At 39.6% G+C, this 57,671-nt stretch carries 46 protein-coding genes, 1 pseudogene and 1 riboswitch (1 of these 48 running past the window's edge); of the genes and pseudogenes, 11 read left to right on the top strand and 36 right to left on the bottom strand.

Translation table 11 applies throughout. The features are described 5' to 3' along the window. The 6 genes from IE222_RS12950 to hisC (IE222_RS12925) form a co-directional block, all read right to left on the bottom strand. Window positions 1-1,316, bottom strand: the 5' portion of a protein-coding gene (locus tag IE222_RS12950; protein WP_191273444.1) for an NCS1 family transporter. 160 nt of this gene lie to the left of the window's left edge; only the first 1,316 of its 1,476 coding nucleotides appear in the window; the start codon lies at window positions 1,314-1,316; its stop codon lies off the left edge, out of view. Window positions 1,317-1,474: 158 nt separating this feature from the next. Beyond that, window positions 1,475-2,893, bottom strand: coding sequence for a dihydropyrimidinase (gene hydA, locus IE222_RS12945; protein WP_191273443.1), 1,419 nt, complete (start codon window positions 2,891-2,893; stop codon window positions 1,475-1,477). Between the two features lie 23 nt (window positions 2,894-2,916). After that, window positions 2,917-4,203, bottom strand: coding sequence for an NAD-dependent dihydropyrimidine dehydrogenase subunit PreA (gene preA / locus IE222_RS12940; RefSeq protein WP_191273441.1), 1,287 nt, complete (start codon window positions 4,201-4,203; stop codon window positions 2,917-2,919). Window positions 4,204-4,355: 152 nt separating this feature from the next. Then, window positions 4,356-5,726 (bottom strand): NAD(P)-dependent oxidoreductase, encoded by a 1,371-nt coding sequence (locus IE222_RS12935; RefSeq protein ID WP_191273439.1) that lies wholly within the window; start codon window positions 5,724-5,726, stop codon window positions 4,356-4,358. A 377-nt stretch (window positions 5,727-6,103) separates the two neighbouring features. After that, the gene (locus tag IE222_RS12930) at window positions 6,104-7,096 is read right to left on the bottom strand and encodes a C-terminal binding protein (protein WP_191273437.1); all 993 of its coding nucleotides are present in this window, start codon (window positions 7,094-7,096) and stop codon (window positions 6,104-6,106) included. A gap of 13 nt (window positions 7,097-7,109) precedes the next feature. Beyond that, a complete protein-coding gene (gene hisC, locus IE222_RS12925; protein WP_191273435.1) occupies window positions 7,110-8,222 on the bottom strand; it encodes a histidinol-phosphate transaminase in 1,113 nt (370 codons plus the stop codon). Between the two features lie 379 nt (window positions 8,223-8,601). Here hisC (IE222_RS12925) and IE222_RS12920 point away from each other — a divergent pair, with 379 nt between their 5' ends. Continuing rightward, complete coding sequence (locus IE222_RS12920; RefSeq protein WP_191273433.1) at window positions 8,602-9,918, top strand: Na+/H+ antiporter family protein; 1,317 nt, start codon at window positions 8,602-8,604, stop codon at window positions 9,916-9,918. Between the two features lie 434 nt (window positions 9,919-10,352). Here IE222_RS12920 and IE222_RS12915 read toward each other — a convergent pair whose 3' ends face one another. The 12 genes from IE222_RS12915 to IE222_RS12860 form a co-directional block, all read right to left on the bottom strand. Further along, window positions 10,353-11,339, bottom strand: coding sequence for a C-terminal binding protein (locus IE222_RS12915; protein WP_191273431.1), 987 nt, complete (start codon window positions 11,337-11,339; stop codon window positions 10,353-10,355). Beyond that, on the bottom strand, window positions 11,302-12,450 hold the full coding sequence (gene hisC / locus IE222_RS12910; protein WP_191273429.1) for a histidinol-phosphate transaminase: 1,149 nt from the start codon (window positions 12,448-12,450) through the stop codon (window positions 11,302-11,304). The genes IE222_RS12915 and hisC (IE222_RS12910) overlap by 38 nt, the downstream gene beginning before the upstream one ends. Window positions 12,451-12,539: 89 nt before the next feature. After that, window positions 12,540-14,192, bottom strand: coding sequence for a helix-turn-helix domain-containing protein (locus IE222_RS12905; protein WP_191273427.1), 1,653 nt, complete (start codon window positions 14,190-14,192; stop codon window positions 12,540-12,542). Window positions 14,193-14,348: 156 nt separating this feature from the next. Continuing rightward, entirely contained in the window at window positions 14,349-15,014 is a 666-nt protein-coding gene (locus tag IE222_RS12900; protein ID WP_191273425.1) for a hypothetical protein, read from the bottom strand. Between the two features lie 121 nt (window positions 15,015-15,135). Beyond that, complete coding sequence (locus tag IE222_RS12895; protein WP_191273683.1) at window positions 15,136-15,930, bottom strand: ABC transporter ATP-binding protein; 795 nt, start codon at window positions 15,928-15,930, stop codon at window positions 15,136-15,138. 8 nt (window positions 15,931-15,938) lie between these two features. Then, window positions 15,939-16,811, bottom strand: a complete 873-nt coding sequence (locus tag IE222_RS12890) for an ABC transporter permease (protein WP_223282686.1) — start codon at window positions 16,809-16,811, stop codon at window positions 15,939-15,941. 14 nt (window positions 16,812-16,825) lie between these two features. Beyond that, on the bottom strand, window positions 16,826-17,830 hold the full coding sequence (locus IE222_RS12885) for an ABC transporter substrate-binding protein (RefSeq protein WP_191273419.1): 1,005 nt from the start codon (window positions 17,828-17,830) through the stop codon (window positions 16,826-16,828). Window positions 17,831-18,144: 314 nt separating this feature from the next. Further along, window positions 18,145-18,372: a sulfurtransferase TusA family protein gene (locus IE222_RS12880; RefSeq protein WP_191273417.1), complete on the bottom strand. Its 228-nt coding sequence runs from the start codon at window positions 18,370-18,372 to the stop codon at window positions 18,145-18,147. A gap of 217 nt (window positions 18,373-18,589) precedes the next feature. After that, window positions 18,590-18,889, bottom strand: a complete 300-nt coding sequence (locus IE222_RS12875; protein WP_191273415.1) for a rhodanese-like domain-containing protein — start codon at window positions 18,887-18,889, stop codon at window positions 18,590-18,592. Window positions 18,890-19,050: 161 nt separating this feature from the next. Beyond that, window positions 19,051-19,818, bottom strand: coding sequence for a cobalamin-binding protein (locus IE222_RS12870; protein ID WP_191273414.1), 768 nt, complete (start codon window positions 19,816-19,818; stop codon window positions 19,051-19,053). 36 nt (window positions 19,819-19,854) lie between these two features. Continuing rightward, on the bottom strand, window positions 19,855-20,430 hold the full coding sequence (locus tag IE222_RS12865) for a branched-chain amino acid aminotransferase (RefSeq protein ID WP_191273412.1): 576 nt from the start codon (window positions 20,428-20,430) through the stop codon (window positions 19,855-19,857). Between the two features lie 110 nt (window positions 20,431-20,540). Beyond that, entirely contained in the window at window positions 20,541-22,079 is a 1,539-nt protein-coding gene (locus IE222_RS12860; RefSeq protein WP_191273410.1) for a DHA2 family efflux MFS transporter permease subunit, read from the bottom strand. Between the two features lie 184 nt (window positions 22,080-22,263). On the opposite strand from IE222_RS12860, the gene IE222_RS12855 reads away from it, so the two are divergent. Beyond that, window positions 22,264-23,175 carry a TetR/AcrR family transcriptional regulator gene (locus IE222_RS12855; RefSeq protein ID WP_191273408.1) on the top strand — a complete coding sequence of 304 codons (912 nt, stop codon included), beginning with the start codon at window positions 22,264-22,266 and terminating at the stop codon, window positions 23,173-23,175. A gap of 32 nt (window positions 23,176-23,207) precedes the next feature. Here the strand turns inward: IE222_RS12855 and IE222_RS12850 are convergent, their stop codons facing one another. The 3 genes from IE222_RS12850 to IE222_RS12840 form a co-directional block, all read right to left on the bottom strand. After that, window positions 23,208-23,591, bottom strand: a complete 384-nt coding sequence (locus IE222_RS12850) for a hypothetical protein (RefSeq protein ID WP_191273407.1) — start codon at window positions 23,589-23,591, stop codon at window positions 23,208-23,210. Between the two features lie 154 nt (window positions 23,592-23,745). Continuing rightward, window positions 23,746-25,137, bottom strand: a complete 1,392-nt coding sequence (locus tag IE222_RS12845) for a M28 family metallopeptidase (RefSeq protein ID WP_191273405.1) — start codon at window positions 25,135-25,137, stop codon at window positions 23,746-23,748. Between the two features lie 259 nt (window positions 25,138-25,396). Beyond that, complete coding sequence (locus IE222_RS12840) at window positions 25,397-25,876, bottom strand: PaaI family thioesterase (protein WP_191273403.1); 480 nt, start codon at window positions 25,874-25,876, stop codon at window positions 25,397-25,399. Window positions 25,877-26,106: 230 nt separating this feature from the next. Here IE222_RS12840 and pepF point away from each other — a divergent pair, with 230 nt between their 5' ends. Further along, window positions 26,107-27,921: an oligoendopeptidase F gene (gene pepF, locus IE222_RS12835; protein WP_191273401.1), complete on the top strand. Its 1,815-nt coding sequence runs from the start codon at window positions 26,107-26,109 to the stop codon at window positions 27,919-27,921. Between the two features lie 79 nt (window positions 27,922-28,000). Here pepF and IE222_RS12830 read toward each other — a convergent pair whose 3' ends face one another. The 3 genes from IE222_RS12830 to IE222_RS12820 are packed head-to-tail and all read right to left on the bottom strand — an operon-like array spanning window position 28,001 to window position 31,795. Further along, window positions 28,001-28,450 (bottom strand): flavodoxin domain-containing protein, encoded by a 450-nt coding sequence (locus IE222_RS12830; RefSeq protein ID WP_191273399.1) that lies wholly within the window; start codon window positions 28,448-28,450, stop codon window positions 28,001-28,003. Beyond that, window positions 28,447-29,493, bottom strand: a complete 1,047-nt coding sequence (locus tag IE222_RS12825) for a ribonucleotide-diphosphate reductase subunit beta (protein ID WP_191273397.1) — start codon at window positions 29,491-29,493, stop codon at window positions 28,447-28,449. Before IE222_RS12825 ends, IE222_RS12830 begins: the two co-directional genes overlap by 4 nt. Window positions 29,494-29,512: 19 nt before the next feature. Beyond that, entirely contained in the window at window positions 29,513-31,795 is a 2,283-nt protein-coding gene (locus IE222_RS12820; RefSeq protein ID WP_191273395.1) for a ribonucleoside-diphosphate reductase subunit alpha, read from the bottom strand. Between the two features lie 133 nt (window positions 31,796-31,928). After that, window positions 31,929-32,126, bottom strand: a riboswitch (cobalamin riboswitch). Window positions 32,127-32,332: 206 nt separating this feature from the next. Between IE222_RS12820 and IE222_RS12815 the strand changes: the two are divergent. Together IE222_RS12815 and IE222_RS12810 are read left to right on the top strand one after the other, a co-directional pair. Continuing rightward, window positions 32,333-34,042: pseudogene (locus tag IE222_RS12815) on the top strand (hypothetical protein). Window positions 34,043-34,227: 185 nt separating this feature from the next. Continuing rightward, a complete protein-coding gene (locus tag IE222_RS12810) occupies window positions 34,228-35,304 on the top strand; it encodes a sulfite oxidase (RefSeq protein ID WP_191273393.1) in 1,077 nt (358 codons plus the stop codon). A gap of 68 nt (window positions 35,305-35,372) precedes the next feature. Here the strand turns inward: IE222_RS12810 and IE222_RS12805 are convergent, their stop codons facing one another. The 9 genes from IE222_RS12805 to IE222_RS12765 all read right to left on the bottom strand — a co-directional run bounded on the left by IE222_RS12805 (window position 35,373) and on the right by IE222_RS12765 (window position 47,204). Beyond that, the gene (locus tag IE222_RS12805) at window positions 35,373-36,179 is read right to left on the bottom strand and encodes an SDR family NAD(P)-dependent oxidoreductase (protein ID WP_191273391.1); all 807 of its coding nucleotides are present in this window, start codon (window positions 36,177-36,179) and stop codon (window positions 35,373-35,375) included. A gap of 42 nt (window positions 36,180-36,221) precedes the next feature. Beyond that, window positions 36,222-36,653, bottom strand: a complete 432-nt coding sequence (locus tag IE222_RS12800; RefSeq protein WP_191273389.1) for a MarR family winged helix-turn-helix transcriptional regulator — start codon at window positions 36,651-36,653, stop codon at window positions 36,222-36,224. 334 nt (window positions 36,654-36,987) lie between these two features. Further along, window positions 36,988-37,971 (bottom strand): VanW family protein, encoded by a 984-nt coding sequence (locus IE222_RS12795; RefSeq protein WP_191273387.1) that lies wholly within the window; start codon window positions 37,969-37,971, stop codon window positions 36,988-36,990. 302 nt (window positions 37,972-38,273) lie between these two features. Next, window positions 38,274-40,478: a SpoIID/LytB domain-containing protein gene (locus tag IE222_RS12790; RefSeq protein ID WP_191273385.1), complete on the bottom strand. Its 2,205-nt coding sequence runs from the start codon at window positions 40,476-40,478 to the stop codon at window positions 38,274-38,276. A 128-nt stretch (window positions 40,479-40,606) separates the two neighbouring features. Then, entirely contained in the window at window positions 40,607-41,590 is a 984-nt protein-coding gene (locus tag IE222_RS12785) for a proline dehydrogenase family protein (RefSeq protein ID WP_191273383.1), read from the bottom strand. A 127-nt stretch (window positions 41,591-41,717) separates the two neighbouring features. Next, a complete protein-coding gene (locus IE222_RS12780) occupies window positions 41,718-42,737 on the bottom strand; it encodes a phosphotransferase enzyme family protein (RefSeq protein ID WP_191273381.1) in 1,020 nt (339 codons plus the stop codon). An 87-nt stretch (window positions 42,738-42,824) separates the two neighbouring features. Beyond that, complete coding sequence (ftsZ, locus tag IE222_RS12775) at window positions 42,825-44,162, bottom strand: cell division protein FtsZ (RefSeq protein ID WP_191273379.1); 1,338 nt, start codon at window positions 44,160-44,162, stop codon at window positions 42,825-42,827. Window positions 44,163-44,426: 264 nt separating this feature from the next. After that, window positions 44,427-45,614 (bottom strand): aminotransferase-like domain-containing protein, encoded by a 1,188-nt coding sequence (locus tag IE222_RS12770; protein WP_191273377.1) that lies wholly within the window; start codon window positions 45,612-45,614, stop codon window positions 44,427-44,429. Between the two features lie 144 nt (window positions 45,615-45,758). Then, a complete protein-coding gene (locus IE222_RS12765; RefSeq protein ID WP_191273375.1) occupies window positions 45,759-47,204 on the bottom strand; it encodes an APC family permease in 1,446 nt (481 codons plus the stop codon). Between the two features lie 406 nt (window positions 47,205-47,610). Here IE222_RS12765 and IE222_RS12760 point away from each other — a divergent pair, with 406 nt between their 5' ends. The 4 genes from IE222_RS12760 (at window position 47,611) to IE222_RS12745 (ending at window position 50,658) form a co-directional block, all read left to right on the top strand. After that, a complete protein-coding gene (locus tag IE222_RS12760; protein WP_191273373.1) occupies window positions 47,611-48,591 on the top strand; it encodes a 2-hydroxyacid dehydrogenase in 981 nt (326 codons plus the stop codon). A gap of 98 nt (window positions 48,592-48,689) precedes the next feature. Then, window positions 48,690-49,100, top strand: a complete 411-nt coding sequence (locus IE222_RS12755; RefSeq protein WP_191273371.1) for a hypothetical protein — start codon at window positions 48,690-48,692, stop codon at window positions 49,098-49,100. 142 nt (window positions 49,101-49,242) lie between these two features. Further along, the gene (locus IE222_RS12750; protein WP_191273369.1) at window positions 49,243-50,361 is read left to right on the top strand and encodes a CAP domain-containing protein; all 1,119 of its coding nucleotides are present in this window, start codon (window positions 49,243-49,245) and stop codon (window positions 50,359-50,361) included. Between the two features lie 108 nt (window positions 50,362-50,469). Continuing rightward, window positions 50,470-50,658 carry an alpha/beta-type small acid-soluble spore protein gene (locus IE222_RS12745; RefSeq protein ID WP_191273367.1) on the top strand — a complete coding sequence of 63 codons (189 nt, stop codon included), beginning with the start codon at window positions 50,470-50,472 and terminating at the stop codon, window positions 50,656-50,658. A 47-nt stretch (window positions 50,659-50,705) separates the two neighbouring features. Here IE222_RS12745 and IE222_RS12740 read toward each other — a convergent pair whose 3' ends face one another. The 3 genes from IE222_RS12740 to IE222_RS12730 form a co-directional block, all read right to left on the bottom strand. Beyond that, entirely contained in the window at window positions 50,706-52,685 is a 1,980-nt protein-coding gene (locus IE222_RS12740) for a TRAP transporter permease (protein WP_191273365.1), read from the bottom strand. Continuing rightward, window positions 52,672-53,196: a DUF1850 domain-containing protein gene (locus IE222_RS12735; RefSeq protein ID WP_191273362.1), complete on the bottom strand. Its 525-nt coding sequence runs from the start codon at window positions 53,194-53,196 to the stop codon at window positions 52,672-52,674. The genes IE222_RS12740 and IE222_RS12735 overlap by 14 nt, the downstream gene beginning before the upstream one ends. Window positions 53,197-53,375: 179 nt before the next feature. Next, window positions 53,376-54,377: a TAXI family TRAP transporter solute-binding subunit gene (locus IE222_RS12730; protein WP_191273360.1), complete on the bottom strand. Its 1,002-nt coding sequence runs from the start codon at window positions 54,375-54,377 to the stop codon at window positions 53,376-53,378. 293 nt (window positions 54,378-54,670) lie between these two features. On the opposite strand from IE222_RS12730, the gene IE222_RS12725 reads away from it, so the two are divergent. Then, a complete protein-coding gene (locus IE222_RS12725; RefSeq protein ID WP_191273358.1) occupies window positions 54,671-56,059 on the top strand; it encodes a TldD/PmbA family protein in 1,389 nt (462 codons plus the stop codon). Window positions 56,060-56,063: 4 nt separating this feature from the next. Next, entirely contained in the window at window positions 56,064-57,407 is a 1,344-nt protein-coding gene (locus tag IE222_RS12720; protein WP_191273356.1) for a TldD/PmbA family protein, read from the top strand. Window positions 57,408-57,671: the final 264 nt, after the last annotated feature.

Below are 57,671 nucleotides of genomic sequence, written 5' to 3'. Positions count from 1 at the left end.
GCAAGGACAAAATAGACTGCGGCTCCCATTATGAAACCAGCCACAAAACCATATTCCAGAACAAAATACGATACTGCGGCACCAATAATCCAAGCGATAAATCCGGCTGCGTTTACACCTCCGACATATTTAAACTGCCCGTGGTCCTCATATAATTCCGGAACATTCACCCGTCTTTTGCGCAGCAAATAGTAATCAGCGAACAGGATGCCGACAATGGCTGAAAGAATCCCTCCGACAAAAAGGAGGATAGGAATAATAACGCCAAACAGCTTCCAAGGCTGAACAACGGTCCCGACAATCCCAGCGGTAATAACGCCGGCCCAAAACGGGAACCTTGGCCCCCCTACATTGATGAAAATCGTTGCTGCGGGAACGACATTTGCTGCTGTATTTGTGGACCATTGGGCAAGAACAATCATCAAAAGCAGGATAGCTAGAATAAATCCGCCTGCTGATTCTTGTAACGCAATAACAGGGTCATAATTTAATACAGCGATATAAGCAACCGCCCCGATAATAATCATAAATGTCTGCGTTAATGGCATTGCGACTAGGTTTCCGATTAACGAGGCCTTGTTTCTCTTAAACCAATTTTTCTCATTTGCCGGTGCTTTGATAAAACGTGAAATGGATGGAATATCAGCACTTAAGGTAGCCCAAAAGCCCATATTGCTAAAAATAACAACGAGAAACGCGGTAACTGCGGCTCCTCCGGTAACAGGCGATTCCACCCAGCTCCAAACACTTCTTCCGGCAGCCGCAGCTTTATCTGATAAAGATGAATACATCCATAACGAGATAATTATAATGACAGGCGCTGCCATATCGGCGAACCGTTCTACCGATTTAATGCCTAATGCGGTATTGACCAATTGCACAATCGCAAATAAGAAGTAGCAGATAAACCAATTGTCAAAGCCAAATAAAATATTTAAAATACCATTCATGGCAGTTGCACCAAAATAGGTGTTAATACCAAACCACATCGAAGCTGCAACACCACGAGTAATCGAAGGTATATGTGTCCCAATCGTACCAAACGGAGCCCGCATATATACAGGAAATGAAAGTCCATGTTCAATCCCAATGTCGGCAATTAATGATATGAAGAAGCCAATCGCAAGGCTTCCAATCACTGTGGCAAGAATCACCCATGGAAGCGATAGTGTCATGACACCTGAACCGCCAATTGCAAAGGTGGCAAGAAGAACGCACATCCCCACCCACATGAACGAAAATCCTAGTTTCGTAATTTTCCTGTCCTTATGGGCAATAGGAAGTAATTCTGGTGATTTTAAATGGCTTTTTTTCATTTGAACACTCCATTTCGGTTTAATATTCGAGAATTTTTTTCCAAAAAACTCTAAACAACCGACGCTCATTTTCTTTTTAAAAAGAAGCAATTGCTTTCCGAACAAAGCAATTGCCGGAGGTGTTCAATAATGAAGAGCAGTCATCGCTTGCTAATAAACTAGATTGATAATGTTTTATTTTCTGGTTCCTGTGTTGTCAAATTATATTTTGCCCTCTTCAAATATTGGCCTGAACCAGGTTTGCCGACAAATTGTTTATCACGGACCACATATTCGCCGCGGACCAAAACACTTACGGGCTCTCCTGTAACTTTCATCCCTTCAAAGGCATTGTAATCAACTGCCATATGATGTGTTTCAGCAGAAATTACTCGCTCCTCGTTAGGGTTAAAAATGACTATGTCCGCATCAGCTCCGACAGCAATGGATCCTTTTTTCGGGAACAAACCAAATAACTTGGCAATTCGAGTAGAGGTAATATCAACAAATTGATTTAAGCTGATGCGCCCCTTCTTCACCCCCTCAGAAAACAAGATTGACAACCGGTCCTCGATTATCGGACCGCCATTCGGGATTTTTGTGAAATCATCCCTACCAAGGTCCTTCTGTCCATTAAAATCAAAGGAGCATTGATCGGAACCAAGCGTTTGCAGCTGGCCGCTTTTCAACGCATTCCATAGGACATCCTGATTCCATTTTTCGCGAAGAGGGGGTGACCATACATATTTGGCCCCTTCGAAATTCGGCTTTTCTAAATAGCTTCGATCAAGAACTAGATATTGTGGACATGTCTCTCCCCAGACATCAAATCCCTTGCTGCGAGCTTCGGCAATTTGCTTTACCGCCTCAGCACAGGATACATGAACAACATAGAGCTGTGAGCCTGCAAGTCCTGCAAAATTGGCGGCTCTACCCGTTGCTTCGCCTTCTAATTCCGGCGGCCTCGTTAACGCATGATAAATTGGCGTAGTGTTACCCTCTGCTAATGCTTTTTTTGTTAAATAATCAATCACATCTCCGTTCTCAGCATGGACCATGACTAAGGCGCCATGCTCCTTCGCTGTCACAAGCGTACGGAATAATGTTTCGTCATCAGCTTGGAAGACATTTTTATAGGCCATAAACACTTTAAATGATGTGATTCCTTCCTCATCGATCACCTGCGGCAGCTCGTTTAATACATCCTCATTTATTTCTGAGATCATTAAGTGGAAACCGTAATCGATGACTGCCTTTTCCTTTGATTTTTCATGCCAGGTTTGAATCGCCTTTTTTAGCGGTTCCCCTTTATTTGTTAAACAAAAATCTATAATTGTAGTCGATCCGCCAAAGGCCGCGGCAATTGTTCCTGACTCAAAATCATCCTTAGTAACTGTACCGCCAAATGGCATATCAAGGTGGGTATGCGGATCAATTCCTCCTGGAAAAACAAAACATCCTTTAGCATCAATGACTTCAGCACCGGCTGCATTGAGATTGGCGCCAATTTGCGTAATTTTCCCATTTTCTATTAAAATTTCGCCTTGATAGGTGTCTGATGCTGTGACAATAGTTCCGTTTTTAATAATTTTTTTCATAGATTAAAACCTCCCCCTAACAATTACTTCGTGATATCTGCTTTACACTGGGTGGCCGCGTTTATTACGGATTGGCGTTCATTCCAAGTCATCGGAGGCAGTTCTCGAGGTGTCTCAATCATGTCGATGGCACCATCTACCGGGCAGACAATCGAACATAAATTACAGCCGACGCAATCCTCTTCTCTTACCTTTAAATAGCTTTTTCCAGATATATCTGTGAGCATTTCGATACATTGATGCGAGGTATCCTCACAGGCAATATGGCATTTATTGCAGTTTATACACACATCGGTATTGATTCTAGCGACAATGTTATAATTAAGGTCCAAATCTCCCCAATCGGAGTACTTTGGCAGAGATTTACCAATAATGTCCGTCACTGCGGATATCCCTTTACTGTCCAGGTAGTTATTAAGTCCTTCAATCATATCTTCCACAATACGGAATCCGTGGTGCATTGCTGCTGTACATACCTGCACCCCGGTTGCCCCCATCAGCATAAACTCAACAGCATCCTGCCAATTGGAAACCCCTCCTATTCCTGAAATGGGAATATTGACATTCGGGTGTCTAGCGCATTCTGCAACCATATTGAGAGCGATTGGTTTGACTGCCGGACCGCAGTAACCTCCATGCGCCCCTTTCCCGGCTACGTGTGGAATGGTATTCCATGTGTCAAGGTCGACTCCCATTAAACTATTAATCGTATTAATCATGCTGATGGCATCAGCTCCGCCTTTTGCCGCTGCTTCAGCTGTTGCGGTAATATCGGTTATATTTGGCGTCAGTTTCACGATGACAGGGGTTTTCGCTGCTTCCTTAACCCAATATGTTTGTTTCTCCACCAGCTCCGGCACCTGACCGGAGGCCGATCCCATTCCCCGTTCGGCCATTCCATGTGGACAGCCGAAGTTTAATTCAAGCCCATCAACTCCGACATCTTCAACCCGCTTAACAATTTCATGCCATTTTTCCTGCTTTGGCTCCACCATGAGAGATGCAACAATAGCATGATTCGGATACTTCTTCTTAGTCTCATAGATTTCCTTCAGATTGACATCGAGAGGCCGGTCGGTAATCAGCTCGATATTATTAAATCCAGCAACCCTCTGCCCATTAAAACTGATAGCGGCAAATCGGGAGGTGACATTTAAGATGGGATCGCCCAGTGTTTTCCACACCGCTCCTCCCCAGCCAGCTTCAAAAGCGCGCTGTACCTGATATCCGGAGTTCGTCGGCGGTGCGGACGCTAGCCAAAACGGATTAGGAGATTTGATCCCGGCAAGATTAATACGTAAATCTGCCATTTTGTTTCCCCCTTTTTCTAAATAATTACTTAAAATCGGCCTCGTTTTTTCCAATTAATGTCTAATTAGCCAAAACCACTTAAAAAATAGCCAAATAATCATTAAAATTAACCAAAACTATAAAAAAATAGCCAAAACTAATTCTTTTAGTTTTAATTTATCGTTTCAACCGCTGTAAACTGTCTATGAATTGCATAAGCTACCTCTTTTCCTTGCTGCGCAGCGGTAACTACCATTGCTTCGCCTTTCCCCTTGCCAAAAATCACATCACCACAAGCGAAGATGGTTGGAACCGAGGTTTGCAAGGTTTCCTTATTAACCCTTACTACTCCCCTGTCATGCTCAATGCCAAGCTGTTCAATCAACGACATATGCCTTGTTTGACCAATTGCTTTTACCACTGCCTCAACGGGTATAACATACTCCGAACCTGCAACCTCTACCGGTCTACGGCGTCCATCTGCTTCCGGTTCACCAAGCTTCATCTTGATGCATTCAATCCCGGTCACTTTTCCGTGTTTATCCCCGATTATTCGTTTCGGTGCCGTCAGCCAACGAAACTCCACCCCATCCTGCTTAGCAAATTCATATTCAAAGTCATAAGCAGTCATTTCTTCTTCAGTTCTGCGGTAGAGTATTTTTACATTTTCGGCACCTAGCCGGACGGAACAAGTGGCACCATCAATCGCTGTATTACCAGCACCAATGACAACAACCCGCTTGCCGACAAAATCCTCCGACACTTTCCCACCTTTGGTTGCTTTTACAAATTCAATGGCATCATAAACTCCATCAAGGTCCTCCCCGTCAATACCAAGATTGGGAACATGACCCATTCCGGACGCCAGTACAATCCGGTCGAATCTGTCCGTCAATTCCTGAACAGATATATCTCTACCTACGATGGTGTTTGTTTGAATTTTGACATTTAATTTTTCCACCTGGTTTACTTCCCAAAAGGATATCCTTTGCGGCAGCCGGAATGAAACAATTCCGTACGTATTTAGACCACCGGCCTTTTCAGAAGCTTCAAAAATGGTCACAATATAGCCTAATCGTGCCAGTTCCCTGGCTGCAGATAGACCAGCAGGACCGCCGCCAATTACTGCAACTGTCCGGCCGTTTGTTTCACAAGGTTCAAAGAGGGTTTTTTCAGTGTGGATGGCCCAATCTGTTGCATATCTTTGTAGATTTCCAATCATGATTGGTTTCGTGGAATGATTAAGGACACAAGCTCCTTCGCAGAGCTCCTCCGTGGGACATACCCGCGAACAGCTTGCTCCGACAGGGTTTGCAGCCATAATGGTTTTCGCAGATCCTAGTAAATTTCCTGAGGCAATTTTTTTAATAAAAGCAGGAATGTCAATGCCTGTTGGGCAGGCCTTGATGCATGGGGCATCATAACAATAGAGGCAGCGATTTGATTCTTCCAGCGCTTCTCTGCTGGTTAAACCGAGTTCAACCTCCTGAAAGTTTTTTTCAAGATCGGTAATGGAAATACGTTGCAGTTTTTTTATTGCCAAAGAGAAACCCTCCTTTAATGTCAAAATGAGAAGAAAACCCTTTTTTCGCTAAATGAAACCGCTTTATTTTCGTGGGAGAATCACCAGCCTTTACATATGTACTTGCGAGATGAACAATTCTTGTACCCTTTTTTGAATCTTACAATAATTTACCATACTTTGTCTTAAGATTTTGTAAAACAATGGCGAAAGGAACAAAATTACCATGGTGCCAGCGATTTTACTAAATGAACCACCTTAACTACACTAAATGATCCATTACGGCAAAAAAATATTGTACTTATAAGAAAAACATATCGACAATTTTTACAAAGTTTTGAAAAAGTCCCACTTTAATCGAAAAGGACTATACACGTCGTATAGTCCAAAATTCTTTATTAATTTATATGATTTAATACCTCAGGATTCAAGGTTTTTACTAATGGCCTGCCATCAATGCCGTCAATAATATTCTGGCATGTTTTCTCTTTTAATTCGGCTAGTGCATCATCTGAAATATAACCAGAATGCGGTGTCACATATACCTCATCTAAGTGCAGCAAGGGATCGTTTGGATCCGGTGGTTCGTTTAATAACACATCAAGGCTGGCTCCAGCGATGTGTCCTTCGACAATTGCTTGATACAGGTCCTCCTCATGAATTAATCCGCCCCTGCTGGTATTGACGATAAAAGCCCCTTTTGGCATCATTTTTAACTGCTTATAGGAAATGATGTTTCTATTTTCTGGGCGTAGCGGTACATGTAAACTCAAAAGTGTGGACTGTTTTAGTAATTGTTCAAATGATACCGCTTCCACAGTATAATTCGAGAAAACTTCCTTAGGAGCAGTTGGAGCATAACTAATGATACGAACTCCAAATGGCTTCAATTTTTCAGCGACCCGGCGGGCGATTTTTCCAAAACCTAAAAGTCCTACCGTGTGGTTGCAAAATCGCTGAATTGGCAATGTATCCATAGGATCCCAATGTCCGTTCATTACTTGTTTATTATAAGCAGGAAATCTCCTTGTTATCGTTAACATATGGGCAATCGTATGATCTGAAACCTCTTCTGTACAAAATTCCGGTACGTGGGTAACCTTAATTCCTTTTCGTGTTGCTGCTTCGATATCAATTGTGTTGTATCCAACCGATGAAGCGGTTATGATACGGCAAGAGTCTAATTTTTCAATTAACTCGGCATCGCATGGAAATCCGACTTGTACAATCACTCCGTCAGCGTAGGGAGCATAAAGCGGCAGGTCCTCCTCCAATGTACCGGAACGGCTGACATGCACATCGTATCCTTTTTTTTGAAAAATTTCTCTCTCGATACTATGGTCAATCCATTCATCATCAAGGATCCAAACTAAATGTTTTCCATTTCTCATCGGAGTCCCCCCTTTATACTTGTGATGCTGCCCCGCTTCTGATTTCCTTTAGCGCTTGAATAAGTCTGTCGTTTTGTTCAGATGTGCCAATACTAATCCGAGCAAAGGTTGGAAATCCCCAAACGGCGCATGGGCGAATGATGAACCCTTGGCTAAACAACTCGCCTGCAAGTTTATTCGTATCCTGTTTCATATCAATAAATAAAAAGTTTGTGTGAGTCTCTTCTACAGAATATCCGAGGGAACGGAATTCTTTTATCAATTTTTCCATTTCTTTCTTATTCGAACGTAAAACATTTTGTTTATGTTCTTCATCATCAAGGGCTGCGATGGCACCTGCTTCAGCTACCCTGTTACAAGCGAATGGCTCACGCACTGCCTGAAGCGGCCTAATGAACTCATCCTTAGCAAATGCATAGCCAACTCTCATTCCGGCCAATCCATATGATTTTGAAAACGTACGGATTGTGATGACAGGTAATCCCTCCTTCATAAATTCTACCCCGGTGGAATAGTTCGGGATTGAAATAAATTCCCCATACGCTTCATCAAGGACCGCCACAACATGCTTCGGCAGACGACTGAAAAATGCTCGCAGCTCATAATCAGCAACGATTGTTCCCGTTGGATTATTCGGATTGCAAATGATAACTAACTTTGTTTTATCGTTAATCGCTTCTAAAATAGCCTCAAGGTCAAACTTGTGGTCTCTTGTCGTTTGAATCTCGACAGGCGTTCCCCCCACTAACAATGTGTTTTTATGATATTCAGAGAATGTAGGTGTGCAATAGACAACTTCATCCCCTGGATTGACAAATGAAGCAATCACAAGCGTAATGATGTTATCGGCTCCATTACCGGTTACATAATTTTCCGGATCAATCCCATGCAAGCCACCTAATTTTTTTCGAAGCTCTAGACTCGTCAAATCAGGATAAAAATGACTATCCAACACCGCCTGCTGCATCGCAGCTACTGCTTTAGGTGATGGGCCGAGAGGGTTTTCGTTCGTCGCAAGCCGAGAGACTTCCTTTAATGCTGCTTGTTTTTCCGCATCCTTTGCTGCCTGTCCTGAGATATATGGATCTAATTGGTTAACAGTATGGCGCCATAAATTTTCTGCCAAAGTAATTCCTCCCCTGTTTATTATGTAAAAAGTCGTTCTACTGTAGTAGAAACTAATTTTACTAGTATTTTACACAATATTCAGAATAAAACTAAAGCCATTTTCACTCTATTAGCAAAAAAATCCACAAAAACATAAAAAATGAGTCTATTAAATTATTTAAGGAAATTATTGGATAACACTATATCCGTGTTAAAAATTTATAGTAAATCATAAAAAAGAGTACTTACCGAAAATAGGACGATAGGCTACTATTAAGAAGATTCACAAAATTGACACAATTAAAAGGAGGGATTCATGGAATTATTGTTTAACTAATATGGACGTTTCAAGAGTGTTAGAGGTTTGAAAAAATGAAAATAAGGAGGTGCTGCGATTTATGTATGCAATTATTATTTCCGTGCTACTTTTGATCGTATTAAGCATGCTGCGGGTGAATGTATTATTAAGTATTCTAATAGCCGCTTTAAGTGCAGGTATTATCGGCGGATTATCCCTATTAGATACGATGGGCATGCTAATTTCTGGGATGGGCGGACAAGCAGAAACTGCTTTAAGCGTCATTTTGCTAGGTGTTTTCGCAGTTATGATTAAATATTCGGGAATAACCGGTCTCCTATTAAAAAAGCTTTTAAAATTCATGAAAGGGAAACGTGCCTTCATTTTATTAGCAATTGCAGGAGTATCGAGTTTATCGCAAAACTTAGTTCCAGTACACATTGCCTTTATCCCGATTCTGATTCCTCCTTTACTTCATTTGTTTGACCGGATGAAAATTGATCGTCGTGCGGTTGCCACTGCCTTGACTTTTGGATTGAAAGCACCATATATTATCATTCCCGCTGGTTATGGCTTAATGTTCCATCAAATTATTGCCAGTGAGATGAAAAAATATGGAATGACCATTGCGGTTGGACAGCTTCCGCTCGCTTTGATTATTCCTGGTCTTGGCATGATTGTTGGATTATTAATCGCTATTTTTATCACCTATCGTAAAGAAAAAGATTTGGGTATTCCAATAGATTTGGAAAATTCCCCTGCTTCCTTAGAAATTTCTGCCGCCTCAGAAGATATTCGTTTTAATAAGAAGCATGTCATAACCATCATTGCCATTTTACTCTCACTTGGTATCCAAATCTATACACATTCACTAGCATTAGGAGCACTAGTTGGTATTATCGCTATGTTTTTAGGCCGTGTCGCCCCGTTTGTAAAGGGGGATGAAATTGTTGATGACGGCATGAAAATGATGGGAGCAATTGCTTTTGTTTTATTAATTGCTGCAGGATATGCTACTATTCTAAAGGAAACCGGATCGATTGATGATTTGGTAGCGCATACATCAGGGATCATCGGCGACAATAAATTTTTAACCGCTTTTATTATTTTATCGATCGGGCTTTTGATTACGATGGGAATTGGTACTTCCTTTGGAACAATCCCGATTTTAGCAGCAGTTTACGTTCCTTTATGTATGGCGGTTGGCTTTTCGCCGTTAGCTACAGCCGCGTTAATTGGAACAGCAAGTGCCTTAGGAGATGCTGGATCACCTGCATCTGATAGTACGATTGGCCCGACAATTGGATTAAATGCTGACGGGCGGCATAATCATATTTGGGATACATGTGTACCGACCTTTATCCACTTTAATATTCCGTTATTTATCTTTGGGCTGATTGCTGCGTTTGTACTATAGTAATAGATTATGTAAAGGTAACGGGGAAGCAGAATCTTTCTGCTTCCCTTTTATGATGTTGCGGCTACGTTCCCTTACCTCATAGTTTTTGTGCTCTTCAGTCACGTAGAGCTGTTGAACATACATCAATTCAATTAGTTGATTTCGGATGGTCACGTTGAGTCCTTTTACATAGCTCCAGTTTGAAAAATACCGCAGGTAAAGGTCACGTAGAGTCCTGCTACGTGCCCCCAGATAGAAAATAGCACAGGCGAAGGTCACGTAGGGTACTTGTATGTGCCCCCAGATCGAAAATAACGGAGGTAAAGGTTACGTAGAGTTCTTCTAAGTGACCAAAATCCGATAGTTGCAAGGGTACTGGTCAAATGGACTAGGGCACATCACAAACAATTAAAGGCCTTCCAGTCCTACTGGAAAGCCCCCGTCTGATTCTATCAAATGTTAATTTTTTTCAAATTCAAAGCATATGGCAGTTCATTGCCTAGTACTCCGTCAATTGCCGCCTTCGTCGTTCTGGTCCTTAGCTCTGTAATCGATTCTTCTGAGAAATAAGAAGAATGCGGTGTGATTAAGACCTCTTCCATCGTAAGCAGCGGATAATCCTTTGCAGGAGGCTCTGTTTCCAGTACATCAAGGCCAGCGCCAGCAATATGCCCTTCTAGTATTAACTGCCTAAGGTCCTCCTCATTCAGTACCCCTCCCCTGCAAGTATTAATCACAAAGGCCCCCTTTGGCAGCTTGGAAAGGCGTTCATAATTCATGAGATTTCTCGTTTCCGGTGTTAATGGCACATGCAGGCTGAGAACATTCGATTGCTCCAGCAGGGTTTCTAATGAAACCGGAACAACCCCCAGCCCCCTCATCGTTTCGTCCGGTACATACTCATCATGCACTAAAATACGAACACCAAACGGCTTTAACTTCTCCGCAACCATCCTAGCGATCCTGCCAAATCCTAGGAGGCCGACTGTTCTTGAACTGAAGCGGTGAATAGGCATTGTATCGAGTGGATCCCATTTCCCATTTCTAACTTTACGATTGTAAGCTGACAAGCGGCGTGTAACAGCAAGAATTAGTGCGAGTGTATGATCGGACACTTCCTCAGCACAATAATCAGGGACCGTTGAAACAGCAATTCCCTTATTAGTCGCTGCATCAACGTCAACATGATTAAAACCTACTCCAGGGATGGAGATAACTTTACAAGAATTTAATTTTTCAATTAGATCAGCCCCACATTGAAACCCAACCTGAGCTACCACTCCATCTGCAAAGGGGGCATACAACGGTAGATCCACATCAAGTGTTTCCGAACGAGTTACTTTTACTTCAATCCCATAATTTTGATACATATTTCTTTCTAAATGATGCTCATTCCATTCGTCATCTAAGATCCAAACGAAATTTTTCCCATTTCTCAATTCTTTCTCTCTCCTTTGGCACAATGATTTTTCGTAATGCTGTAAGCAGCCTCTCGTTCTGCTCGGCGGTTCCAATTGTTATCCGTGCATGCTGCGGGAGACCCCATGCAATACAAGGACGAATTAATACCCCTTCGCGCATAAGTGTGTTAGTCAGTTCCACTGCATCACCTTTTATATCAACAAATAAAAAATTAGCGTGGGACTCTGTAACATCATACCCTAATGCTCGGAGTTCTTTAGAAAGCTTCTCCATCTCACGTTTATTCTCTTGTAAAATAGTAAATTTATAATCCTCATCATCTAACGCTGAGAAAGCTCCCGCAGCTGCAATACGGTTGACAGCAAACGGCTCGCGCACAGCTAGAATCGGTTTCATTAAGTCACAATTAGCTGCACAATAGCCCACTCTTGTCCCTGCTAAGCCGTACAATTTGGAAAACGTCCGGACAAAAATAACCGGATAGTTTTTCTTAACAAAATCCACTCCGGTATGATAGCCCGGCTGTTCAATGAATTCCACATAGGCTTCATCTAAAACTGCGATGACATGCGGCGGAATTCGCTGCAAAAAGGATTCCAGCAGACCGTTTTCTACAATCGTTCCTGTTGGATTATTCGGATTACAGATAAAAATAAGCTTTGTCTGCGCCGTTATTGCAGCAAGAATCCGATCAAGGTCATAGGTTTGGTTCTTCGTAACAGGAATCTCAATTGGAGTACCGCCCATTAGTAAAGTAATGGTTCGATATGCAGGAAATGTTGGTGTACAATAGATGATTTCATCACCAGGATTGATATAGGCTGTTCCAATTAACGAAATTACATTATCTGCGCCATTTCCGATCAAAAATTGCTCAGGTTTCAACTCAAACAAGCTTGCTAGTTTTTCACGCAGCGCCCTGCAGGATGATTCGGGATAAAGCTGGCTATCTAGTAAAGCCAGCCGCATCGCAGTTACCGCTTTAGGGGATGGACCAAATGGGTTCTCGTTAGAGGCAAGCCGGGTGATCTCCTCCAAACCGAGCTTCCGCTTCACATCTTCAATTGCTATTCCTGGGATGTAAGGTTTTAAAAGTGAAACATTCCTGCGCCAGTGTTCTTTGGACAAAATCAGTCACTTCCTTAAATGGAGGATTTTACAAGTAAGGCACTAATACCTTTTCTAGGTAATGCAGTAAAACGTTCCATATGTTCTAGTTAATTTGAAAAACCTTCAGTGGATATTCCGGAAGGTACTAAGATTGAATTACGATAATCACTTGGTGTTTTTCCAACTAAGGTTTTAAATACACGGCTAAAGTAATGAGAATTGCTATATCCCACTTCAAAGGCAATTTGATAAACGGTATAATTCAAGTCCTTAAGCAGTTCCTTCGCTTTTTCAATCCGTAAATAGGTAATATATTCAACAAAATTGCTGCCTGTAGCATTTTTGAAAATCCTGCTAAAATATGTAGGGCTAAGATGGACGTGACTTGCTACTTTTTCCAGTGTAATAGCTTCTAAAAAATGCTCCTCGATATATTCCATCGCCTTCTGTATAGATTTAAGGGTGTGATCGTTATGATTATTTGCGACCAAATCTAAAAAGCGGTGTATTATATCTCGCAGCCATTGCTCTAATTGCGGTAAATTTTCAATATAGTGAATGAGGGATGTGTATTCCCGTAAGATTGTGTGAATTTCCTTTTGATTAGCGCCTCCATTAATAGCTGCTCTAGCCAGCATTGCGGCGATTTCAGAAATTTGTAAGATTAACACTTCAGGATCTACATTTTTATAGGAAGACATTTTATGAAATAAATTCTTCATATTATTATTTACAGCAGTATGGTCAGCTACCATTAGTTTATTCGCTAGTGCCGTCACTTCCTGATTTGGCAGAAGGACATATTCATTTGTAAACGTCTCATTGTTATCAACATGGATGACAAGATCCTGTCCCATAAAGAACTTATACTTTAATGCATATCGTGCCTCTTGGTATGAGAAATGCAGATTTCTAACATCTTCATAATAGTTCCCAATTCCAATCGTAACGCTGTACCCGGTTTTTTCTTTTACATAATTTTTAGTATCGACAGCTAATTTCATAGCCAGCTTTTTATTGCCAGCATGTTCATCCTGAAACGGAAGTGAAAGCAATATCGCAAACTGATCCGCTGCCGTTCCCATCGCCAGGCATTCATCAAGTTTATTATTTAAAAACTGTCGGGTAATCGTAATAATTTCATTACGAACTAAATCCTGCCATTGTTTACTTTTATCTTTATTTTTCCAGTAGAAATCGTCAATTTGAAAAGCCATAGCTGTGTTTGGTACAGTAGATAAGCCGATTAACTGGCTTTGATTCCATATTTCCCTTGAGTTTTTAATATTTCCATAAAGTAAGTTATAAATAAGGCTAACCCTAAGAGATGACATGATATTATTTGGATCTTCACTTCTTTGCTGCATGAACTGCTCAGAATGTAAGATCTCCATCTTTAATTCCTGCAGCAGCCGATAAACGACTTCCTCGTCTAGCGGCTTTGTTAAACAATCAAAAACTCCATTCTTAAACAGAAGTCTCATTTCCTGATTGGCATAATGGCTTTTAATTATCACAACGGGTGTGGTAAACTTCCTATTATTTAAATGTAGTAGAATGACATCCTGGGCCAATTTTGTCATGTTATCAAGGTCAACTAGCAGGACTGCCGTTTCTTTTGCGAGTGATGTGTTCTCTTTTACGACATCCTGCTTATTTCCTTCTTCTATTAAAAAATCAAATTTATAATCTTGAATGATTTGCTGAAACAGATCTATCACGTTTCTATCATCTGTCGTCAGAAGAAATCTATTTTTCATATAACCACATCTTTCGCTTCGGAGTTTAGATTAAAGAAAAGTATAAAAATCCATTCCATACAAATTCGCTATTTTCAAAGAAATTCCTGTTTCGTTAAAGCTTCAAATTGAGCCAGGACGTCAACTTTACGCCTGGCTCAAGCTTTCCATTATCATTTAAGCTGTTTCATTTGCAACAGGATAAATGGTGTCATAATAATGCATCATTTCTTCCCTTAGGCGGCGTGCTCCCCAAATGGCGTTTTCACGCTGCTGGTCTGTAACTACATATCTTTCAACAATCATCTCTCCTAGTCTAGCATGGAATTCTTCGTCTTTTTTTATGGTTTCATAGCATCTTGCCAAGTCCGGCAGACCGATTCGCTTACAGTTTTCAATAACAATGTCATGCGTAGTAGTTGTTGATGTTTCGGAACAATTCCAAACTGCTACTGCACAGGCGCGGTCTTTTCCAAGTGCTTCCCAGTGAAGATTCTCCCATCCAAGATGCTCTTTTGGCGGTTCTGTTGGGGCTGTATAACCATGCTTCTCAAGCACCCGGCAAATAATTTCATAATGATGAGCTTCCTCCCACATATGCTTGCACAATGCTGTTACTGTTGTACGTTCGAATTCCTTCCAGTAGTCATTGATTTGTTTGCCTAGGAAGAATACGTAAGCGATTTCAAGCCAGACGCGCTGTTCGATTGCCGTAAATACCTCATGCTGGGTAAGATCTTCGCGTGTCCAAAATTTGTATGCCTTATCATGGGCATACACCTTTAGCTCTTCTTTAATTGCTCTAAATTCGGTACAAAATTCTTCATGTGTAATCGCTGCCATTATAAACCCTCCAATAATATTTAATATTCTGATTATTCATAATTATATAGTGCGGCCATCATTTGTGTAAGTAGCTATTCTTATGATATATATCACATTTTTATCTTCATTTATTATTCTGCTATTTTATTTCCATCATGGCCTTTAAGCTTTCTTCACGAATTAGTTCAGTAAGCTGTTCCTTATATGCTAAAAACTTGGGCTCTACTTTGATGCTGTATGGACGTGGGTGCTCAAGTTCAATCGGTATATCCGCCTTTATCCTTCCTGGTCTGGATGTCATAACGACCACCCTATTGGCCAAATAAATGGATTCTTCTACATCATGCGTAATAAATAGGACCGTTTTGTGTGATTTCTCCCAAATCTCAAGCAATAGCTCCTGCATCAATGTACGTGTTTGATTGTCAAGAGCTCCAAATGGTTCATCCAAAAGGAGGATCTCTGGGTCATTTGCCAGTGCCCTTGCAATTGCTACACGCTGCTGCATCCCGCCAGAAAGCTGTCTTGGATAATGCTTTTCAAAACCTTCTAATTGAACAAGCTCAATGTATTTCCTCACAATCTCTTTACGCTCTCCTGCCCCAATTTCCTTTGTTTTTAGACCAAACTGAATATTTTCTTCAACCGTCAGCCATGGAAATAACGAATAGGCTTGAAACACCATACCGCGATTAGAGGAAGGTCCAAACAGTTCTTGACCATCAAGAAAGACATCCCCTGTAGTCTGTTCTTCCAAACCCGCCACAATCCGAAGCAGGGTTGATTTCCCACATCCAGATGGTCCAAGGATAGTGATAAATTCGTTCGGCATAATGGTTAAGTTTGTCTGATCCAGTGCAAGCACATTAGCTCGATTTTTATTTCCGGCAAAAACCTTTGTTACGCTTTTAATCTCCAGTTTTGGTTTACTCATCAGCTTCATCACCTTCCATAATGCCATGGGAACGCTTTCTTAATACAGATTTTCAAAATTATATCAGAGAGTAATCCAAGCACGCCAATTGTCGCAATCCCAAAAATGATATTCCCTGTCTTCAGCATCCGCTGTGATTCTAGAATGAGGCTGCCGATCCCTGAAGCAGAAGCTACAAGTTCAGCAACAATAATATAAGACCATGCCCAACCAAGAATTAGCCGGAGAATTTCCATAATTCCAGGAAGTGAAGCGGGAAGTATGACAGAGCGCAGCACACCCAATTTTGATCTGCCAAGGGTATAGGCAGCTTCTAACAGTTCACGGCGAACGTTTCCAACCTCAACGGCAACCATTAACACTAATGAAAAAAATGAACCGACAAAGATAATCGTAATTTTCTCAAGCTCACCTACACCAATCCACAAAATGAATAATGGTATGAAGGCAGACGCCGGCATATAACGGATCGCAGAAATCATTGGTTCAAAAAAGGCTTCCACAACTTTAAATGTTCCCATTAAAATACCAAGCGGCAAGCCAATCACAACTGCAATCAGGAAACCTGCCAGTACACGGTAAATGGTAATCCCGATATCATTAATAAATCCATATTCTGTAAACAAGGTAATTCCCGAATGAACTATTTCTACAGGGGTAGGCAAGAAAAGCGGATCTACCATTCCGGTGTATGTTAACAACGACCAAACAGCAAATAAAAGGACAATACTTGATATACTAATGCCTACATATAATCTGTGCGGAATGGCTGCCTGTGGCTGGAGCCAGTTTCTGCTTTTACGAGTCCCGCTTCCCAGCTTCTGTTTTGAAAGAATTGCTGGATGATTAACGATTTCCTCGGTCTTTGCCGCTTTTTCCACTAGCATCCCCTCCTTTATTGCACGAATGAATAGTCAATAAGTTCATCAACATTAGGCTCATGGTCGATTAATTTCTGTTCCTTCCAAAATTCAGCACCAAGCTTCGTAAGACTATGCAATTCTCCAGGCTGCTCTTTAGTGCCGAAGATGTTCTTGTTTCCTTCCTCATCATAAAGGCGGATTCCCTTTAAAGATTCTTCCAGCTCTGCAGGCGATTGCCCCATTGCTTTTCCCATAATCTCTAATGCTTCTTCTTTATTCGTTTTATAGAATTCCATCGCTTCAAACCAAGATTTAACTAAGGCCTTCACTGCTTTCGGATTTTCTTTAACAAAGTCTCTTCGCATGGCAATTGTACTGGTGATCACCCCAGGAGAGACATCGCTTGTCATAAGAACGCTTCCAAATTTTGTGTTCTTAGCTTTTGTTAACCAAGGCTCCCATGTTACTGCAGCATCTACCTTATTAGCAACAAACGCAGCACCTGCATCTCCAGCTGTCATGTTCTGAGCATCAATATCTTTAAAGTCGATCCCCTCTTGTTTTAATAAATATAGGAACCAGAAGAAGCTTGCTCCTCCATCAGTTTGCACCGCTACCTTCTTACCTTTAAGATCTTTTAAGCTTTTTATTTCCTTTTTTGCAACGATACCATCACCGCCATGAGATTCATCCAAGGCGACTACTTGAACAACATCTACATTACTTGCAGCTGAAACGACATGTGTATCAACTGTTGAAGCAAATCCTTGAATTCGGTTTGCGGCAAGTGCTGTTCTCCTGTCAGTATTACTTTCCATCTTCATTAATGTGACATCTACACCATTCTTTGTAAAGAACCCCTTTTCCTCAGCAATCCACAATGGACCATATCCCACCCATGTTGCTACACCTAATGATATTGCTGCCGTTTTTTCGCCTTTAGCTTCTTTCTTTTGACCATCAGTACTCGTTTGTCCAGAACATCCTGCCAGCATTAATAACAAGCTTAAGAATACTAAAAATCCAGCTTTTTTCATTGTATTTCCTCCTATTATTTGGTTTTAAAGCCTTACCAATGAGGATTGCTATACTCTAGGTGGATATCGCGCTGATGATCATTTGAAAGATTGTTCCCCTTCTTTTTGCCCCTCCTTCTTTTGTTAAGATTGTTACTTTTATTTGAATAATTGAAATATTCTATCCTATTTATACAATATCTTGTTTAAAAAAAAGGCAATTTTAATATATAGGTTAAAAATCTATACAAGAAAATAAATATTTTCACTACGGTTGTCTTGTTAACCTCATGAAAAAAGCCCTCCTAATGTGAAATTAGAAGAGCTGCTATTATTTATCCTTTTTTAATCCAAAATTTAAATAGATTTTCATCTTCTTCAATTTTCATTAAATCATGTCCGCCTGATTTCACCCAGGCGGTTAGGTCATTTTTCGAACCTTTGTCTGTTGTGTGAATTTCTAAAATTTGACCTTTTTCAAGTTCGTCCATCGCCTTCTTGGTTCTGACAATTGGCATCGGACAAGCTAAACCTTTTGCGTCTAAAAACTTATCTGCAGTCATTTTTTATTTCCTCCTATTTTAGCTAAAAATTTTTACTACAATATAAATGACTCCTGCCAGGAGCCAGACAAACGTCCCTGGTCATATTGGGATTGGCAGTTTAGCTGTTTTTCCTTTAGAACCAGACGTTTTTGTACGATTTATGCCTCAAGAACCAGTTGTTGTGCAATCGACCGTTTTTTTATCATCTTTGTCCATATAGATTTCACACCCTTTTTTAAAATTCCAGTTCGCCTTCCCAAACCAGCATTCCGCCTTCCATATTGGTGACATTGAATCCATAGCTTTCTAAGAATTGTGTCGCCTGTCCGCTTCTGCCACCGGAACGGCAAACGATAATGTATGGTATTTTTTTATCAAGGTCAGGCATTTTAAATTCCACTAATCCTAATGGAATGTTTACTGCAGTGGGGATTTTTCCCGTATTCACTTCGGCAACTTCTCGTACGTCAATTATATTTAATTCTTCTCCATTTTCTAGTCGTTGCTCTACTTCTTTGGCTGTAATTTTTTTCATATATAAATTCCTCCTATATTGGTTGTTTTGAATTATACCCTTATAGGTATTATTTCAGATAAAAAAATCTAGTTTTTTATTACAAATCTTATTGTATACCTATAAGGGTATTTTGTAAAGCCTTTATAATTTTAAAAAAAGCCTTTGCTCAAAGCAAAGGCTTATCCATGTATTAACTTAACCAATTTTTCCAGTCCTTCAAGGAGTCTTGGTGAGGGGCGGCAGTAAAGCTCTTCTTCCAAAATAAATATTCGTTCATCGCTTGGATACCCCAGGCTGTCATAACCAGCACGCTTTGTTACAATGCTCTTTTGCACTTTTTCCTTCCGTACTCCGACCCAAGCGAGACAAATATAATCAGGTTTACGGCGGAGAACATCCTCCCAATCGGTTTGGACGCTTGCTAACTCGACATCTTGAAAAATATTAACCGCCCCGGCAGCTTCAGAGATTTCAGTGAGCCAGTTTATTTTTCCCGGAGTAAAAATTGGCTTTGGCCACCATTCCCAATACAAGGAAGGATAATGCTCAACCTTTACTGCACGCTGTTTCACTTGTTCAAGCCTTGCTCGAAATTGTTCCACAGCATTCAATCCTCTTTCTCGTTCTCCAAGAACTTCTGCCGTTCTAAGCAAATCCCTCTCAATTTCCTTTAACGATTGCGGATTTAAAACAATATGTGGAATGCCTCGTTCTTTTAATGATTCAACATTTTTTTCCATTCCGGGGACACTTAATGATGCAAGAACCATATCGGGCTCCAATTGTTCCACTAAATCCATATTGATTGATAAATCTGGACCCAATTTTGGCAAGTTTTTAACTGATGACGGCCAATCTGAATAATCATCTACCCCGATCAATAAATGTGTCAGCCCTAAATACTCCATGATCTCTGTATTACTTGGACATAAAGAAACAACGCGCAAAACGGCACCTCTCCCTTGTTCTCTATCTTTTGAAAATTATTCTTCTTCCATCGCTTCCATTAGCCTAAAAAGGAAACGATAAATGAGATGAAACCCCTCACCTATAGACATGTTTTCATCAAACCCGTCTAAAGAATTCAAAGCAAAATTTAAGTCCCATAAACCATCCTGTTGATTAAATATTAAATCATATTTTGCTTTTTCACCTTGTAATTCCTTCTCCAAAAAATCCCTTATCTTTTGCCCGTATTTTTTTTGCAGCTTTAATCCTAACATCACATCATATGTACCAAATACATCATCCAATTCTAAGGAAACCGCATCAACGTTAACAAGGTCGAACCATTGGGATTCCAGGTAAACAAATTCATTTTTGTGTTTATAAAAATACACCAATGGCTGAGTTAGGAAGCTCGATGATTCATTCCTAATCATGTTTTCCGTTTCTTTATCACAGCGTTCGATATAGGCCTCAGTAAATCGTACTTCAGGTTCCTTTTCAATAATAGGAAGCTCGCTTAATTGGTGCTTTGTAATATAATCTTTTTCTTCTTTAAATAACACAATCTCTTCTTCAGTTTGTATGTATCGTGCTAGTTTCTCTTTTAACAAGTCTAGTTGCCTCCTCAATTACACTTTTCTTCTATATTATATTGTATTTTTTCTAACGAAAAAGCAAATTTGACAAATAAAAAAAGGTGACCTTTTAAGTCACCTCTCTGTTAATTTTCTGCTAATTTACGTGTAACTGTTTTATCCGCTGGTTGAAAATCTCCTGGGTCTTCCGCTTGTTTAGCTCGTTTAATAAAGAAGGCAAGAATAAGTGATACAGCTGCAATTCCAGTTGCAACAACGAAAGAATAGTTAATCCCATCTAACATTGCCTTCATCATGACTTGCTGCTTCATTTCGGCAATTGCTGCCGGTGTTGGAGGTGTTGCCATGTTCCTCATAGATGCTTTTGCGGCAGCGCCAATTTCTTTTGCTCTTGTTGCTGTATGAGTGGACATAATTGTAACCAGCAATGCTGTACCAATAGCCCCAGCCACTTGGTTCAATGTGTTATTCATCGCCGTCCCATGCGGATAGAATCTTGCAGGCAGCTGATTTAACCCATTGGTTGATACTGGCATCATAACCATCGACATGCCAAGCATTCGAACAGAGTATAAAATAATTAAATGTGTGTAGGACGTATCAAGTTCTAATTTGCTAAATAAATAAGTTGTTATTGTTGTTATCGCCAAACCAATAATGGCTAATATTCTTCCGCCAAATTTATCAAATAATTTACCAGTGATTGGCGACATTATGGACATCAGTATTGCACCAGGAAGAAGCATTAATCCCGCATCCATCGGTGAAATCCCGCGGATGGTTTGAACATAAATTGGTAAAAGAAGCATCCCTGAAAACAACGCCATATTTAACACCATGGTTATCGCTGATGATAAGGCAAACATGGGGTATTTATAAATACGGAAGTTTAATAACGGCTGTTCTTTTTTTAATTGCGTGACGATAAATACGGTCAAAGAAACGGCTCCAATTGCAATTGTTCCATATACTAGCGGACTATCCCAGCCTTTACTTCCAGCAGAACTAAAGCCATAAAGAATCCCGCCAAAGCCAATGCTTGATAAAATAAGCGAAATAAAGTCAAGTTGAATATCCACTTTTTCTTTTTTATCTCGAATTAAGAAAAAGCCTAACAAGATTACGACAATTCCAATTGGTGTAACAAAATGGAATAGCATCCGCCAATCATAGTGTTCGATAATCCAACCGGATAAGGTTGGCCCGATCGCTGGCGCAGACATTAAAATGAGACCAAAAACGCCCATCGCCGTACCCCTTTTTTCTATCGGAAAGCTTACGAGCATTACGTTCATTAAGGTTGGCATCAAAATAGCTGATCCTGATGCTTGCAGCATTCTGCCTGTTAGTAAAATCGGAAAAACATGGGCTATCCCAGCAATAATTGTTCCTACTGTAAATAGTATCATAGCTGACAAAAATATTTTTCGGACAGAATATTTTTGAATTAAAAAAGCAGTTGTAGGAATTAAAATACCGTTCACCAACATAAATCCCGTTGTTAACCACTGGACTGTTGCCGGTTCAATCTTTAAATCCTTCATAATAGAAGGAAGAGCGATATTTAATAATGTATTATTTAAAAATGCAATAAATGCCCCGACCATCAGGACTGCAAGAATTCCATACGGTGGTTTACTCGTATTAGTTCGAGTTTGATCCATTAAATTTCCCCCTTTAAACTAATTGTACATTTTTTTATACCCCTGTTTCATACTTACCTATATTATACTCCTGGTTCAATTTTTGCAATAAAAAAATCTTGCAAAATATTGGTTTGTCACGGGTTGGAAAATAAGGTAGTATATTTTTATACAGATAGTACAATATGAAACTCAAGGTGATTGCATGAATGATCGAAAAAAGCATGTCGTCCAAATGGCACATCAATTATTTATTGAAAAAGGCTTTCAGTCGACTTCTATTCAGGATATTCTCGATTTTAGCGGTATATCAAAAGGTACATTTTATAATTACTTTTCCTCAAAAAATGAATTATTAATTGCAATTTTTAAAACATCTTATTCTGAGCTTCACAAATTACGGGATGAGGTTTTAATTGGTCAAGATCCTGCAAATATTGAGACCTTCGTCAAACAAATTGAAATGCAACTCACTTTGAACCGCAAAAAAAAGTTAATTACGCTGTTTGAGGAAGTAATGGTTATTAATGATCCAGATCTCAAGCAATTTATAGAATTAGGCCAAATCAGAAATATTCGGTGGATTTATAACCGCTTTATTGAAATTTTTGGCGAGGAAAAAAAACGCTATCTTCTAGATTGTGCCATTATGTTTATGGGGATTTTGCGTGAGAATATAAAATTTTATCGTTTGGCCAATGATGCCAATCTTAATATAAAACAGGTTGTCCGCTATACGGTTAACCGGGTTGTTCATATTGTAGCTGAATTAGAGGAATCGGATGAACAGTTAATTCAAACGGAGGCATTAGAACGCTGGCTGCCGGACTGCCAAAAAACTGATCATTTATTTCGGAAAAAGTTTCTTCATAGTCTATTTACTTTAAAAAATATTTTCCACCAAAAACATGAACAATTAAAGTTTACGGAATTGTTGGAGTTTATCGAAGAGGAAGTTTTGGATTCTAAAAATCCACGCTTTTTTCTAATCAAAAGCGTTCTTCAGACGTTGAAAACTGTGGAAAATCAAACGGCTCAAATTGAAATTGAACAGCTTGAACAATTGGTTAAGGCTTATTTTAAAGAGAAAGATGTTGAAAACCCCTACTTTAGTTAGGGGTTTTTAGGTTTTTAACTTTTTATGTACTACTAAAAAAATATTTTTTGAATTTCCCAAATGAAATAATTCCTTGAATATTGCCTAACTTCCACCACTGCGTCCTCGCCTTCCTTCGTAAAGATTAAACCAGATCCCATTTGTTCCTTAAAGTCCCAGCCTTTAGTACCCATCCATTTTTTTACAGTTTCGTAGCGATTGGTTGTTGTATTTAATGACAAAAATCGAACCCGTTTCTCAGTTTTGGCAAACTGTACATATTCAGAATCCGAGAAATGAAGCTTTACAGCGGATACAATTAATGGGACTGGGTTGCCTTCCTGGAAAATAGCGGAACCAAAGCCAGATATTATTAATACACAGCTAATAATTATTGTTATGGTCAATGCCATTAGTACTTTTTTAATCCGCCCCATTTACAAACCCCCTACACCGTCACTCATATATATAGACGAACAAACTGGGTATTTAGTTTCAAAAATGGTAAAATTTATTAAAAATTCTCTACGTATTTTATGTTTGTATAAAATATTAAAACGCCGCTAAAATTCTGCGGCGTTCTTAAATTTATTATTTATTCAATGCAGGTACATCTTTTCTTACTGTTGAGAATAATCCTGCACCAATTATATCCAATGCTGATTGCATTCTTTCCTCTGATATATTATCTGCAATTGTATCCTGCGGTGTATGGTATACTTTTTCGATATGATATACTAGCGGATCCCAGCTGTCGATGCCCATCCAAATAAATAAGGCTGCAGGAATACCTGCTTGATGGAAAGGTACATGATCACTTGAACCAAATGTTCCTGGGAGAATATCAGAATTACCTAAACGAGCACCCGCAGCTAGTGTGGAATTCGTCACAATATTCCTGCTGCCATCCGGTGTCATCGCATACAAGTTTTTCGCTTTTTCATAATTAGTTGCGACCATATCCGGTACAAATACCGCTTCAATCTTATCTTTTTGTTCCTGCGTCAATTGGTTCACATAATATCGAGAACCAAGTAATCCTCGCTCCTCTGAACCAAAAGCGATAAATTTCATTTCTTTATCGGTGTTATACCCTTTATAAACCCTTGCTAGCTCAAGCATCAAACCAACACCTGATGCATTGTCATTTGCTCCAAAGGCACCAACAACACTATCATGATGGGCACCAAGAATCACTTCTTTAGTCTTTTCGGATTTCGTATTCGGAGCCTTTGTTGCAATAACGTTTACTGATTGAAGGTTCGAAAAATGCTCAGCAGTAAGACTGATTTCAACAGGCCCCTTTGCGGCTTTTTCCTTAAGCCACTCACCTTGGATAAAGGCTGCTCCAAAAACAGGAACATCATACTTTATTGTTAAATTTGGATTAAAGGTTTGCCCATAGTTCCCCCGGCTGCCGACAAGACTTTGTAAAATAACACCTTTTGCTCCGGATTTTACGGCATTGTCTACCTGTGTTCGATAATCCGCTGTAGAGCTGGCACGAGGCATAACCACTATTTTTCCTGCAGTACTTGCTGGAAAATCACTTAGGTTTGTTCCACCATCTACATAGAGAACTTGTCCTTTTACAGACTCATTACTTAGTTTTCCATTTTGTGCTGCGGCCATTTCCCAAGACGTTCCATCAGCAAAGGCAACATTTGCAATAAATTGATCTGGAACAGTGAAATACTGAAATTCTACATCATAACCGTAACTCTTTAAGGTTTTGGCAATATATTCAGCTGAACGCTTTTCCGCATCGAGCCCCCCTGGCCGTGTTCCAATTTCCTCAGATAAATATCTGATATGTTCAATTGCTCTGTTAGCATCCACTCTTGCTACTACCTTTTGATCATGTGCATAAGAGGATTTCCCGCTTGTGGTATCTGCTGATGCAAAACCGACTGAACCAAATGCAATTGAGACAGCCAAGAGTGAAGCAAACACCTTAGACCCTTTTCGTTTAACTACTACCATAACCAGCCTCCTAAATAGTTTTTGTTTGCTATTTAAGTGAAGGTATAGTTCTATGTTATGTATCTAGCAAACTAGCATGTGTTTATAACACAATTACATCCAATTTTAGTATATAATTGGATGTTAGACAAGTTTAAAATATAGGAATATTCAGATAAAAATTAACAATAATTTATTTGAGTCTTCTTTTAACAAAAATCAGGTAACAAAAAACCCCTTTTAGCTATTCAAACTAAAAGGGTCCTTTTCACACTTAATCTTATTTTAAGAACGTGCTCGGCATGACAACAGCTACGACTTCACCGGTGGCGCAAAGGACATCATTCGCAAAAACTTCTGTCTCGACTTTAAATTTTTTCGGATGGATCTCATGAACAGTTCCAATTGCTTTTAAAGGCACGCCATTCGGTGTTGGCTTTAAAAAATTCACATTCAGAGAAGCTGTTACAAATCGCGGGGGTTCTTCCCCCTCACCGGGTTCGTGGCCATTTTTCCTATGTAGTGCCAGTGCTGCAGAACCGGTCCCGTGACAATCGATAAATGAAGCAATCAACCCGCCATATACAAAACCTGGCATTGCGTGATGTTCAGGTTTTGGAGAATAAATCGTTATAGTCTGTTCTCCTTCCCAACCAGTGCGAAAATGATGGCCAGCCTCATTCAAACGGCCGCATCCATAACACCAGGCAAAATCGTCAGGATACTCATCTTGAATCGCATGTAACACCTTAGCTTCCATACACTAATTCCCCTTCCTGATAGTAAGCGTTTACAATTCTATCAACCTATCATAACACCAAAAAATCCCATCGGTCAATAAATGGAGTTTAGCGAAGTTGGTGTTAAGCATTATGTGAATTTTTCGCATGGTGCCTGACACCAATAAAAACACCAAAAAATGGTTGAAGTTCATTATTTAAACTATTATGATAATACTTAGTATTACGAAACTTTCAAGGGGGTTTTTGGATGGAGAGGATTGTTGAAAAACGGCTTTCGCGGGCTGAGGTTGCTGAAGAATTGACATGGAATCTTGCAGATTTATTCCCAACAGAAGAGGATTGGGAAGCTGAACTTTCGGTTATTGAAAGGGATATTGCTCAGTTTGACCAATTGAAAGGAAGATTACATACCGGTTCAAACATTTTACTTGACTGCCTAGAAGCACAAGAAAAGCTTTCCATGAAAATCATTAAAGCCTGGACATATGCTAACCTGAAGCAATCCGCAGATGGGACGGATCCTGTAAACCAAGCAAATTCAGCAAAGTTTTCCGCTTTACGGACTAAAAGTATTGCAGCTTTATCATTCATCAATTCAGAAATACTGGCACTTGATGATGGGATAATCGAAAAATATCTTCAGGAGGAACCTAGATTAGAAGCTTTCCGAAAAACATTATCTGAACTTTTAGATTCGAAAAAACACAGGCTTACACCTGAAACAGAAGAAGTGCTTGCGGCACTCGGGGACCTGCAAGGTTCACCGTACCAAATCTATCAAATGGCCAAGCTTGCAGATATGGATTTTACCTCCATTCAAGACGAAGATGGAAATGAATTGCCTGTTTCGTTTGCCTTGTTTGAAAACCGCTATGAATTTACTGCGGATACTGATGTTCGCAGAAAAGCATATAAATCGTTTGTTGCAACCCTAAAAAAGTACACAAACACCATAGCTGCAGCATACTCGGCTGAAGTGACCAAGCAAGTAACACTCGCCCGCCTGCGTAACTATGAATCGGTCACCCATATGCTTCTGGAGCCGCAGCAGGTTACATTGGAAATGTATAATAATCAAATTGATATTATTTTTAAAGAACTGGCGCCACATATGCGCCGTTTTGCCCAATTAAAGAAAAAGGTTTTAGGGCTCGATCGGATGATGTTTTGTGATTTAAAAGCCCCGCTCGATTCAGACTTTGAACCAAATACTACTTTTGAAGAAGGAAGTCAATTAATCTTAGATTCTTTAAAAGTAATGGGTCCTGAGTATAGTGCAATTATCGAACAAGGCTTTAAAGAAAGATGGGTTGACCAGGCAGACAATATTGGAAAATCCACCGGCGCCTTCTGCTCCAGCCCATATGGTTCACACCCATATATTCTTATTACCTGGCAGAACAATATGCGCGGCTGCTTCACGCTGGCTCATGAATTCGGTCACGCCGGCCATTTTTACTTAGCGAATAAAAACCAAAGAATCATGAATGTACGCCCTTCAATGTTTTTCATTGAGGCGCCTTCTACGATGAATGAAATGTTACTTGGACAGCACTTACTTGCGAATACCAATGATAAACAAATGCACCGTTGGGTCATTCTGCAGCTTCTCGGTACCTATTATCATAATTTTGTGACTCACTTGCTAGAAGCGGAATATCAGCGCAGAGTCTATGCTCTTGCAGAACAAGGGAAAGCGTTAACGGCTAAAACTTTAACTGAAACTACTTGTAATGTCTTAAAGGAATTCTGGGGAGACAGTGTTGAAATTGATGAAGGGGCCAGCTTAACCTGGATGCGCCAGCCGCACTACTACATGGGCTTATATCCATATACCTACTCCGCTGGATTGACAGTCTCTACAGCTGTTTCACAAATGATTCAAGAGGAAGGCCAGCCTGCTGTGGACCGCTGGCTCGAAGTACTTCGTGCTGGCGGCACAATGAAGCCTCTTGAATTAATCAAATATGCTGGCGTTGATATGTCTACACCAGAGCCAGTTCGAAAAGCGGTTGCTTATGTTGGCGCATTGATTGATCAATTAGAACAATCTTATAAATAAGCTCGCAAAAAACCCCCTTGGGACTCCATGGGGGTTTTCTCTTACGATCTCACGCCTTAACAAACATATTTCATTTAAGTCATCGATATTGATTGCTTTTGATACGTTCCAAAATAATCTCTACAAAACGATTGCATCTATCGTAATCTACTAATTGAGGTACTAGTTCAATTTTTAACGTTGCCGCAAGATTTGTTTGTACAAACAGCATATCCCTAAAGTGATCAACTGCTCCGCAAAATTTCGGATAACAGGTATCCCCTGTACCAACTACACCTGTCACAAGGTCCTTTGCGTCTTCAATTTCGAACAGGTTGTAAATTGCCTGCATTTCCCTTGGTATTTCGCCATTACCCCATGTATAGGTTCCAATAACTATGGCATCATAATTCGCTAAACAGAGTGTAGGAAATTGCCCAGCAAGGAAACAATTCACCTCAATTTTTTCTTTTAAAAACAACTGTTGTAACAGCTGTACCACCTCTTCCGTATTCCCGGTTTTAGTGGAATAGACAATCGCAATTCTCATAGTTCATCGAATCCGTTTGATTGGGAGACTTTTGAATATGTTCTTGACTTTTGTTCAAAGAAATCAGATTTTGTGTCGTTCATCATTTCATCGCTGAAAACATGAATCCATGGCATAGGATTTTTTCGCTCTTCATAATAGTTAGGTAATCCCAGCTGTCTAAACCGTTTATTAGCAAGATACTCTGTGTATAGCCCGTACTCCTGCAAATCGATACCATCAATATCCTTCAAAATAAAATGAGCCCATTCTTTTTCAAGCTCAACTGCTTGTCCTATCGTTTGGTATATATAATCTATATTTTCCTGATGATTTAATTCGGGATTTTCTGTTAACAGGATCCGGATAAATTGCGCAACGAAATAGGCGTGCTGCATCTCATCCCGTTGAATATAGCTAATCATTGTACTTGATTTTAGCATTTTTTGCTGGCGGGCCAGGTGATAGAAAAAGGCAAAGCCTGCATAAAAATAAATCCCCTCCAGGTTAATCGAGTTCACCGCAAGCTGAAATAAGTGCTGAGGTGTGGGATTATTTCGGAAACATTCATACGCATCTAAGATAAGCTGGTTACGGCGTTGTACGATTGGGTCGCTTTTTGCCTGATTAAAGCGGAAATTCTGCTCCTGCAATGGAACAAGTGAACTTAAAATATAGGAATAGGATTCGTTATGAACCGCTTCCTGCTGTGAAATTACGGCAAAGATCGCTTTAAAGCTCGAATCAGTGACATAATCCATCACCTGGTACATTGTCGGTGTTTGCAGGCTGTCTAAGGATGCCAGCTGGGTATTGATTCTCAAAAAAACATCCTGCTCTGTTAGACTGAGCTGATCCCACTGTTTGATATCATCCTGCATATTAATTTCCTGGGCCTTCCAAAAATTGCTCAGCAATGTCTGATACAGTTCATACATTTGCGGGTAGGCAATATCGTTCCAGTTCAACAGACCTGACGATTGTCCGTTAATAATCCCTGTTGATTTATTAGGGAACTCTGGGTTTAATAGTTTGATTTTTTTTAACGGTGAATGAATATCCATTATTACTTGCTCCTTTAGTCTAACTTTGACATGCTTCACATGCTTCGATTTCTGCTTGGGACGTACTTCTAACATAGTAAGTTGTTTTTAACCCATGCTTCCAGGCTTCTATATGAAGATTAAGAAGCTCCTTCGCTTTAATATCATGTCTTACATAAAGATTAAAGCTGATGGACTGATCGATGTGCCGCTGCCTTGCTGCATTTTGTTTAATACTCCAAAGCTGATCTAATTCATGTCTTGCGCGGCGGTAATAGTTATACGTATGATGATTTAAATCAGGTACTGTTACCTTAAATTTAAAATTCTTTTTCTCCTCCGCATATTCAACAGAATAGATTGGATCAATGCCGTCAGTTGAGCCGCCAATCTTTGCGGTTGAAGAATTAGGAGCGACCGCCATTAACCAGCCGTTACGAATTCCGTTCTTTCCGACTTCCTCCTTTAATTTTTGCCACCTGTTAGAGTTGTAGTTTTTCCTTGAAAAATATTCACCCGTCTGCCAGTCGGAGCCATTAAAGGTTTGATATGTCCCCTTTTCTTTTGCCAATTCCATCGATGCTAAAATGGTGTAGTAGGCGATGTTCTCATATAATTCATCGGCAAAGACAACAGCTTCTTCGGATTCCCAGTGAATACTCTTTAATGCCAACAAATGATGCCAGCCAAACGTGCCAAGTCCGACAGCTCGGTACTTTTGATTAGTGTGCTGGGCTTGGCCAACGGAAATCGTATTTAAATCGATAACATTATCAAGCATTCTGACCTGAATTGTGATTAACCGTTCTAAAACACCTGCTGGAACAGCCTTTGCAAGATTAATAGAAGATAAATTACAAACGACGAAATCACCAGGTTTACGGATAATAATGATATTTCCGTCTTCATCATGGTATTCTTTTACAATCGTCGTCGCCGACATATTTTGGGCAATTTCTGTGCAAAGATTGCTGCAATAAATCGAAGTACGCCCTCTTCCATTTACATGTTTATTAGGATTTTGCCTGTTTACTTCATCTCGGTAAAACATATATGGTGTTCCCGTTTCAAGCTGGGACACCATAATCCGCACCATAACATCCATGGCCCTGTATGATTTCCTCGGCAGCAGCGGATGATTCACAGCCTCTTCATACTTTTCGGTAAAAAATTTCCTGTCGGTTTCGTCGTAAAAATCTTCGAGACCTAATGAAGTTCCATTTTCATCTTTCCAGCCCATCATTTGTTTAACCTGATGGGGACAAAAGGTATGCCACTCACCGATACTTCTGCCCTGCTCATCTTTTTCTGTAAGTTTTTCCATAAAAAGATCCGGTATCGCAACGCCAGTAAAAATATCGTGGGCTTTGCGCCGTTCGTCGCCGTTATTAGTTTTTAAATCGAGGAAACCATTCATGATATCTTTATGGAAAATATCTAAGTATACAGCAATCGCGCCCTGTCGCTGTCCCAATTGATCCACACTTACTGCCGTATCGTTAACTAACTTAATCCATGGAACAACCCCTGATGAGTTCCCCTTAAATTTTTTAATATCTGAACCTAGGGCACGAACTTTTCCATAATAGATGCCTATCCCGCCTCCATCCTTACTTAATCGAGCAACATCCCAATTATTTAAGTAGATACTATCAAGTGAATCATCAACGGTATCGATGAAGCAGGAGGAAAGCTGGCCGAAGCTTTTGCCCGCATTGGCAAGTGTTGGGGTTGCAACGGTCATATATAAATGACTTAACGCCCAGTAAGCTTCTTTAATTAGTTTCAGACGTTTGAATTTGCTTTCGTTTTTCATGATGGTCATTGCAATGATCATGAAGCGCTCCTGCGGGAGTTCAAAGATATTTCTGTCATGGTCTTTAGCTAAATAACGGTCTGCCAGTAAAAATAAGCCTATATAATTGAATAGGTAATCCTGCTCAGGATTGATTTCCTGCGCTAATTCATCGATTTCTGTTTTACTATAGCAGTTTAATAAATCACTAGAATAAATGCCTAAAGCTGTCAGCCTGGTGATCAGGGTATGGAAATTCCCATATTTTAAAGAGGAATCATAACTACGATTTTTTGCTGCCTCCGCGTATAATTCATTGAGATATAAACGGGCAGCGACAAATGTCCAATCTGGCTGGTCGATGGCAATTTGATTCACCGCATACAATAAAGCATGTTGATTTGCTTCGGCCTCATTTATGTGATGTTGAAGACTTTCTTGCATCCCCGTTACATCAATTTTGTATTTTTCCGCTGCTTGTCTAATTGTTCCTAAAAGATTACTAAACTCTGTTTGCACCATTGTCATGATTTTTCCCCCTAGAAAAATAAAAAATCCGCTCGGGTGTACGAGCGGATGAAACGATAACAAAACAAAAGGAAAGGAAGAATCCGGGAGCCTTCTGCCGCCACCGTTCCATCTTCTCAATCCCCGAAGAAGTTGAAACATCTTAAGAAAGACAGGTCTCCTGACTTATGCTTCCTCCTACTTTGAACCCTTCCCGTATAAGCGCCTATTGCAAAGCTCTCTTACACAGTGGTTTGTCCATTTCGTCAGCATTTACAGTTGCGGGGGCAGCTCTGGATTCGCACCAGATTCCCTTTTAAGCCAAACGGCATCTTATCTCAAGGCAAACACTACTATATATAGTTTTTATTTTTAAATTCAAAACAATATGTAGTACTTATAATTCATATAAATGATAGTATAAATACCAAAATAATGCAAGTGCTTTGATGTCGTTTTTTGGATTTAGTCTCAGACACTTTTATAATGAAACCATTATCATGGTTCAAACGTATGATTTAAAGGGTCAAGAAATCTTATCTGTTTAAGGGGGGTATTATGGGGAATATTTTTTTATTTTGTTTGATTATAGGTATTGTATCTGCACTAATTCTTACGCCAATGAATAGCGCTGTTCCGGGACAAAAAGGTAAATGAAAACATGGTAAACAGGGAAAACCGATAAAACCGGCAAGACCAGCAGGTTTGATTCCCGTCATGATCATTATATTAGCGGCTGTGTTTATATTTTATTACATGTCTAATTTGGACCGTAACTTTTCATCGTTATGGCCATTAGCCATTGTCATTACTGGATTTGGTACATTTTTTTCTTCAGGCGTAGAGCAAAAAATTAAGGGCCTGTTATTTGTATTAAGTCTCATGTTAGGGGTATATTTTTTAACAGCCTTTTTGTTTAATGCAAATGAAAAATATGATTTAGCAAAAATGACCGAGAAAGTTGAAATTAAGACGTTTGATGAAAAAGAAACACCGGCAAGTGTCCCGCCGCAGTTCGCACGCAACAAAATGAAAAAAGCGTTTGGGCAGGTTCCTAATACGAGCTATTATGAGCTTGGTCACCTGCAAATCCAAAAGGTAAATGGCGAATATGTTTATATTGCTCCAGTAGAATTTTCGGGATTTTTCCGTTGGTGGAAGGGTGATCACACACCAGGTTACTTCAGTTTAAGTGCTACAGATTCGTCAGCAAATCCTAAGTTTGTTAAGGAAGAAATGATGTATACTCCATCCTCCTTCTTCCAAAAAAATATTGAAAGGCATATCCGCATGCAATACCCGAAAAAGATTTTTTACGGGGATGTTCAATTAGAGGTGAACGAGGACGGCAAACCATACTACATACAATCCTATGGAGAATTTGTTTCCGCCCGCAATGGGTTTAAAGTACATGGGATTGTAATGGTGGATGCAAAAACAGGCCAGACAAAAGAATATCCATTAACAAAAATTCCGGCTTTTATCGACGGTGCTGTGTCTCCTGAAGTGGTCAGTCTCCAAAACAGCTATTTTGGCAATTATGTTCATGGATTTTGGAACAGCGTATTCGGAAAATCAGACGTAAAGCTCCCTTCAGATGAAGGTATCGAGGCAAACGTCAGCCCTATTTTTGATGAAAATGGAATCATGTATTATTTTACTGATTTCACCAGTCCAAAAGAAGGCGTCGACTCGATGCTTGGTTACTCGATAACAAATAGCAGAACCGGAAAAGCAACCTATTATACAGGGAATCCAGAAGAATCTTACATGGATTCACAGGGCGCCCTGCAGATTATCGAAAAAAAGTTCATTGAAAAGAAATGGCGTGGAAAAATGCCGATTCTATATAATTTCTACGGGGAGGCAAGTTGGTTAACGCCTGTCCTAGATTCTAATGGATTTTTGCAAAACTATTTTATTGTTTCGGCTGCCAATCCGGAAATTTCAGCAAATGGTGTCACTCCGAATGAAGCGCTAAGACAATATAAGACAGCATTGCAAAGAGGCGGCGGCACGGTCGATGGCAGCTCTAAAGCTGAAGAAAAACAAAAAGAAGGTACTGTTCTGCGAGTCTATAAGGAGAAGTCGGGGGATTTCACCATCGTCTCTTTCTTACTAGATAACAAGCAAAACTTCATCATCTCATCCGAAAAAGTACCGCTTGTCATCTACCTAAAAGAAGGCGATCAGGTAAATCTACAATATCTCGACACAGGCGAAGACTTCCTGCCCGTGAAAGATATTACGATTAAAGGACTTCAATAAATGATTTAAGACTGTGTTCCATGAGACCGCAGTCTTTTTCATGTTGTATTATTTGGTGTCAGGCACCACCCGTGGACATTTTGCTCTGTTTGTCCGTCTGAGGTTTTACTTCCAATTTTAAATGCCTGCATTTGGTGGGAGTTTAGGAATAAATATTAGTAAAACCATTACAGGGGGCGGATTTTATGGCACGTTATCCTTTTTCATCGGGAAAGCCATCACTTATTGTTAGAAAGGTACATCCTGATAATCGAGAATCTCCGCTTCAGTTTATTGAGAATGATACAATCGGCAATGATTTGTTTTACCGTAGAAATCATTTTTCCTATCCGGCTCTGCCTCAATCAAGTTACTGGCTCCCAGTCAATGGGCTGGTCCATAGACCTAGTATATTTACACTTGACGAAATTATAAAGATGCCGTCAAAAACATTAAAAGTAATCCTTGAATGTGCTGGTAATAAACGTCACTTCTTTGAACCAAAAGTGTTTGGTGATCAATGGGAAAAAGGAGCTATGAGCCAAGGCTACTGGAAAGGTGTACCGTTAAGGAACTTGCTGGAATTAGCCGGTGGTGTAAAACCCGGAGCTAAAGAAGTATTGATTGAAGGCTACGATTTTGGGAAACAACCAAACATGAATCAACCTGAAACCTTCGCCCGGAGCCTGCCTCTGAATAAAGCACTGCATCCTGACACGCTGATTGCCTACCAATATAATAATCAGCCAATCCCGTTCAAGCATGGTTATCCACTCCGCTTGATTGTTCCGCAATGGTATGCTGTTGCTTCCGTTAAATGGATTAAGCAGATTAGTGTTATTGATTACAAGTTCAACGGGTCGTTCCAAGCGGATGACTATGTTTATTATCCTAAAAAAGAGAGCGATGCCGGTGCTTTTCGTGTTACCACAATCAACGTTAATTCCTCCATACTGAATCCGTTAAATAGGGAAATCCTAGATACAGGAAAGCATTTGATTAAGGGTATTGCTTGGACTGGTGAAGGGGCAATTACAAAAGTAGAGGTCAGTACTGATAACGGTACAAACTGGTCTACTGCCAAATTAACAGTTCAAAGAAATCAGGAACGATATGCTTGGACTACTTGGAGCTATGAATGGAACCCGGACGAAAAAGGCGAATACACCATTTTAACCAGGGCTGCAGATTCTCTTCAACGAATTCAACCGAAAGTCCCGTTCTGGAACCGTAAAGGCTATGGCTATAATGCCATCGACCAAATAAAAGTGAAGATTGAATAAATTACAAGATCAAATAAAAAGGCTGAATTTAGTCTATTTGCTAAATTCAGCCTTTCAAATTTACAAAATTATTTTTGAACAGTTGCTAAAAACTCATTAAAATCAGCGATGCTCGGGTTTGCCATATAATGGCCGCCTTCAACTTGAATCGTTTGACCTGTGATAAATTTAGATTCATCCGAGGCAAGGAATAATACTGTATTTCCAATGTCATCCGCTTCACCGTGATATGGCAAGGCGTTATATTTAGCAAAAATATCTAAAACAGCCTGCGGCATATTATTTTTAGCAGCTGGTGTTAAAATTAACCCAGGGGCAACGCCATTACAGCGAATCTTGTGCTTTCCGTATTGAGCTGCAATATACCGAGTAAGATTTACAACACCTGCTTTTGAAGCACCATATGCAGATCTCATTGCATCGCCCGCAAATGCTGCCATGGAAGCGGTATTAATAATGGAGCCGCCTCCAGCTTTTATCATATGTGGAATGGCATACCGGCTGCCTAAGAGCACGCTTTTCAAATTGACGTTCATCAGCCTGTCCCATTCATCCAAATCCATATTCACAACGTCTAAATCTTTTTGTAAATTTGTTAACCCTACATTATTGTAAAGAACAGTAATCGTACCAAAATGGTTGACGGTAAACTCAACCGCTTCTTTAATTGATTCTTCCTTCGATGCATCTAAAAATATTCCTTCAGCTTCCAAGCCTTGATTTTTCAATTGGGTGGCCGCTTCCCTTGCCCCATCCACATTGAAATCAGCAATTACTACCTTCGCTCCTTCTTTTGCCAGCAATGTTGCTGCCGACAAACCGATTCCAGAGGCACCGCCTGTTACCAATGCTACCTTACCATTAACACGTCCCATATTGTAATCTCCTTTAAATTTTTTAGTATAGTTACTCTCCGGTTAATCCCGGCTTTTTAACTTGTTCAATAACTTTTCATGAATCGTTAAAAACTGTTCGACTTCCTCTTCTGTTAACTCTTGAAAAAGTTCCACTCGCATTTCTTGTCCTTTTTTCTGGGCTTCTTTAAGGACATCCAATCCTTTTTCAGTAATTGCGAGGAGGACATGGCGGCGATCATTCTCATTATATTGCCGCTCGGCCATACCTTGTTTAATTAAACGTGCAGCTATATTTGTCATTGCACCAGGCGTATAACCAAGCCTTTTAGCTAAAACGGTTTGCTGCTGCGGGCCGTTTTGTTTTAATTCAGCCAGTGTAATAATGGGTGCAACCCCAATATTATACTTAAATGTCTGATTCCATTTGATGATCGTTTCATTTGTGAATAATTCTACTGTATGAATTAATTTAAAAATATTATTATTCTCCACATATGCCCCTCACTTAACGAAGTTTATAGCGCCGCCATTCACCATGATTGATTTTGACCGAATATGAAATCAGAATCTGAATTTGCTAAAAAGACGGCTATTCTACCGATATCACTTTCCGGCTTACCACATTTTTATATTGATATTTTAGAAAAAAAGCCTGATAATATTCAGGGTTTGCACTTACCCTTTTTCAACCCTTGGTTAAGTAGTTTTTATCATTTCCCCTTTCTAAAACTATTTTAACATTAAAATGTTTAACGTTAAAGTAAATTGTTTCGAAAAAAAATGGCACAACATCCAATTTGCGGATATTGGTGCCTGACACCATTAGTTAGTTCCCTTTTGCATAAAGCTGTTTATATTTTGTTGAGGTTCTAATTTCTACAGTAAGTTTGCCTCTTTGGTAGACTGTTTTTATGAGTAATGGTACTCCAGTTGTATTTTGAAAGCGAAAATCCTTCCCTCCGTAAGATACAGTGGCGTCACGTCCGGCAGGGACATAGCCGACAGATAAGGAGTGATGATGCTTTTCAATATAACTTACCCCTACTTTATCGATGGCATTAAATAATGTTGAGGATGTCTGGCAAATACCGCCGCCGATACCGTCCACCAATTTTTTGTTGACAATTTCCTTCGCTTTTTGATAACCGTTGGCCGCATCACTTGGTCCCACGGTGGTATTAAAGGAAAAAATGTCCCCATCGCCAACGATAATATAATCAATGGCATCGGCGGATAGTTCAATATTTTTAGATCTACCAACAACACCTGGATTAAAAAAAGTCGTGAATGATGCCAATACCACATCATCTAAACTTAAAATTTCGTCAGGGTTATAGCCGCTTTCCTTCACATAAATAGGGAGCTCGACATCTCCGCCATTAATCGATGCTTCAAGAACCCTTTCCACGAGCTCTGATTCTTCTAAAATGACTTGCGGCTTCCCTTTAATAATTTTGCCGTCTTTAATCTTATCAAGCTCCATCCTTTGATCATATCCTGGTGTAGTGTCATTACCCCGCGCCAGCTCCTTCGCCCATTGTTCAAGCTCTTTTTTATATGCCTCTTGATTTATATCAAATCCCATTTCCAAAGGCCTAAAGGTTTTAATCACCTTTTTTGTATTTGGGTCGATTACATTAACTACAATCGGTTTTGGCTCTTCTTCCTTAATTTGTTTCTCTGGAGCCTTTGTTTCTGCTTGTTTTGGCAGTTTTGTCACTTTTTCTGCCATTTCCTTTTCAGCACATCCAGCCAGTCCTATTAAACTACCAATCAGTAAAATCGAAAGCACCCATTTCCCCTTTACCATACAGCTACTTCTCTCCTCTTTCCGTGATCTTAGATGTAAAAAACAGGAATCCTTCCAACAAAACATCGTATTCAAGACCGTATGACAATATGACTAAATAATGGCGATTATTTTGAAATCCGCTAATCTCCATAGGAAATATGTATTGTATTAATAAAAAACCCAGATATTTCTATATGTGTAACCATTATTATAGTACAGAGGTCATGTCGAAGATTGTCCCTTTTTCGTAAAGAGTAAATAAATAATAAAAAAGACCAGGAATCGGCCATTCAGCCTGATTTCCTAGTCTCAGTGTCCTGCTATTTAATATACGCTTTTGAAACATAACCTGTTTTTGTACTATATTTAACTTTATACCATGAACCACTGGTAGATAGAATGGTTACATTTTGATATTTCTTTAGAGTAAAAACTACCTTGGCTCTAGTGGAAGCAGACGCACGCATATTTAAGCGCGTTGCAGTTACTTTTCCTGTTTTTGTTTTTGCTTTTTTAATAACTGTAAAAGAAGAAGATGATGATGAGCGATTTTTGCTCTTGTCTGTGGCGGAAATAGCAACAGTATATTTTCCGTTAGCAAGACTTGCTAAGTCAAAATCCTGTTTTATGTTCCCAGCCTTTGTATAACTATAGTTTTTTAATGTTTTAATAGTTTTTCCTCTGCTGTCTTTAAGTGTAATCGTAAGATAGGCTGCTTCATTTGTTTTAAAAGTAAGCGAGCCTTTGTACTTCACATTATCAACAGAAACCTTCGCAGCGCTAATTTTTGGAGCCGTTTTGTCCTTTGCAGGTACAGGTTTTACGGTTGCCGGAGTCGGTGTCTTAGTAGTGCTTGCTGATGTACGTATTATCTCAAACGATGGCAAAGCTGAGGATCTATTATTACTCTCATCAACAGTAATAATTCCAAAATAATATTTCCCTGCGACATACGATGACAGGTCAATTTCTTTTGTAACATTTCCGGCATTTAACGGATCATTTTCGAGTACATAATCTTTTTTATTTTGGTTATCTTTAATATAAAGGGTTAATTTAGATGCTTCGTTAATAGTAAAAGAAAGATTAGCTTTGTTTTTCACATTATCAACATTTATGCTTACAGAACTAATAATAGGTGGTGTGGTATCTTCTATTAACGATTCTGTCTGTTCTTTTCCCGGCTGTTCACCAGAGGTTACTGACTCAACCGGTGAAAGAGTGGGTGCTGTAAATATCGGACGCTCATTATATTCCTGAATAAGGCTTGCTCCATCATAATAGAATCCGAGAATTTCCGAATAATTTTGACCAGCCTCTGCTCGTTTTTGCGCTCCCCATTGACTCAAGCCGACGCCATGGCCGTTGCCAAGACCACTAACAGTTATGGAATCTTTTGTTTCAGTAATGTTAGAGATTAGATAGCTCCACATTTTATCAATGCCAACCATTGCCCGTATCTGTGATGCGGGAACGTCGGTATAGACTAGCTTTTGCGGGACATATGCACCATTTACATCTACTTTATCTTTTGTAATAAATTCAACCGTGATATCTCCTTTTGATATACGGCCGCCTGATTTTGGAGTATGAAACCCTAAAACTGGAATTCCAAGTAGCTTTAGTTCTTTTCCAGCATAGCCATGGGATGCCATCCATGATTTTATTTTACCAGCGATTGCTGCATCTGCTTCATTCATTTGGCTCCATGTCTTATTTGCAGGCTCCAGTTGCTTTTTTTGCACAGTAAATTGCCACTTGATATTTGCTTGTGCATCAAATGGGTCGTCTTTTATTGGTAAATAAGAAAGAGCAGTTGATCCCCAAACATTGGCGTTGGATTCGGTTTTTCCACCGTTGCTGGCTGAGAATAATCCATCTGCTAAAACCAATTTACCGTAATAGTTAGTTACTTTTAAAACTCTTCCACGTGTTTCTTCTACCGCTGCAGTACTATTTGGAAGCCATTTGTAGCCAGCATAAACTTGGTAATTGATTGAATCATCAATGATTCTTGAGATTCTTTGCAAAGCATACGTTCTTGCTGCCACTGCTTGCGCTTTTAACGCCTCTCTTTTCCATCCATCCATCATTTCATATGGTACAACGCCTTTTAGATAGTCTTCCATATACACATTATTTATTGGGCGGACATACTTTGAGTTTTCACTAACAAATTGAAATGACCCTAAATAGGGACGGTCATTAATGGATAGAAAATTTGTCTCGACCAACGGAATAACATGTAACTGGTCTGTTGTGATTATGGTGGACGTTCCGTCTAAAAGGGTTAATTGATCTTGATTCTCATATTTGATTGTATATGATTTTCCATTTAATAGGCGGGTATTTGATTCTTGAACGATGTAATCTCCGGTTGGTTTGATTGTTATCGATGATTTATTTCCTAAATAATTTACTAATTTAACTTTAACAATCGGTTCTGCAGCTTCTGCTGAGGCACTGGGACTTAAAAGAGAAAATAGTAATATAATTACTAGTAAACTGGCTGCGGATTTTTTCACAATCATCCTCCATTCATATATTTGCTCTATATGAATGATAAGATAATAGTTTAATAGGTTACAATAACTTTTTTTTGGAAAAAACCGCCTATGGGATATCCCGCAGACGGTTTCGTGTATGTTGACGATTATTTTCGTTTTTTCTTTTGTGATTTGGTAATTCTTCCTAAAATAAAAGCCCCGGCTGCAACACCAATTACTGTGTTGGTTTTCTTGTTAAATACTTGCTTCGCCACCAGATTTAAATTTTGTGGTCTTTCTGCCAAACGGCGCATGAAATATCCGTACCAATCATTTCCAAATGGAACATAGGTACAGAAATTAAAGCCTTCGCTGGCAAGTTTTAATTGAAACTCTTTACGGAAGCCGTATAGCATTTGGAATTCAAATTTATCATGCGGAATATTGTGTTTTTTGACAAATTCCTTAACATGGCTAATAATTCGATGGTCATGTGTAGCAATTGACGTAAATTTTCCGTTTAATAAGTGCCACTCAATTAACTTAATGTAGTTGGCATCAATTTCTTTTTTATCTTGATAGGCAATTTCTTCAGGCTCTTTATAGGCACCCTTTACAAGACGAATCCGGAAGTTCTGATATTTTTCTAAGTATTCTAGTGCATTATGAAAGTAAGCTTGGATCACTGTACCAACATTATCGTACTCTAATGAAAGTTCATCTAATAAATCAAACGTTGGCTGCAGGTGTTTAAAATCCTCCATATCAATATTAATAAACATATTATATTGACTGGCCCGATCAACAATTTCTCTTACATTATCCACACAAAAATTATAATCAATATCCAGTCCTAATTGAGTTGGCTTTAGGGAAATATGGGCATCCACTTGATTATCATGGATGGCTTCAATTACCTTAAGAATTTGTTCTTTAGCCGCAATGGCTTCTTCATTTTTAAAGACAAACTCACCAAGGTTATCAACTGTACATGATATGCCATGAGCATTAAGTTCTTTTATACTTTGAATGGCTTCTTCAATATTTGTCCCAGCAACAACACTTTGTGCTCCTAATTTTAACCCGTACTTTTTAGCAGCACTATTAAGGAATTGATTTTGTGATAAGCCCATAAATAAATCTTTTAACATGCTAATTGCTCCTTATTGGTGGAATAATATCAATACCACTTTTATTATAGCATACGCTTTCATTAAAAATTATTTTAGGAATTTTCTTAATATAATTCCTTATTTTTTAGCAAATATGTATTGCAAATTAGGGTGTGAGGCACCAATTATCGGCCAAATATTTTTGTGCTAATACAACTGTATCCGCAGTAAATTCACTACCAAGCTGCCGGGTTGTTTCATTATCACGGCTGCCAATCCAGGCTATTAATTGAAGTCTCCGCATCATGATAAAGCTCGGTATTTCCAATTCGTCCTCTTTGGAGAGCGTTCGAACCTTTCGATAACCCGTTAACCATGAGGTGATGAGTTTAGGGATATATGGTTTATGTTCAATAAAGCTTAAAGAGGCTGCCAAATCAAATAAAAACCATCCAAACCCGCAATCATCAAAGTCGATTACCTTGATTTGCTCATCTTCAACTAGCAGATTGGCTGAGCGTAAATCGGAATGAATAAGGCCAAATTTCATAGTGCTTTTTCCAAAGTGATTTAATCTCATTCGAATCTTTTCTGATACTTGCTCGAACAGTTTAATCCTTTCGTTTGTCATTGCTAAGCCATCCTGCCATCTACCCCACTTCGGTGCCATGCCTAGAATGGAATCGTAATTCCATTCAAGCCTCTTGAGCTGTTGAAACTCTGCATAATGTTCAATGCTGTGGATATGTAATTGTGCAGTCATTTCACCAAGTGTTTCAAATTGCCGCACAAGCTCATCTTCGTGATTTTCATCAGGAGCTTGACCTTCTAAGTAAGCAAATAAGGTAAAGTAATATAGGATGTTTTCAAAATAAAACTCTTGGACAAAACTTCCATTTACCCCAAGGTAAGGCAAGGCAACATTTATTGAGGTATTTTTGGCAATTGATTGCAGCCACTCAAGCTCACTTTCAATCTCTGCTTTCGAATGATAAAATGGACGGCTGATTCGCAATATATATTTTTTCCCTGTGTCATCGTTAACAAAGTATGTTGCATTTTCTGAGTAATTTAACAGCTGCACAAAAGGCTTCGATAAAAAAGGAAAATGATGAACCGCAAGGCCTGCGATCGTTTGAAATTTTTTCAATAGCTTCTCCAATGGATCTACTGATAAATCATTCATGAAAAACCCCCAGCGATACGTTTTTCTCCAAAATATTTTTCGGCAAAAAACGCTTGGATTTTAACCAAGCGTTTTTTGTGAAGTTAATTAAGACCTATTTCTTCGACGATTACGTAAAAATGCAGGAATATCAAGGAACCTGTTGTCCTCTTGACTACGGCTGCTATTATCATGCTCAGATTCCGCTTGGTGATCCCAGCCGTTGTTATGTTCTCTAGTCTGTCCGGCTGGCTCTCGTCTTTGTTCATACTCATAAGAAGGCTGTTCAAAGTATCGGCCCTGACCTTGTCCCTGGTCTTGATGTCTAGGAAAATTAGTATGCGTCACAGGTTCAGCTTCATGTCTCTGTTCGTGATGAAATGGAGTCCGTTCTTCACGCGGTCTTTGCGGTCTGCTTGGAATACCTTGTGGTCCTCTGTTTGATAAAAAGTCTCTAGACGTTTGGGCTGCCTGATTTGCAGTTTGGTTTTCCTTTGCACTGAAACCTGTCGCGATGACAGTAATCATAATTTCATCTTTTAAATTTTCATTAATAATTGAACCAAAAATCATATTTAAATCTTTATCAGCAGCAGAAGCGACAATGTCCGCGGCTTCTTGAACCTCGAATAGGCTTAAATTAGTGCCTCCGGTAATGTTCATCAAGACGCCCTGAGCACCGTCAATCGAGGTTTCCAAGAGCGGACTGGAAATTGCTTTTTTCGCTGCTTCAACAGCACGGTCTTCTCCTTTGGCTGCCCCGATACCCATCAAGGCAGTTCCTTGATTGGACATAATCGTTTTCACATCAGCAAAATCAAGATTTATTAATCCAGGGACGGCAATTAAATCCGAAATACCTTGTACCCCTTGGCGGAGAACGTTGTCGGCTTCACGGAAAGCTTCAATCATTGGTGTCTTTTTATCAACAATCTGCAATAAACGGTCATTTGGAACAATGATTAGAGTATCCACCGCTTGTCTCATTGCCTCGATTCCTGCCGTTGCATTGACCCTGCGCTTATGCCCTTCAAATCCGAATGGACGTGTTACTACTCCAATGGTTAAAGCTCCCAGTTCACGGGCAATCTGGGCAATTGCAGGTGCAGCACCTGTACCTGTTCCACCGCCCATACCGGCAGTCACAAAAACCATGTCTGCACCTTCTAGGGCCTCTTCTAGCTGCGCCTTGCTTTCTTCCACTGCTCTTCTGCCAATTTCAGGATTAGCGCCGGCACCCAATCCCCTAGTTAAAGAAGAACCAATCTGCATCTTAACCTCTGCTTTTGATAGTTTTAACGCCTGAGCATCGGTATTCACAGCGATAAATTCCACGCCTTGAACCCCATCTTCTATCATTCGGTTAACAGCGTTATTCCCGCCGCCGCCAACGCCAATTACTTTTATTCTCGCTACCTGATCTATATCCATATCAAATTCCCACATGTCTCTTTTCCCCACTCTCATCAAATTACATTTTCACTATTCAAAAAACTATAAATTGTAATATTATGTCCTTTGAATAAACACTCTATTAATAGAATTATACACAAATTATACAGAAATAGGGTTACTTTCTACCATTTAATCAAAAATTAATTTGCTTAAAACATTTTTGTTACATAAACTTCACTTTTACCTTCTAATCGTAATGAAAAAGCCCCCGCATCTGCAGGAGCTTAATTCAAAATAGGTGTCTGGCACCAAAAGTTAAACCACAGGAACAGATGTCAAAACATCCATTAAACGGTCCATACCGAGCTTGATATTTTCAGGAGTTGAGTGGCTGAAGTTAATTCGGAATGTATTGCGTTTTGGCTCATTGACGTAGAACTGCGCCCCTGGAACAAAAGCTACACCCTTTTTAACAGCCTCTCCTAGCAAGGCAGCTGTGTCGATATGCTCGGGCCCTTCAACCCAGATGAACATTCCGCCTTTAGGCTCTCTCCATGTAAATAAACCTGGTTCTACCTGATTTAAATAGTCTCGCATAATCGTCATTCTTTCATAATAAACACTGCGGATTAATTTAATATGAGCATTCAAATCAAAGTCACGCAGTAAATAGTAAAGAGCCTGCTGGTCGATGGAACTCGAGTGCAAATCATTCATTTGCTTTGCTTGGATCATCATCTGCAAAACTTCCGTTGGCCCTGTAACCCATCCAGTCCTTAAAGCAGGTACAACAGATTTTGAGAATGTACTCGTATACACAACATGTGTCTGATTATGGTCAAATGAAGCAATTGGCCTGTATACTTCATTTTCATGAAATTGAATATCTCCATATGGATCATCTTCAAGTACTAAACATTCATGTTGACAGCAAAGGGCAAGAAGCTGCTGCCGGCGCTCGTCGCTCCATGCCTTACCATCAGGATTAGCGAAAGTTGGGGTGACATATACAAATTTAGGACGGTATTCAGCTATTTTAGCGTTTAAATCTTCTGGGTCCATCCCATTCTCGTCACCCTTAACGGCTACAATCTTAGCACCGTATGAGCGAAAAACCTGTAATGCTGCTAAATATGTTGGATCCTCTGTTAGGACAACATCTCCAGGAGCTAGCATGACTCTTGAGAACAAATCGATTGTTTGCTGTGATCCAGTTGTAACGAGGATTTTATCAGGGGTTGTATAGATACCTTTTTGCTCCATCTTCACTTGGATTGCGTCTCTAAGAGGCTTAAAACCCTCAGTTGCCCCGTACTGCATAGATCCTTTTCCTGATGCAAATACTTTTTCATAAGCGCTTTTTACTGCTTCTAACGGAAAAATATCTTCAGCTGGCAAGCCTCCTGCAAATGAAATGACATTTCCTTGTTGAATAACAGCTAAAATGTCTCTAACTGCAGAAGATGCATAATTTTTTGTTAGCGGTGCAAATGAGTAATTCATTGATGATCCTTCTTTCTACTTTGCTTTGACTAATTAATTCTAATAAGTCGGAATTTTAATATAGGAATATTATAAGGCAATTTTCAAAACAATCAAGCATTTAATCTTAATTTTTTGAAAAATGAATTTAAACCATCTTCTGGATTATGCATCTTTAATTTCTAATTCCTCCTCCTCTTCATATTCTACGACTCTTGCAAGCTCTTCTTTCATGTGGTCTTGCGAGTATTTCTTACCATATTTGTTAACAGATATTTTATAAAGAACTCCTCCTAATGCCGCCCAAACAAAAACAATGACCCATTCATATGGCCAGACAAGAGCAGATGGCATTCCGGGCATATAAAGTGTAGTTATCCCCAATGTCATCAACATCGCAATCCAGCCAAGTGAGGTTCCGCCAGGAAGTTTGAACGGGCGTTTCATTGTTGGAGCCTTCTTCCGTAATATAATAAAGGAAACAGCCACCATGAACCAGGAAACGACTAATCCAAGCCCGCCGGAATCGACTAGCCACACCAATGCAGGGCGTCCCATTAAGGGTGCAAGTGACGAAAATACACCAATTAATAAAATCGCTTTGTATGGAGTATTATACTTCGGATGCAGTTCACCTAAAGATTTTGGAAGCATACCTGCCTTTGCAAGTGCATAGATGGCGCGGCTTCCGCCTATATAGAAGCCTATCCAGCTAGTAATAATTCCACCGATACCACCTAATATAAGGACATTTGCCATCAGTTTGCTTCCGCCAAATGCTTTTGCCATTGCATCTGCAGTAACAAGATTAGAAGCATTCATTTCTTCCGGAGTTAAAATTCGTGATACGCCGAATATAATCAACACGTACCAAACTACCGCAAAAATAACAGAGAGGATTAATAATTGGCCAATTCTTTTTTGTGGTAAATTAATTTCTTCAGATGCCTGTGGTATGACATCAAAGCCAACAAACATAAATGGAGTCATAATAAGTACAGTTAAAAGTCCGCCTACACCATTCTCAAACAGCGGTTTCATATTTTCAGTGCTGCCGCCGATACTGCTTCCCGTGATTAATAGTACACCAGCAATGATAATTAAGAGTGTAAAAATAAAATTAATGGCGGTGGTCAGCTTAATTCCCCGATAATTAATCGTTGTAACTAAGATTGATCCTAAAATGCCGACACCAGCCCACGTAATTGTTACATCCCAGCCAGCAATCGTATACAGATAGCCTTGACTATAGTTGGGAATCAAATATTCAAATACCGTCGGCAAAGCCACTGCCTCAAATGCTACAACCGAAACGTAGCCAAGAATAATAGCCCATGTTGTAATAAAGGAAGCCCCCCGCCCCATCGCCTTGTAGCTATATACGTGCTCACCGCCGGCAAGCGGCATAGATGAAGCTAATTCGGCATATGTCAGCCCGACAAATATAACTAAAATGCCGCCAATCAAAAATGCTAAAATGGCGCCTAAGGATCCGGCTCCGGTAATCCATAAACCAGTTGTTACTACCCAGCCCCAGCCAATCATGGCTCCAAAAGCAAGTGCAAGAACATCTTTGTTACCTAAAATTTTTAACAATTTCGGATCGCTCATGTATTCTCCTCCACTTTTAAAAATTTGATAATAGATATGCCTGGCCTGACCAAACCCTAATGAAATTTTCACCTCCTAAAAAAACAAAATTAAAACACAAAAAGCCAGACCAAACCAAGCTGGAGGTATTAAACATCCAACGAGGCGGTAACTGGCTTCGTGATCCGAGAAAACAATCCGGTGTGAATTGCTGTCGAACCTAAACAGTCATTGTCCTAGTTTTAACGTCTTTAAATAAGGAAAGCGTTTACATATATTGTATAGTATGCAGAATAATTTGTAAATAAAAAATAATCAAATTATTTGAAAGTAAGCTTTTAATGAAAAAAGATTGCTGAATCATTCGCAATAAATTATTTTTAAATTAGGAATCTACTATGTTTTTAATTGAAAGGAGTCTTGTAGAATGAAACGAAAAATTATCGCTTATAATTTTGTATTAACAGAAGTGCTCGAACCGTTAAAGGATGAGTATGATGTAGAGTTTTTTGAAAAAATTAATCCGAAAACGGATCAGGCTTTTATAAACGCCCTCCAAGATGCTGAAGGCATTATTGGACTAGCACTACCCGCTGATGCTGAATTATTGGATCGTGCCCCGAATTTAAAAATAGTATCGAACAATTCAACTGGCTATAATAATCTTTCACTTGACGAAATGACGAAGCGAGGCGTAATGGGAACCAATACTCCGGGGGTTTTGGAAGGAACGACAGCTGATGCGATTTTCGGCATTCTATTAGCTGCAGCACGGCGCATTCCTGAAATGGATCAGTTTGTTAAAAATGGAAACTGGCAGCACCATTTAACCACCGAGCAATTCGCAGTAGACGTTCACCATAAAACATTAGGGATTATCGGTATGGGGAAAATCGGATCAGAAATTGCGAAACGTGGTCATTGTGGCTTTGATATGAATATTTTGTACCATAATCGCAGCCGAAACATAGAGGCTGAGGAAAAATATCATGCTGAATACTGTGATCTTGATAATTTACTGAAAAAATCAGATTTCGTCCTACTAATGACCCCTCTTACACAAGAAACTGAAAATTTAATTGGGGAACGTGAATTTAAATTAATGAAGAATTCGGCGATATTCGTTAATGGGTCTCGTGGGAAAACTGTTGATGAAGCTGCATTGATTGAAGCATTAAAAAATAATGAGATTTACGGAGCGGCGCTTGATGTATATCAAATCGAGCCAGTTAAAATGAATAACCCTCTTCTTCAATTTCCAAATGTTGTGACGACGCCGCATTTAGGCTCGGCAACATTTGAAACGGAGGAAAAGATGGCAAAACTTGCGATGGAAAATTTACTGGATGGACTAAACGGCAAACGGCCAAAAAATCTCGTGAATCCAGAAGTATTAGATATATTGTAAACAATGGTATAACCTGCTAACACTCCATTATACTATTACTATGTTATAATTAAGAGTCTTAAGTACTGAACCAGGAATAGTTTAAGGGGTGATGATTTTTGAAAAAGACGATTGAAAAAATTTATATACTCGAAAATCCCGAAAAAAATATCGTCAAATTTGCAACTGATTACCAGCTCCGCTATGACAATATTATAAAAGATGTTTTCGGTGTGGCTTGTTTAAGCGATTTAGATATGATGATTCAATTTAACAAAACGTTTCAAGAAAGTATTAGTCAAAAACTCGGAATCAGTGAGAAAAAAGTTTCCCTTCATACCGTTGTTCGGATTGCTTCAAAAAATGAATTATTGCGGTTAAAAAAAGAAATGCTGGCAGCCATTGAACAGAATAAGGAATCGGAGACCCTTATCCCCTGCCCGTTTGATTCTATTATTCAATTACAAGATGGAATTTTCAAGTGGGATGCAGAGATTTCTTCCTATATCCCAGTCACACAGATTGCCTAATTTTTAATCAAATGCTTACCATAATACCTAAAACAGCCCTCATATTAGTAAAATGAGGGTTTCTTTATTCTTAAAAATGGAAATAACATAATTATAAAAACTAAACCTTAGTTACAATTCTATTAGAAATGGAGGTGCTGAAATGGCCCGTTTTCTTTTATTGCTTTCATGCATCGGCCTTTTATATTTTTCATGGCCATCGATTGAGAAAAACCTGGAAAACAAAGATTCCTTCGAACAAATTCAATCGGAAATCGAAACAATTAAAAATAATCCTGAAACCTCGAAAAAAATTGATGAATTATACGGTCAAGTGCAGCAAGTACTGTCCATGTTTGAAAATAAAGTAGAAAAAACTCAACCGACAAAAGAAATTGATGAAAAAATAAATTTAAGGGCTCCCGCCGAGCAATTTTTTTCTATTCATAATATCGAACTTGGAGATTCTAAAACGGAGATTGAACAAAAATTAGGATCACCAAAGAGGTCATCTCTGAATGAATACGGCACCAATTGGAATACCTACCATGATAATTATCGAAACTTTTTTATGGTCATGTATGATCAAAATAACAAAGCTGCCGGACTCTATACGAACCAAGACTTAATTTCATCTAAAAATGGGATGAAACTTGGTACACAGAAAACGGACGTTCGAAAAGCCCTAGGTGAACCTTTAACCAAAATTCAAAAAGGTCTTATTATCTATCAACTAGATCAAAACAGCGATTATGATGTTTTTTTGAAAGATGGTGTATATATTACCATTTTTTATGATAAACACGAACAGAATACGGTGACAGCAATGCAGCTGATATCAAAAGAAATGGAACAAAGGAAAACGGATTTTTACACAAAAGCAAGCACTAATTTAAAGAAAGGCTTTGAATTCCAATTATTTGATTTAACAAATGCAGCCCGTGTCCGTCACCAGCTTCCAATCCTAGCATGGGATGAGCATGTCCGAGAAACAGCTCGCAAACATAGTACTGATATGGCGGAAAATAAATATTTTGATCACACAAACCTGAAGGGCCAATCCCCTTTTGACCGGATGAAAGAGGATCATATTATCTTTATGTTAGCTGGGGAAAATCTTGCTTACGGACAGCTAAGCAGTATCTTCGCCCACGAAGGGCTAATGAATTCACTTGGCCACCGGGAAAATATTTTACGAAAAGGATATAAATTTTTAGGTGTTGGTGTTGCCTTTAATGATAAGTCACAGCCTTACTATACCGAAAATTTTTACGCGAAATAATTAAGTGGAAATTTGTAACTTCTCTTGATATGAATTAGGTTTTTCAAAAAGGTTATATTATATACGAGCAATTTAATTGCTCAAATCTTCGTTCGGGAGTGATGTATCTTGGCTAGAAACAAACTATTAGTTCCTGGGGCAGGCAATGCTTTAGATCAGATGAAGGAAGAGATCGCGGGAGAGTTTGGAGTTCAGCTTGGTGCTGATACGACCGCACGAGCAAACGGTTCCGTAGGCGGCGAAATGACGAAACGACTAGTCGCCATGGGGCAACAAACGATAAAAAATCAACTATAAAAAAAGGGTCAGTCCTCTGCTTTTGAGGCTGGCCCTTCTTCCATAATTTATGCTTCCATGTTCTTTCCTCGTCCTTTTTCAATCTTCGGTGACTGCCCGCCTTTATAAATGAATTGAAGCGCAAGCAGAACAACGAACATTACGATACCAACGATATCACTTATTTTCTCAGGATAGATCAAGGATAATCCAGTTCCAATCGCTAGAATCCGTTCAATCCAAAACAGTTTCCGGTACCAGAAGCCCATGACCCCTGCACCGATGATCAGCATACCGATGAATGCCGTGAACACTACCCAAATTAAATAATACCAGGTTGTATTAATCATCAATAGCTCTGGTGACAGGACAAACATGTACGGGATGATAAACGCCGCTATTGCCAGTTTTGACGAGTTAACCCCCGTTCGGAACGGCTCCCCGCCAGAAATCGCAGAGGCAGCAAATGCAGCTAATGCTACTGGTGGTGTAATATCTGCGATAATTCCAAAATAGAATACGAACAAATGAGCTGATAAATCTGGCACCCCAAGTAAAATAATCGCAGGTGCTGCAATTGTAGAAGTAATAACATAATTAGCAGTTGTCGGTGATCCCATCCCTAAAATTAAGGAAGTAATCATCGTTAAGATTAATGTTGGCAATAAGTATCCATGGGCTAAATCAATTAATCCGTTCGCCATCTTTAATCCTAATCCCGTTTTTGTTACGACACCTACAATAATACCAGCAGCAGCTGTAGCCGCTGCAACACCCAGTGCGGAACGTGCCCCGTCAACCAACGCTTCAATGATACCAACGAGACCAATTCGCGTTTCTTTTTTAATCGCACTTACAACTACTGTAATGACAATGGACCATAATGCTGCAAGCATGACACTTGTTCCTGTCATCATCAAGACAACGATGGCAACAATCGGTGTTAACAAATAGATTTTCTTTAATACTTCTCTCCGGTTTGGCATCTCTTCCTTTGTTAACCCGCGAAGTCCAATTCGTTTCGCTTCAAAGTGAGTCATAATCCAAATTCCGGCAAAATAAAGCACTGCTGGAATGGCTGCAGCTTTAGCGATATCCCAATAAGTAATGCCGCCGCCAATAAACTCAGCCATTAGGAAGGCTGCAGCCCCCATGATTGGCGGCATCAATTGTCCGCCGGTTGAAGCAGCTGCTTCAACAGCACCAGCAAATTCCTTTTTATAGCCAAGTTTTTTCATCATCGGAATCGTAAACGATCCGGAAGTTACAACGTTTGCAACAGAGCTCCCGCTAATTGTCCCTTGTAAGGCACTGGAGAAAACGGCAACTTTTGCAGGTCCGCCAATACTTCTCCCTGCTACCGCAACCGCAAGATCGTTAAAATACTGTCCTACCCCTGTTTTCACTAAAAACGCACCAAATAATAAGAATAAAAAGATAAAGGTTGACGATACAGCGAGCGGTGTCCCAAGAATCCCCTCTGTCGTGAAAAACATCGTTTGTACTAAACGTTCCAGATCAAGACCGCGATGGGCAATAAATCCAGGCATGTATGGACCGTACAGGGCATATCCGATAAATACGATGGCAATAATCGTAATCGGTAATCCTACCGCTCGTCGAGTCGCTTCCAAAACTAAAATAATCGCCGCTAAACCGACGTAAAAATCAAGTCCTGCCAGTGTGCCCGGCCTTAATACCAAAGTATCAATCATTAACGGCCAGTAGGCACCTACCACGACCGAAATAAGCGCAAGAATGATATCATACCATGCTACTTTATGTACCTTTCCCCGATTTTTTTTACGGGCTGGAAACAACAAATAAATAAGTGCAAGGGCAAAACCTAAGTGAATCGAGCGTTGCAGCTGAGCCGTTAAGACTCCGAAAATCGATGTGTAGAGATGGAATAATGAAAATGCTAATAAAACAAAAAATACAATCCAATGAATGGTTCCAGTTAATTTTCTTGTACCGGATTCTGGATCAAACTTTTCCAAAAGCTCCTGTTGTTTTTCTTCTGATAAAGTCCCATCAAAATGACTCAAGGATGTTCACTCCTTTCAATTGTTGAACAAAACTAAGCTTCCGTGCTTCAACTTTTACGGACGCACCCGGTTTAATAATCTTGGCTAATGGATATTCCTTCTTTTGATAAATGAGACGATGATTTGCTTTCACTTGTCCAATTCTTATATAAAAGGATGGAAAGATTCGTTTCATATTTTTGATGTAATATTTTCCGTTTTCTTGTACAAACTTTTCCCCATCCTCCGAATCGGATGGCATGCCAATTGAAAAATCCTCATACATCAGCTCATATTGTTGTATTTTCTGGCTGGGTAAAATCTTGTAGCTCTCCACAACATCTGTTAAATGAATCGAATGGGTGTATTTTATTTTAAAATAGGCTTCTTCTTTCACTGGAATGTAGGCAAGCCTTAAATCAGGATCTCGAGGCTCAATAACAAGTGCCTGCCGGAGAGGAATGAATATAAAAACAGTACCCAATATAAATAGGACCGAAATTGTTAAGATGATGAATGTCGTTTTTTTCATTTTTCCTCCTGGCTTGTGGGACAGATTCCGATCTTGAGAAGAAATACGCTATTAATCTAATTGCGAGGCATGTTCCCCATTATGATGAGATGTGGAAATATCATCCAAGATTGAGTCTTAAGCAAAGGAGACCGGCTAGATCAGCCGGTCACCGATTAGACTAACGATGATTATGCACGTTACTCCGCTTTAACACCTTTTTCATCAAAGTATTTTTGTGCTCCTGGATGAACTTCGATTCCAACTCCATTTAAAGCATTTTCCACTTTGATTAATTTTCCTTTTGCATGTGTAACCTTATCAAGGTTTTCAAATATTGCTTTTGTGATATCGTAAACGGTTTGTTCTGATAAATCACTGCGTACAACTAACATTGCTTGAACTGCTACAGTAGGGACAGCGTTCGCCATACCGTATGTTCCAGAAGGAATTTCTTCTTTAATGTAGTATGGGTACTTTTTAATGATGGCATCGATTTTATCTTGGTCAAGCGGCACGATAACCACCTTTTCTGTTGCTGAAAGCCCTTCCACAGCACCGGTTGGAGTACCAGCAGTTACAAAGGCTGCATCGATTGTTCCATCTTGAATACCTTGAGTTGATTCATCAAACGAAAGATCTTGTTTCTTGATATCATTAAAAGTTAAACCATATGCTTCAAGAATTTGCTCAGCATTTGCTGCTGTACCTGAACCAGGTGCACCCACAGATACCTTTTTACCTTTTAAGTCTTGCACGGATTTAATTCCAGATTTCTCAGTCGTAACAATTTGAATCGTTTCGGGATAAAGTGTTGCAATCGCTTTAATATTGTCTACTTTATTATCCTTAAACATTAATGTTCCTTCACTTGCATAAGAGGCGATATCTGTTTGAGTGAAAGCAAGCTCCCCATCACCCTTTTTCAAGGTAGTCATATTCTCGGCAGATGCCCCACTTGTTTCAGCGTTTGTATCAATGCCAGTTGCATCTTTAATTATTTTGGCAAAAGAACCACCAAGCGGATAGTATGTACCACCGGTTCCCCCTGTAAGAATACTCATGAATTTAGGCTTATCTTCACTCTTTCCGCCATCTTTTCCATCCTTTTCACCGCCTGTTTCTTTACTTCCACAGGCTGATAGAATCATAGAGAAAGCTAAAAGAAAAACCATCGATAATAAAAATCTTCTCTTTTTCATAATAATCCCCCTTTTCCAAAAATGTCCGTGCAATTATATTGTAGTAATACGGCGAAATATTGTCAATAATTACTATAGTTACTTACAATTAGTAAATTGTTATAATCGCTGGAATGATAGGTATAAATTACTAGGTGGAAAGTTTTCCTTAAAAGAGTTTTATATTTTAAAAGGAAAATTTAACCATTAGTATAAAAAATGATGTATGATAAAAACGTACCATTCTTTGGCGGATTCTTATTATAAAAAAACTGAATCTTGCTATTTTTTAAAAGGATAACAGGAGGTCTAAAATGCTATCTAAATCTGTAATTGAAGACGTGCTGACAGCTGCTTTATCAACAGGCGGTGATTTTTCCGAAGTTTTTGTTGAAGATCGATTTACCAATAATATCACCTTACAAAGCGGTAAAATTGAAACCTGCTTATCTGGACGTGATTTTGGCATCGGAATCCGTGTGTTTAAAGGACTACAAAGCTTTTATGCCTATACTACCGACCATAGCAAGGAAGGTCTGCTAAAGGCAGCAAAAAATGCTGCGCAAGCGATTAGCGGAAATAAATTGATTCAGCCTGCCCCCTTGGTACAAGAACATGTAGAAACGATCCATCCTGTTCAGCTTCAGCCGCAAGGGGTGGCAAAATCCAGCAAAGCGGCCATTATGATGAATGCTTATGATACGGCAAAAAGCTATCACTCTAGTATTTCTCAAGTAACCGTCCGCTTCATGGATGAAGAGCAAAATGTGATGATAGCGAATTCAGAGGGAAAATGGATTGAAGACAAGCGGGTTAGGTCAAGACTGGCGATTCAGGCAGTTGCAGTAAGGGATCACCAGATGGAGACAGGTTTCTACGGGCCAGGTGCCCATCAGGGATATGAGTTTTTTGAAAAATTAAATATGGATCATTATGCAAAGGAAGCTGCCCGGATAGCTGTGACGATGCTTGATGCCAGTCCATGCCCTAGCGGAAAACTCCCGGTTATTATTGATAATGAATTTGGGGGTGTTATTTTTCATGAGGCATGCGGACATGGCTTAGAAGCGACCGCTGTTGCCAAAAACAACTCTGTATTTGCGAACAGGCTTGGTGAAAGAGTGGCACCGGAAATCGTTACATATATTGATGACGGCACCCTGACAAATGAATGGGGCTCCATCAATATTGATGATGAGGGTGAAAAAGCACGGAAAAATGTCCTAATCGAAAATGGAATTCTAAAAGGCTACTTAATTGATAAGTTTAACTCCAAAAGGATGGGGATGGATTCCACTGGTTCTGGAAGACGGCAATCCTTCCGCTTCGCCCCTACATCAAGGATGACAAATACCTATATTGCACCGGGTGCTTCTACACCTGAAGAAATTATTGCCAATACCGAAAATGGAATCTATGCAAAATATATGGGCGGCGGCCAGGTAAACCCTGCATCAGGTGATTACAACTTCGCTGTGATGGAAGCATATGAAGTCAAAAATGGAATACTTGGCAAACCGTTAAAAGGCGCAACATTGATTGGCAATGGACCAAAAACACTAAAGCTTATTGATATGGTCGGGAATAATTTAGGGCACGGAGCGGGAATGTGCGGTGCATTGAGCGGCAGCATCCCGGTGAATGTCGGCCAGCCGATGATTCGCGTCAGTGAGATTACTGTCGGCGGGACAAAGGGGGAATAAATAAATGAACATTCAAGAATTTCAAACAAAACTATTTGAAGCCGCAGCGGCTAGTGGTTTTTCTGACGTAGAACTGTACTATGAAAACAAAGAAGTATTCGGCTGCCAAGTATTCCATGGTGAAATAGATCAATATGAAATTGCCGAGGATGGCGGTGTCTCCTTTCGCGGAAAGATTAACAACAAAATGGTATATGCCTATACCGAAAAAATTGATGAAGCTTCCATCCCCTTCTTGTTAGAGAGCGCCAAAGAAAATACAAGTATTATGAATGATGAAGATGTGGAAGATATTTTTTCCGGAAGCGAGCAGTATGTGGAACGAAATTTTTTCTCTGAAGAACTAAATATGGTTACTATTCCGGAAAAAATTCAGTTTATTAAAGATGTAGAACGAGAAATTTTGGCTGCGGATTCCCGTATTACGGCGACCGATTATTGCATGATTAAGACTGAGTCAGTCACAAGAAATCTTGTCAATACCAAAGGGTTGACTCTTTCTGATCAAATGAATTATTTGTATTTGATGGTTGAAGTCATTGCCAAGGATGGCGAGGATATAAAATCGGCCTTTTCTTTTCAGGTGACAAAGAATTTTCAAGCATTAGATGCGAAAGAAATCGCTACAAAAGCTGCCGATGAAGTGCTTTCGCAAATTGGGTCAAGAAATATTGCAAGTAAAGATTATCCAATACTATTACGAAATGATGCAGCCGCAAGTCTGTTTTCGGTTTTCTCATCTAATTTCTCCGCTGAAAACACTCAGGCGGGCATTTCGTTGTTAAAGGATAAGCTTGGGGCAAAAATTGCAGCTAAAAAGATTTCAATTGTTGATGACCCATTCCTTGAGGATGGTCTCGCTAGCAGAACGTTTGACAGCGAGGGGTTTGCATCTCAGAAGCTGACATTGGTTGAATCTGGTGTTCTTTCGTCCCTGCTTCACAACCAAAAAACGGCGAAAAAAGATCAAACCGAAACAACCGGTCATGCCCATAAGGATTCCTATAAAACTGCTGTCAAGGTTGGACCGTCTAATCTATATATCAAACCCTCTGAGATTTCTTTTGAGGAATTGCTGGCTTCAATGGATGAGGGTGTGTTTATAACTAATCTTTCCGGACTACATTCGGGGACGAATCAAGTGTCTGGAGATTTCTCGGTTGCAGCAAATGGATTTTATGTAAAGGATGGTAAGGTTCAATTCCCGGTTAATTTAATGACAATTGCGGGTAATTTTTATCAGATGCTTCATGATGTTGAAGAAATTGGCGCAGATTTAACCTTCCCACTGTCACCGGTCGGGGCTCCATCGGTGTTAGTAAAGTCTTTGTCGGTTACGGTGGAGTAAGCTTTTCCTTTACAAGTAGATTTGCGTGGTTTACGTAAATCTGCTTTTTTCTATTAGTGAATAATCAAGTTATATTAGAGATTTCTGTCCGTTTATTAGCGTTTTTTATGGCATATTAGCGAATTTACCTATTATTAGCAAATGTATCTGACAATGACCGTAGTAGGTAGCTTCTATGGGACAGCTTTGTAAGTGTTAAGGTCAGTTCTGTCCCATAGGCCCCTTCTATGGGACAGTTTTGTAAGTGTTAAGGTCAGTTCTGTC

Origin of the sequence: Neobacillus kokaensis (genome assembly GCF_014656545.1) — a bacterium.
Classification (GTDB): Bacteria; Bacillota; Bacilli; order Bacillales; family Cytobacillaceae; genus Neobacillus; species Neobacillus kokaensis.
Note: the sequence above shows the minus strand (reverse complement) of the source record. Positions and strands in the feature narration are given on the sequence as shown.

What these genes read in the sequence shown, in the direction of transcription:
- IE222_RS12720 (WP_191273356.1), top strand. Translation starts at nt 56,064, where the DNA reads ATGAACATTCAAGAATTTCAAACAAAACTATTTGAAGCCGCAGCGGCT.
- IE222_RS12810 (WP_191273393.1), top strand. Translation starts at nt 34,228, where the DNA reads ATGGCACGTTATCCTTTTTCATCGGGAAAGCCATCACTTATTGTTAGA.
- IE222_RS12880 (WP_191273417.1), bottom strand. Translation starts at nt 18,372, where the DNA reads ATGACTGCAGATAAGTTTTTAGACGCAAAAGGTTTAGCTTGTCCGATG.
- IE222_RS12770 (WP_191273377.1), bottom strand. Translation starts at nt 45,614, where the DNA reads ATGAATTACTCATTTGCACCGCTAACAAAAAATTATGCATCTTCTGCA.
- IE222_RS12900 (WP_191273425.1), bottom strand. Translation starts at nt 15,014, where the DNA reads ATGGCAGCGATTACACATGAAGAATTTTGTACCGAATTTAGAGCAATT.
- hydA (WP_191273443.1), bottom strand. Translation starts at nt 2,893, where the DNA reads ATGAAAAAAATTATTAAAAACGGAACTATTGTCACAGCATCAGACACC.
- IE222_RS12730 (WP_191273360.1), bottom strand. Translation starts at nt 54,377, where the DNA reads ATGAAAAAGAGAAGATTTTTATTATCGATGGTTTTTCTTTTAGCTTTC.
- IE222_RS12920 (WP_191273433.1), top strand. Translation starts at nt 8,602, where the DNA reads ATGTATGCAATTATTATTTCCGTGCTACTTTTGATCGTATTAAGCATG.
- pepF (WP_191273401.1), top strand. Translation starts at nt 26,107, where the DNA reads ATGGAGAGGATTGTTGAAAAACGGCTTTCGCGGGCTGAGGTTGCTGAA.
- IE222_RS12765 (WP_191273375.1), bottom strand. Translation starts at nt 47,204, where the DNA reads ATGAGCGATCCGAAATTGTTAAAAATTTTAGGTAACAAAGATGTTCTT.
- IE222_RS12930 (WP_191273437.1), bottom strand. Translation starts at nt 7,096, where the DNA reads ATGAGAAATGGAAAACATTTAGTTTGGATCCTTGATGATGAATGGATT.
- IE222_RS12825 (WP_191273397.1), bottom strand. Translation starts at nt 29,493, where the DNA reads ATGGATATTCATTCACCGTTAAAAAAAATCAAACTATTAAACCCAGAG.
- IE222_RS12840 (WP_191273403.1), bottom strand. Translation starts at nt 25,876, where the DNA reads ATGGAAGCTAAGGTGTTACATGCGATTCAAGATGAGTATCCTGACGAT.
- IE222_RS12735 (WP_191273362.1), bottom strand. Translation starts at nt 53,196, where the DNA reads ATGAAAAAAACGACATTCATCATCTTAACAATTTCGGTCCTATTTATA.
- ftsZ (WP_191273379.1), bottom strand. Translation starts at nt 44,162, where the DNA reads ATGTGGGAATTTGATATGGATATAGATCAGGTAGCGAGAATAAAAGTA.
- IE222_RS12875 (WP_191273415.1), bottom strand. Translation starts at nt 18,889, where the DNA reads ATGAAAAAAATTACAGCCAAAGAAGTAGAGCAACGACTAGAAAATGGA.
- IE222_RS12725 (WP_191273358.1), top strand. Translation starts at nt 54,671, where the DNA reads ATGCTATCTAAATCTGTAATTGAAGACGTGCTGACAGCTGCTTTATCA.
- IE222_RS12820 (WP_191273395.1), bottom strand. Translation starts at nt 31,795, where the DNA reads ATGACAATGGTGCAAACAGAGTTTAGTAATCTTTTAGGAACAATTAGA.
- IE222_RS12785 (WP_191273383.1), bottom strand. Translation starts at nt 41,590, where the DNA reads ATGTTAAAAGATTTATTTATGGGCTTATCACAAAATCAATTCCTTAAT.
- IE222_RS12895 (WP_191273683.1), bottom strand. Translation starts at nt 15,930, where the DNA reads ATGAGTAAACCAAAACTGGAGATTAAAAGCGTAACAAAGGTTTTTGCC.
- IE222_RS12805 (WP_191273391.1), bottom strand. Translation starts at nt 36,179, where the DNA reads ATGGGACGTGTTAATGGTAAGGTAGCATTGGTAACAGGCGGTGCCTCT.
- IE222_RS12795 (WP_191273387.1), bottom strand. Translation starts at nt 37,971, where the DNA reads ATGGTAAAGGGGAAATGGGTGCTTTCGATTTTACTGATTGGTAGTTTA.
- IE222_RS12830 (WP_191273399.1), bottom strand. Translation starts at nt 28,450, where the DNA reads ATGAGAATTGCGATTGTCTATTCCACTAAAACCGGGAATACGGAAGAG.
- preA (WP_191273441.1), bottom strand. Translation starts at nt 4,203, where the DNA reads ATGGCAGATTTACGTATTAATCTTGCCGGGATCAAATCTCCTAATCCG.
- IE222_RS12905 (WP_191273427.1), bottom strand. Translation starts at nt 14,192, where the DNA reads ATGAAAAATAGATTTCTTCTGACGACAGATGATAGAAACGTGATAGAT.
- IE222_RS12760 (WP_191273373.1), top strand. Translation starts at nt 47,611, where the DNA reads ATGAAACGAAAAATTATCGCTTATAATTTTGTATTAACAGAAGTGCTC.
- IE222_RS12885 (WP_191273419.1), bottom strand. Translation starts at nt 17,830, where the DNA reads ATGAAAAAAGCTGGATTTTTAGTATTCTTAAGCTTGTTATTAATGCTG.
- IE222_RS12860 (WP_191273410.1), bottom strand. Translation starts at nt 22,079, where the DNA reads ATGGATCAAACTCGAACTAATACGAGTAAACCACCGTATGGAATTCTT.
- IE222_RS12750 (WP_191273369.1), top strand. Translation starts at nt 49,243, where the DNA reads ATGGCCCGTTTTCTTTTATTGCTTTCATGCATCGGCCTTTTATATTTT.
- IE222_RS12845 (WP_191273405.1), bottom strand. Translation starts at nt 25,137, where the DNA reads ATGGTAGTAGTTAAACGAAAAGGGTCTAAGGTGTTTGCTTCACTCTTG.
- IE222_RS12780 (WP_191273381.1), bottom strand. Translation starts at nt 42,737, where the DNA reads ATGAATGATTTATCAGTAGATCCATTGGAGAAGCTATTGAAAAAATTT.
- IE222_RS12850 (WP_191273407.1), bottom strand. Translation starts at nt 23,591, where the DNA reads ATGGGGCGGATTAAAAAAGTACTAATGGCATTGACCATAACAATAATT.
- IE222_RS12855 (WP_191273408.1), top strand. Translation starts at nt 22,264, where the DNA reads ATGAATGATCGAAAAAAGCATGTCGTCCAAATGGCACATCAATTATTT.